The organism is Myxococcus guangdongensis, from assembly GCF_024198255.1.
GTDB classification, from domain to species: domain Bacteria; phylum Myxococcota; class Myxococcia; order Myxococcales; family Myxococcaceae; genus Myxococcus; species Myxococcus guangdongensis.
In genome coordinates this window covers 110,128-150,552 of record NZ_JAJVKW010000023.1, presented here as the reverse complement: position 1 = coordinate 150,552, position 40,425 = coordinate 110,128, and the positions used below count along the sequence as shown (strand labels likewise).

Here is a 40,425-nt window from a genome sequence, read left to right as displayed (position 1 = left end):
TTCATGGAGGAGGTTCTCTCGGAAGTGCGAACGCTCGACATCCACCGAGAGGACTCCTTCCGTAGATTGGTCCCGCTACTCCCATCGGGTCCGTAAAGGGATCGCCGATGACGATCGTTGGTTTAGGGCTCCTCCCTCGTCACGCCCACCATCGAGTCAGTCGGCGTCGACTCTTTTGACGAAATCGAGGACTGCGACGGCGAGTCGGTCGGGGGCTTCGAGGGCGGCGTAGTGGCCGACTCCCTCGAGGATGACGGATTCGACGGCGCTGGCAGCTGCCTGCGACATGGTGTTGTACGTGAACTGGCCGCCCCCCGCACCGACGGCGAGAACTGGGACAGTCAGGCGTGCGGTGTTCGCGAGGGCTTTGATTTCCGCGCCTTCGGCGAGGATGGACTGATAGAGGCCGATAGCGCCGCGGAAGCCATTGGGGCGCGAGTACGTGCGCACGAATTCATCGATGTCTGTGTCGGTAATGGAGCCCGGTACTACAGTCATGGATGGGAAGGCGAACTGGCTGATGAATGCGCGCTCCCGACCCGTCAGAAGCATCTCGGTGATGCCAGGAGAGGCGAGAACACCGATGTGCCAACTGCCTCCGTGGGTGATGTCTGCCAGCATCTCGAGGCCGAAGCCGGGGAGCCCCATCTCGATGGCAGTGAAACTGAGAACGTCTTTGGGGTGGGTGGTCGCCAGGCGGAAGACCGTTGCGCCGGCGAAGTCCTGCCCGGTGAGGTGCACGGGCCCTACGGCCAGATGGTTGATGAGGGCGTGGAGGTCCTCGGCCGAGGTCTTGCTGTCGTAGTCGCCCTCCGCGTTGCTGGAGTCGCCCATTCCGCGGAGGTCAACGGCGAACACCCGATGTGTCGTGGCGAGCAGCGGAATCAGCTTGTGGAACGCCCACCAGGACTCGGGAAAGCCATGGACGAGGAGGATAGGGGAGCCGGTGGCGCCGGCCGACACGTAGTGCAACTGGGTTCCATTGACGTCGACCTGGTGGTGGGTGATGCCGGGCAGGGTGGCGCCGGCGGGTTTCGTGGTAGCCATGGGAGCTCCCGGATTGCGAGAAGGGTGTTGTCCATCAGCATGGGCAGCCTGGGTGTTCTTACAGGCTGCGGTGCGATGGGGAGTACCTACCCTCCAGGCGTGACAAGGGAGTGTCAGGAATCATCCGGTCCGCGCTGTTTCAGACGCCGAGTCGCGCGCGAGTCGCGGCCAGCGCCTGGATGAGCGCTTCGCGCAGGATGCTGGCCAGTTGGGCCACGGTCTCGCTCGGCTCCCGCTCGGCTCTGAGCAGGAAGACCGGAGTGCTTCCGCGCGCCGGCAGGCCTGACGCGCCGGGCTCCAGCACTGTCAGCGTCCTGGGCAGGCCGAAGGCTGTTCGTAGCGTCACCCCAGCCCCGCCTCGGCCGCCGCCCACAGGCCCGCGAGGCTCGCGCTCGCGAAGGCGATTCGCCAGGCGATGCCCTTCCGGTCGAGCGCGGCGGTGCAGGCCTCGCGGAACACGCACGGCGCCTCGAAGGCGATGAGCGGCAGCGGCTGGCCGCCGAGGCTGCCCTGGCGTTCCCAGCCCGGCTGACCAATTCAGACGAGCGGCAGCTCCGCGATGCGTTCACTGCATCCCCGCGAGCCAGCGCTCCAGGCGAGCGCGAGGTCGAGCTTGCCGGGTTGGACGTCCTGGCCGGGCTGAGGTTCCAGGCCGGGAAGAGGGGCCTCGCGTGGACTCGTGATGCCGTTCAGGTCGCGGCATTCCACGTCGCCATCCCGGCGGGTGGAGGGAACACCGGCGCTCCTGGATGACATCCTGAAGCCGCGCGACTGAAGGGGCCACCGGATGCGGCGGTCTCCGGCCTCCCTCGGGCTGCTTTTCAGGGGACCTGCATCGGCCGGTTTTGGGTCACCACTGAGGCGAGGCGTTAGTCATCCCCCTGATTGGCGCAACCACACTCCTCTCGCACGTTTTTGAATGCGCCCTTGACGGCGTCTTCAACTTCTTGTTCGTCGCGGAAGTCGTCCATTCTGGGATTCTTGGCGCGGAAACGCTTGAGTGCCTCGTCGCGCACCATGTCCTTCATTCCTGAGTGATTGTCTCTCACTTCGTCGCAGTTCTCACATCGCTCCAGTGCCTCCAGCTCAATGGCAATCGTCGTCGCGGTGTTGCGCAGTCCTTCCTGTCGATACATCTCTTGGCTGGTGGAACTCATTGGGCTCTCAGTGTTGGTGGGTTGCCAGGCGCGATTCTGGCACTTGTTCGGGAAGTCGTGCCAGTCGTGAGACTGGCGTCACGATTTTTCATGCGGCGAGCCTCATTTGCGAGCTGCCGCGACTTCGCGGGCCAGTGCGACGAACGCCGTGTGCGCGGCCGAGGAGTTGCGCCGGCCAGGGTAGTAGAGGCAGAGCCGAGCGAGCTCCGGCGTCCAGTCCTCGAGCACGCGAACGAGGCGTCCCGCTTCGATGTCGCCTCGCACGTCCGGCTCCATGAAGAAGCCGAGTCCGATGCCCTCCAGGACGGCGGTCCGCGAGAGGCTGGCCTCGTCCAGCGTGATGGGCCCCGTCACGTCGATCAGGGCCGTCTGCCCCCGCTTGCGGAGCTCCCACCGGAAGAGGCTGCCGTTCGGCAAGCGCACCCGGATACACCGATGACGGAAGAGGTCCGACGGGACGCGTGGCCGACCGTGCTTCTTCAGGTACGCCGGCGAAGCGACGATGGCGTGGCGTTGGGGCTCCCCCAGCGGAATGGCAATCATGTCGGTGGGCACGAGGTTCGCCATCCGCACGCCGAAGTCGAACCCCTCGGCGACGACGTCGACCAGCCGGCCTTCGGTCACGACGTCGACATGCACGTCCGGATGGCGGCGGAGGTACTCCAGCACCAAGGGCGCGAGGATCTCGCGCGCCGCAGTCGCGAATGTGTTGATGCGCAGCATGCCGGACGGCTTTGCCTGCTGGGAGCGAGCCGCGTCCATGGCGCCGCGGATGTCCGCGAGTCCCGGAGCCACCTGCTCGACGAACGCTCTGCCGGCGTCGGTCAGCGAGACGCTGCGCGTCGTGCGGTTGAAGAGGCGGACTCCAAGATGTGCTTCGAGCTTCGCGATCGCGCTGCTCATCGCCGTCGTCGACATCTCGAGATCGAGGGCCGCGCCGCGAAACGAGCTCCTGCGAGCGACGGCGAGGACGGCATCGAGATCATTCAGTCCGGGTTGATACATCGATAGTCCTGTAGTTCGGGATGGCGCATCCTGCTTTGTCCCTATTGAGCGGTCAATCACGCGGGCTTACTTCTTGGGTCATGACAATGCACCCATGCATTCGAGCCTATTTCGACGCGGGCAGTGCCACGCCGCTCCACGCCTTCGAGCCCGATGCCGTTGTCGAGGATGAGGGACATCGGCATGTCGGGCATGCGGCCATCGATGAATGGTGGCGTGAATCTCAGGTGAAGTACCAGGCCGTCGCGCTGCCGCTCGAGGTGAACGCGAAGGGCGATGCCTGCGCGGTTCGCGCGAGAGTGACGGGCCAGTTTCCCGGCAGTCCCATCACGCTCACCTTCGAGTTCCGGATGAAGGGCGAGCGGATCTCGGCTTTGAGCATCGGCGCGTGAGCCGTGATGCCCATTTCAACCCTGTGGAAGGAGATGACGTGATGAGAGAGCTAGAGGGGAAGCGCGCGCTCGTGACGGGCGGAACGAAGGGCATCGGCAAGGCGGTGGTCGCATGGCTGCGCGAGGCCGGCGCGACGGTGCTGACGACCGCGCGGGAGGGGACGGGCGAGGGCTTCATCGCCGCCGATGTCGCCACGGCCGAGGGCTGCGAGCGCGTCGTGAAGGCCGCCGGAGCAGTGGACATCCTGGTCCACGTCGTGGGTGGAACGTCGGCCCCGGCGGGCGGCTTCTCCGTCCTCGACGACGACGCGTGGCAGAAGACGATCGACCTGAACCTGATGGCGGCGGTGCGTCTGGACCGGGCACTGGTCCCCGGAATGCGCGAGCGCCGGACCGGCGCGGTCGTGCACGTGACGTCGATCCAGCGGCAGATGCCGCTTCATGAAGCGACGACCGCGTATGCCTCGGCCAAGGCCGCGCTCTCGAACTACAGCAAGGCGCTCTCGAAGGAGGTCGCGCCGCAGGGCGTGCGCGTGAATCGCGTGTCACCGGGCTGGGTCGAGACCGAGGCCTCCGTCGGATTCATGAGCGAGATCGCGGCGAAGAACGGCACCGACGAGGCGGGCGCGAAGGAGCTCGTGATGCGCTCGCTCGGCGGAATCCCTCTCGGGCGCCCCGCGCGTCCGGCCGAGGTCGCCGAGCTGATCGGGTTTCTCGTCTCGGACCGGGCGAGCGCGATCACCGGGGCGGAGTACGTCATCGACGGCGGGACGGTGCCCGTGAGCTAGCACGCTGCTGGAAGACTCCGGTGCGGGGACGACCTCCCGCACCGGAGCAGGGGCTCCTGACCTGGTGAATCAGGAGCCTCCAGACGACAAGGGCAACCCCACCGTCGGTTTCCACGGCGAGAAGAGAAGCAACGCCGCGCATGTGTCCACGCCTGACTCGGAGTCGAGGCTGGCGCGCAGAGGATGCCGGGTATGACGTGCAGTGCTTCGTGGACGGGTACAACACCGAGCACCGACACTCCGCCATCCGCTTCGTCACGCCCGACGACAGGCACTTCGGTCGCGAAGCTGCGCTCCTTGCTCGACGCCGAGCCCGTCACCCCGAGCGATGGAGCCGCGTCACGCGCAACTGGACGCCAGCAGGCCCGGTCCGTCTCGGCCCCGCTACCTTGACGCTCACCGCTCACCGCTCATGCTCCGGTCCGCGAGTGTGCCTGGGCTTCAGGTGAGACGCCGTGTGAACGGCGGCACCGAGCGCGAACTCCCAGCTCGGAACAGCGAGGCCGGCCATGGGGGCGTGCCCCACGACCGGCCTTGCTCCTCGGCGTGTCGACGCGGCCCTACCGCAGGGGCACGCGCTTGAGCCTGAAGGGCGAGGGGCTCTCGCTCATCGTGAAGTAGCTCGCGCCGTTGGCCTCGTACTCGAGCGCCTCACCCTGGCCCTCGGCGGTGTCGGTCAGCGCGACGGGCGTCGCGAAGACGGCGGACTCGAAGCCAAGTCCCGGTGTCGCACGGAACTCGTAGACAGTGCGGTAGGTGCGAAGGAGGAAGCGATCCGCGCAGGGGTGGATCGCCGCCGCGGTCGCGGCCGAGAAGTTGGCGTCTCCGTTCAGCGGCAGCTGGATGGTGTGGACGTGGATCAGCGTGGCCTGCACACCCGGCGTCAGCGGCCGGGGGAACTTGTACACGCCGCTCTTCCCCGAGGCCCCGTCCTTGGTGACGACGTAGATGTCCCCGGTGGTGGGGTGCACCATCAGCGACTCCGCGTCCTTCGAGCCGTCCGGATAGACGAATGGGAAGGCCTCGGCGACGAGCCCCCCCGAGGTCTGGCCGTTGGCGAGATCCGGCTCGGGCACGCGGTAGATGGTGAACGACGTGGGGCTGCCACCCGGAGGGAAGTTGGCGCTCCACTTCCCGATGTCACCGATGAAGATGCACGAGCCGCTCGGGCAGGGCCCGGTCGCGAGGTCCTCCCAGTCGGCCGGCGTCACGTTGGTCACGTTGAACGTTCCGAGGGTGCTCGCGTTGAGGGTGTTGATCGCGACGATGGCGGTGGTGTCCTCGTTGTGCACGTAGAGCGCGTTGCCGACCACGCGGCTCGCGGCCAGGCCCGAGGGCTCCACGATTTGCGGCGCGGTCACGGTGCCCTGGAGCGTGAAGGTGGTCGCGTACGTGTCGCCGACCACGCAGGAGGGGGCGTTGGCGGCGCGCAGGACGACGACGTGCGCGGTGTTGGTCTGCACGAACGCGGAGCTGCCGGAGAGGCCCGTCTGGAGACCCGGCGCGGTGAGCGACCGGTAGGCCGCATTGAAGAGCAGTCCGTTGGCGTGACCCAGGCACGCGTCGAAGGCCTCGGTGAAGCCGAGCGGCGGCTCGATGCCGGTGGCAGGGCAGGTGGCGTCCGGCCAGACCTGTGAGCCGTACCAGACGGCGAGCCCACCCGCGCTGCCGGTCACCACGTCGGGCACGGTGAACGACGCGGAGTCGCCGTTCTTCTGGCCCGCGTGCACGTCGATGGGCTGGACCGGATCGACGCCGCTGAAGGCCTCCACGCTCCCCGCCATGTGGGTGGTCGCGTCCAGTCCGAACGTGTAGCTCGCGGGCTCGGAGGCGCCCGCGACGCGGTAGAAGATCCAGGTGCGGATGGCAAAGGCGCTCTGCTCCGAGCGCAGGAACGTCCAGCCGGCGGGCGGCGTGACGGTCGCGGAGATGTTGTTGCGCACACTCACCCGCGCGATGAGCGCGTCGTTGGCCGCGGTCCCCGTCGGCTTGGGGATCGACAGCGAAGCGAGCGACAGGCCGCTGTGGCGCGAGCTCCCACGCAACGCGACCCCCGAGGGCGGTGCGACCTCGGCGCGGCGAAGGGCGACGACCTGCGCGACGTTGGTCTCGGCGAACGTCGAGCTCCCGTTGAACGGTCTCTGGAGGCCGGCACCGGCGAGGGGCATGAAGGCGGCGTTGAAGACGAGGCCCTGGGACGAGGACACCAGGCAGGTGTCGTAGGTCTCGGCGAAGCCCACGGGGGGCTCGATCGCCGAGGTCGGACACGCGGCGCCGGTCCACGCCTGCGCGCCGAACCAGACGGCGGCCCCGCCCGCGCTCGAGGTGCTCAGCTGCGGCGTCGTGAAGGCCGTCGAGCCGCTGTTGCTCTTGCCGGCGTGCGTGTCGATGGGGTTGGTCGGGTTGACGCCGGCATACGCCACGAGGTTGCCGACGAGGTAGCTCGCGAGGGAGCTCTGGAACGTGTGGCTGGCGGGCTCGCTGGCGGTGGCGACGCGGACGAAGACCCAGCCGCGGATGCTCCAGCTACTCATGTCGGTGCGCACCAGCGTCCAACCCGCGGGCGGGGTCAGCTCGGCGCCGATCTGGTTCCGGTTCGCGAGGTGCGCCAGGAGCACGTGACCGGCGGCGACGCCCGTGGGGGTCGAGAGGGTCAGGCTGGTGACCGTCTTGCCGCTCGCGTGCGTGGTGCCGACGAGGGTGATCTCCTGGGTGGCCGGCGGCTGGAGGGGACGCAGCACCACCGCGTGCGTGATGTTGGTGTTGGGGAGCGTGGAGCTGCCGGTGAAGGCGGGCTGGGCACCCGCGGCCCCGAGCTGCGAGGTGGCGGCGCTGTGCAGCATGCCGCGCGACGACGAGACGAGGCAGGTGTCGAGCTGTTCGGTGAAGCCCGCCGGAGGGGTGTGGACCGCGGGGCACGCGGTGCCTCCCCAGACCTGGGCCGAGAACCACACTGCGAGGCCGTTCGCGGACGACGTGGTGGCGGCGGGCAGCGCGAGGCTCGCGCTGTTGCCATTCTTCTGGCCCACGTGCACGTCGATCGGCTGGAGCGGATCCGCGCCCGACACCGCGACCAGGGTGGCCGCCATGGAGCTGGCGAGGTCGAGGGTGAAGGTGTGACTGCTCGGCTCGGCCGCGCTGGCCACGCGGAGGAAGAGCCAGGACCGAATGGCCGAGGCGCTCTGCTCGGAGCGCAGCAGCGTCCAGCCAGCGGGTGGGGTGGCGAGGGCGGTGACGGCCTCGCGATTGCTCAGCTGCACCACCAGCACATCTCCGGCGGCCGTACCGACGGGGGTGGGGATGGAGAGGGTGGTGGCGGCCAGGGCGCTCGCGCTGGTGGTTCCTCGCACGGAGAGCGTGGAGAGGCCCTGGGCCGTCGTCACATCCTGTACGTCGTCGGGCTGCGCGAGCTCAGTCGTTTCGCAGGCGGCCATCAGCAGGGCGGCCGCGAGCCACAGACTTCGGAATGGAGTCATGGTGTTTCAGTCGGGGTGTCGACGCACCGGACTGGAGGTCCGGGAATCGGCCATGTGAAGGACCCTGATGTGCGAAGCGCAATCGACTGTCATGGCACGGGAAATTTGCCGTGAAATGGTTGGGATCGTCGGGTGTCATCGAAAGAAGGTGGCAGTCCTGTCCATGCGGTCACGCGGAGTTCTTGGAGAACGAGAAGCCCAAGGATTTCTGCGCGCGATACAAGGGCCGGAGGTCGGTCTGCACCCCGAGGGGTGGGCCTCCAGGCAAGCCTCGTGAGCGTGGCTGTGACAGGCTCGTGACGTACGCCTGTGTCAGGGAAGTTGTTTGATGCCTGGGCTGGAGGAACTCATGGACCCATAGGGTGAGGGTCCCGGAGCGGCAACAGGTCGAAGCCGCATAGCTGGGGTGGCGCCGACAGGGTCCACCGGGTGTTGTGATGGGCGCCAGAGCCTTGCGCATGCCCGCCCCTGAGGAGTCGGCGAAGACGCCCAGCGGGATGGTGCGCCGTAGTAGCACCGTTCACCCCTGTGAGCTCTTCAATGCCGCGACAGCCTCGTCGAGGGCTTCCACCTGCCTCGTGAAGTCGGTCCGCATCTTCTCGACGCGGTCGATGATCTTCTCGGCGCTCGAGCGCGAGGTTTCGGCCCACGTCTTGAGTTGTTCCAAGTTCTCGGCCTGCTTTTCGACCGCGCGCGTGGCTTTCTGAATGACGTCGACTGCGTCCGACAGCTCCGCCTTCTCCTTTGTCTCGGCCACCGCGAGCGCGCGGCAAGTGGAGATGGCCGCCTTCAAGAAGACATCGGTGGAGGTGTCCTCTGCGTCCCACACCACCAGGATGCGGCTGCCGTAGCGGCTGAATGTGGGCACACCGTCGGGGGCAACGGCCTTGCCGTAGACGAAGACTCCGATCTGCGCCTCTCGATTCGTCAGTGCCTCTTCGAGCTCTTGTAGGGCCGCTTTCATCGTCACACCTGCCTTGTCCTTCGCCTCGAACACGATACGAGCGCCGGGTGCCTGCGACTCCTCGCTCAGTGTAAGGACAAAGTCGCCCGCCTTCTTGTGCTTGATCGTCCCAGGGGTGGCTCCGGTTGCTTCCAGCACATCTCCGGCACTTCCGGCCTCTTTGGCGAGGTACTCGCCAAGCGCGGCCTCGAACGTCTTCCCGTGCTCAGGCGTCTTCGCATCGTGCTGCCTCTTCTTCTGGAGGCTCTCCACCGCGAGCAGCACCGCTTGCTGGAAGTCGGTGTTGCGCTTTTGCATCTCCGAGAGGGAGCCCATGAGCTCGCGCTTCATTCGGAAGAGGGCGCTTTCTTCATCGTCCAGGGTCAGGTTCTTCTCGATGTGGTCATTTGCCTGCGCGAGCAGCTTCGACATCTTCGAGAGCGCCGACTGTTCATTCTCGGTGGTAAATTCGTCCGCGATGCGCTTCTGCGCCCGGTCTACCTGGGCCACGAGCCGGGTGAGCGCACCGTCCTCGTTGTCGAGGCTGAACTCCCTCACGACTTCGCCCACCTGGCCTTTAAGTTCGCTCGTGAGTTCCGCCTGACGCGCTTTCAGCTCATTTACGAGCCGCGAGAGCGCAGAGTCCTTCGCATCGAGGGAGAACTGCTTCAAGATTTCGGTCCGCTGCGCCGCGAGCGCACCTTCCAGCGTCCTCTCCACCTGCGCCTTCAGCCCAGTAGCATCTGTCGGTGAGAGTAGCTTGAAGATGGGGCTCCCTTCCCCAAGGTGACGCGCCAGACTCTTTGCCAGCACCGAGTCTTCGCCACCCACGTGCGCTTGGAGGAGGCGGTCCAACTCGCCATCCTTGCGCAGAATGCCCTGGAACCGCTCCTGCAACGCGCCTGTCTTCGGGTCCAGATAGCTTGAGAGTGACTGTGCCAGCGCGCCGGTGAGCTCCTGCCCGCGCGCGGTGAGGAGCTCCTTCACGTCCGAGAGCAGCTTCGCTCCCGCCTCCTTCATCGCCGCGGCATCCAGCTGACCCGCGGCGCTCCGCAGGGCCAGCACTCCGATGCGGATCGCATTCAGCGCGTACGCGGTCCGATCCTCTGGTGCCTTGAGCCTGTACAGCTCGGCGAGGACATCGACATCGACCACATTCAGCCGCAGCTCGATGGCTGCCGGACGGTGCTCGTTCTTCGCGCGTCGGCTAGCCGGTGACGGCGCGTCGGCAGGTGGATGAGCGAAAGTGGCGGGACCGAAGTCAGTGGAGGTGTCGTCTGAAGAAGTAACGGCAGAGGTGGCGAGGTCCATGGAGGTTCCTATTAGCGTGAGGGGCTTCGAACTTCGGAGGGCTACAGCGCTGCGGGTCTGTGCAGCGGGGCTTCTGAGAGGGGGGCGTCCGCTCCTTGATGGCGTCGTCAGTTGAGGACGGTGCCGATAGGAAATGGGGCGCCGAGTCGATCGGCAGTGCGGGGGCGGTCTACGCAGCCCTTTCGTCGAGCTTCTTTGTCACCTGTGCACTGAGCACGAGTGCGGGCTTGCGGAGGCGAGACTCGGTTGCGGAGTCCTCGGCAGGGCCGGTGGCGAAGACACCCGAGCCCAGGCGCAGGGCATTCATGAGCTAGGGCTCCTCCACACGCTCCTGCTCAATCAGGGCGAGGTTGGCAGCTGTCTTCGGGCGGTCGTTCATGGCGAAAGGCCGCCAAAGCAGCCGGCGTGCCAACGCCCGCGACGCCACGCAACGGGTTGGGACGGGAGGGAAGGTGCGGAAGCCTGAGGGCAGGGCACAGGCCATCGCGTATGCGCAGTTACCGCGAGGTAACATTATCTACGGAGCCGTCGACGCCCATTGGGGCGCGAGAGGCTGCGTTACGGGGTTACGCGAGCGTGGTGCTTCAGCAGCCGCTCTGCGGCCTCGAGGCGGTTGTCCATCGTCTGGCGGCTGTTCAGGCCCAGGAGTGCGGCGGCGCGGGACTTGTTCTTGCCGCACTGCTCAAGCGCCTTCTGGATATAGGCCGCCTCTACTGAGGCGAGCAGCATGGGGAGCTCAAAGCCCTCGGGGAGGGGACCGTCGGGGTCGAGGGCGAGACGGTTCTTCTTTGCGCCGGGGCGGATGGCGGCGCCGGCCACTACCTCATCGATGAGCGGGCCGGGCGTTAGCATCGCGCAGCGCTTCAACGTGTTGAGCAGTTCGCGGACGTTGCCCGGCCAGGAGTGTCCGAGGAGGAGGGGTCTTGCGCCGGTGGAGAGTTCCTTCGAGGGAAGCCCCACTTTCTGGAGGTCCTCGTTTGTTCTGCGCATGAGGACGTCGATGAGTTCGCCTATGTCCCCTGTGCGCTCGCGGAGCGGCGGAAGGAAAAGCGTCCCGACGGCAAGCCGGTAGTAGAGATCCTCCCGGAACTGACCGCAGGCGACCTGGTCGAGCAGATTCCTATGGGTCGCCGCGATGATGCGCACGTCGATGGTCTCCTCTTTGGTACCGCCAACCGAGCGGACCTTTCCGACCTCGAGCACGCGGAGGAGCTTCACCTGGGCTTCGAGGGGCAGCTCTCCCACTTCGTCCAAGAAGAGGGTGCCGCCGTTCGCGGTGCGAAAGGCGCCGGGCTTCTTCTCCTGGGCGCCGGTGAAGGCGCCCTTTTCGTGGCCGAAAAGCTCGGACTCGATGAGCTCTTTCGCCAGCGCGCCGCAGTTGAGAGGGAGGTACGGGCCAGTCCGCCTCGGGCTTCCGGCGTGGATGGCGGAGGCGAACATCTCCTTGCCCGTTCCAGTTTCACCCTCAATTAGCACGGGGTATGGGGGCCCTGCGGCGTACAGCCGCGCTTGATCGAGCGCGGCGCGAATTGCTGCCGACGTGCCGCGGATATCCTTGAACGCGGAGGAGGGAGGCGCCCTGTCCCCGAGTACTTGCTCAAGAGAGGGGGCGTCGGCGCGTAGCACCTCGGGGAGGAACTCGGCGGCCAGATTGAAGGGCACCGGCACTTCGACGAGCTGCTGCGACTCCTTTGCGACAGCGACGAGCGTCGCCGGGTAGCGGCTCTTTCCGACGAGGAGCCACACCGCGCCCATAGCTTCTGTGCCACTGTTCAGGAGGAAGTGTAGGCGGGTGTGCGGGCCATGGCGCTCCAGCGTCTCGCGGATGGCGGCGAGGGCGCCCCGGTAGATGCTCTCGTAGTCGACCGGGGATTTGAGCTGATGGTGGCAGAGGCGCAGCTCGGCGCGGGCCCTCGGCTTCAGCGTGGTCGCGAGCCATTCCTCGGCGTCCTTCTTCTTCAGGTCGTTCACGATGACGACCTCGTCAAAGGTGATGGACCTTGAGCTCACTGCGGCGGCGAGCCGGCTCACCTTGCCGGGAGCGTCGCGAGCTGCTTCATGGTCGTCCTTCCCAATCCACGCTAGGAGGATGTTCCGCATCCACCGGAGCGTAACATGGGTCACGCTCTGGTAAGAGCGATTACTCTCGGGCTAGAGCGCGGGCTACGACGCTCCGCTGCGCGCCATGGGGCCGTTCATGGTCGGCACGGGAGCTGCTATCGAGCGGGAGGACGGATGCGGGCTCCCGGAGACTCGGGCGAAGGCCGCCATTTCGCACTGGAACGCATCGCGTATGCTACGCCCGGCTTTTTAGGGGCCTCAGTGCCTCTACAGGAATCGCAAGCTCATGCTGACCGGAGAACTTCGTAACCGCATCAATGCCATCTGGGACGTCATCTACGCGGGAGGCATCTCCAATCCGATGACGGTGGTGGAGCAGCTCACCTACCTCTTCTTCATGAAGCGGCTCGACACCGAGCACACGCGCGAGGAGGCGAAGGCAGCGACGCTCAAGAAGGAGATGGAGCGTCGCATCTTCCCGAAGGGGAAAGACAAGAGCGGCACGCCGTACGAGCAGTACCGCTGGTCGAAGTTCAAGAACCTCGACCCCTCGTCAATGTTCAAGCTCGTCTCTACGCAGGTGTTCCCGTGGCTCCAGACGCTAGGGGGCGAGGCGTCCACGTACGCGGAGTACATGAAGGACGCGCGGTTTCAATTCCCCACTCCCGCGCTCTTTGCCAAGGTGGTGGACATGGTCAGCGAGCTGCCGCTCGATGACAAAGACACTAAGGGGGACCTCTATGAGTACATGCTCGGGAAGCTCGCCGCGGCAGGGCAGAACGGGCAGTTCCGGACGCCCAGGCACATCATCCGGCTGATGGTGGACCTCGTCGCTCCCACGCCGAAGGACATAATCGTTGACCCTGCGTGCGGCACCTGCGGCTTTCTCGTGGGCGCGGCGGAGTACCTCAAGAAGACGCACCCCGCGCTCTTCAAGGACTCGTCGCTCAAGAAGCACTTCCACGAGAACATGTTCCATGGGTTCGACTTTGACCCAACCATGCTGCGCATCGGCAGCATGAACATGATGCTTCACGGTATCGAGAACCCGGACGTCCACTACCGAGACTCCTTGTCGCAGGACCACGCGGACGCGGTGGAGCGCTACACTCTGGTGCTGGCGAATCCACCGTTCGCGGGAAGCCTAGACGCTGAAGGAGTGGCTAAGGACCTCCAGCAGGTGGTGAAGACCCGGAAGACGGAGCTCCTCTTTCTTGCGCTCGTCCTCAAGATGCTGAAGTCCGGTGGACGCGCGGCGGTCATTGTGCCAGAGGGAGTGCTGTTCGGGTCGTCAAAGGCTCACCAGCAGATCCGAAAGATGCTCGTCGAGGAGCAAAAGCTGGATGCAGTCATCTCGCTGCCCTCGGGCGTGTTCAAGCCGTATGCGGGCGTTTCGACGGCGATCATCATTTTCACGAAGACGAACTCGGGCGGAACCGACCACGTCTGGTTCTACGACCTAGAGGCGGACGGCTGGAGCCTCGATGACAAACGGCAGCCGCTGCTCCCCGATGAGAAACTGGGACAGAAGCCGAAGGCGAAGCTCTCGGAGGAGGAGCACGCGAAGAACAACCTGCCGGATGTGCTTCAGCGTTGGGCACAGCGGACGAAGGCCGAGCGGAAGAATCCGCACTCTGCGCAGAGCTTCACGGTCGCGATGGCGGACATTGTCGCGAAAGACTACGCGCTCAACCTAAACGCGTACCGAGAAACCGTCGCGCAAGAGAAGTGTCTCCGTCCTCCGAGGGAGATTCTGAAAGAACTCGTTGCCGACGAGGAATCCATCCAGAACGATCTCGCGTCTCTTCTGACGGAGGTCAAATGAACGTCCCAGTCGTTCCTTTGCGAGACGTATTGGTTCCGGCACCTGTTGTGCGCGCAGGTGAGCGTCAGCTTCCCATTTTGTCGATGACCATGCACCACGGGTTGGTCAATCAAGATCTGAAGTTCAAGAAACGTGTCGCGAGTGCGAACACAGCGCAGTACAAAGTGGTGCGCGGGGATCAACTTGTCGTCGGCTTTCCGATCGACGAAGGGGTGCTTGCGTTTCAGAAGTTGCACGCTGAAGCAATCGTCAGTCCTGCATACGACGTGTGGGATGTATGCCGTCGTGAGACGGTCGACGAGCGTTATCTTGAGCGCTTCCTGCGCTCACCAGTGGCGCTCGCCTATTACAAGGCGAAGTTGCAGGGCACGACTGCTCGTCGCCGCACCTTGCCAGATCAAGTATTCCTTTCATTGGGCGTAAGGTTGCCACTGATTGGTGAGCAGCGCCGCATCGCCGACATCCTCGACCGCGCCGATGCGTTACGTAGTAAGCGCCGAGATACACTCACGGGGCTTGGTGAGCTGAGCCATTCGATATTTCACCACATGTTCGGTCAGTACCTCCAGCGTCCGGCTGTGACCACGGACTCTGCGCAAGAACCGCTTCCGCAAGGATGGCGAAGGGCCAAGTTGAGTGCTGTTGCTCGGCTAGCTACAGGGCACACACCGAGCCGGCGCAAGCCCGAGTACTGGGGCGGAGGTATTCCTTGGCTCAGCCTCACAGACATCCGGCGCGCAGACGGTACGGTGATCAAGGCGACAGGTGAGAGTGTCACCCAAGATGGAATCGACAATTCCTCGTCGGTGGTCTTGCCAGAAGGAACCGTCTGTTTCTCGCGTACCGCTTCGGTGGGATTCGTGACGGTGATGGGGATGTCGATGGCGACGTCGCAAGACTTCGTGAACTGGGTGTGCGGGCCTGAGTTGACTCCGCGATACCTGATGGCGTGCTTCATCGCCTCCAGGGAGCCTCTCCGTGCGATAAGTGCGGGGTCAACGCACCGGACAATCTACTTTCCTACTGTTGAGCGCTTTCATGTAGTCGTTCCCCCGTTGGAACTCCAGCGCGAGTTCGCCGCCTGCATGGAAGTTATTGACAAGATGAAGGCCCAATATCAGTCACACCTCAAGAAACTCGACGAACTCTTTGCGTCGCTACAGCACCGCGCCTTCCACTGCGGGCTTTGAGTACCATTTTCCTCTTCTATCCGAGGACACACCGCACATGAGCCAGTTCCAATTCCTGAAAGCGGAGTGGCCGCTGCCGTTCGAAGCGGCTAGAAAGGCAGAGGAGTTTGCGCATCCGGACCCGCGAACGGCCTGCTTTTACGCACGGCGTTCCCTGGAACTCCTCGTCCAGTGGCTCTATAAGCACGACTCTAGCTTCGGGATGCCGTACAGCAATCAGCTCTCATCGCTGCTTCACACGCCCAAGTTCCGCAGTACGCTGGGAGATACGCTCTTCGCCAAGGCGAAACTCGTTGTCTCATTAGGCAACAACGCCGTGCATAGCACGCGGCCGGTGTCGCTATACGACAGCATCCGCGCGGTCCGTGAGCTCTTTCACCTCGCCTACTGGGTGGTGCGCACATACGCGCAAGGCGACCGGCCGCACCCGAGCCTCGTCCTCGACGAGTCGAAGCTGCCGAAGGAGAACGAGGCGCACCGGCAGACCGCCGCGGAGCTTCTGGCGTTCGAGGCGAAGCTCCGGGAGAAGGATGAGAAGCTGACGGAGCTCCTTCTCAGCAAATCCGAGCTTGATGCGGAGTTGGTCCAACTGCGCGAGGAAGTTGCGTGGGCGAAGGCGGTTAATCAGAAGAAGCCGGACACGCATGACTATGGCGAGGCGGAGACACGCTCGGCCCTCATCGACTTTCTTCTCTCTGAGGCGGGGTGGACGGCCCGCGTGACGGGCAAGGACATCGAGTTCCCGGTGAATGGAATGCCGAACGCCTCGGGCGAGGGGCTCGTCGACTATGTGCTGTGGGGCGATGACGGAAAGCCGCTCGCGCTGGTGGAAGCAAAGCGAACCACGAAAGATGCCCTCGCGGGTCAGCAGCAGGCGACGCTTTACGCGGACTGCCTCGAGAAGCAGTTCAGCCAGCGTCCGGTCATCTTCTGCTCGAACGGCTACGAGCACTTCCTTTGGAATGACACCTACGACCCCCAACGGTCGGTACAGGGCTTCTACAGGAAGGATGAGTTGGAGCTCCTCATCCAGCGCCGAACCGTGCGGAAGGAACTCCGCCACGCGCCGGTGAAGACAGCCATCGTTGAGCGCTACTACCAGGACCGCGCCATCCGCAAAGTCGCGGAGGACTTCGAGGCGAAGTCGCGAAAGGCGCTACTCGTCATGGCCACCGGCTCGGGGAAGACGCGCACCGTTATCGCGCTCACCGAGCTCCTCATGCGCTGCAACTGGGCCAAGCGCGTGCTGTTCCTCGCGGACAGAAAAGCCCTGGTGAAGCAGGCGGCGAGGGAGTTTACGAAGCACCTGCCCGACTCACCTCCGGTGAATCTGCTCACCAACCCCGAGGGGAGCGGCCGCGTCTATGTCTCCACATACCCTACAATGATGGGGCTCATCGAAGAGCGGGCGGGCGGAACGCGTCGTTTCGGTGTCGGGTACTTCGACCTCGTCGTCATCGACGAGGCGCACCGGTCAGTGTTCCAGAAGTACCGAGCCATCTTTGAGTACTTCGATGCGCTGCTCATCGGACTCACCGCCACGCCGAAGGCGGAAATCGACCGGAATACCTACGACCTTTTCGACCTTGAGAAGGGTGTCCCCACAGACGCGTATGACCTCGACCAGGCAGTGAAGGACGGCTACCTCGTCCCCATGAGGGGCATCGCCATTCGGGAGAAGTTCCTCCAGCACGGCATCACCTACGATGAGCTTTCGGAGGAGGAGCAGGAGAAATGGGATGCGCTTGAGTGGGATGAGGGCGGGCCGCCCGCCTTCGTCGACAAGGAAGCGCTTAACAGCTGGCTCTTCAACATCGACACCGTGGACAAGGTGCTTGAGCACCTCATGTCGAAGGGCTTGAAGGTGTCGGGCGGGGATGTGCTCGGGAAGACCATCATTTTTGCGAAGAATCGGCAGCACGCCCGCTTCATCGAGGAGCGCTTCAACGCGAACTACCCCGAGCTGAAAGGGAAGTGCGCGCGCGTCATCACCCACGGCGTGGACTACGTGGACACCCTCATCGACGAATTCAGCAAGCAGGACTCAGAGCTTCGCATCGCTATCTCGGTGGACATGCTGGACACCGGCATCGACGTGCCGGAAGTCGTGAATCTTGTCTTCTTCAAGATGGTGCGCTCGAAGACGAAGTTCTGGCAGATGCTCGGGCGGGGCACGCGGCTTTGCAAGGACCTCTTCGGCCCCGGCCAGGACAAGGCGTTCTTCTACCTGTTCGACTGGTGCGGAAACCTCGAGTTCTTCCGCGAGAATCCGCCGACTGACGAGGGCTCGCTCGGCGACAGCGTAAAGAGGCGCGTTTTCGTCACCCGCGCGCGGCTGGTACGCGCGCTGGACGACGTCCCGAGCTCGCTCAAGCCTGAGCAGCGCGAGGCGCTTCGTGCCATTCGTGACGAGGCGGCGGAGCTGCTTCGGCGGGAGGTGGAAGCGATGAACGTGGAGAACTTTATCGTCCGCCCTAAACGAAAGCTCGTGGAGCAGTACAAGGACAGCAATGCATGGGCGGCCCTGCCGGATGAAAAGCTCTCGGAAGTGTGCAAGGAGGTGGCGGGCTTGCCATCCGCCACTGAGTCTGAACCCGAGGAGACGCGGCGCTTCGATGTGCTGCTCCTCAACCTCCAGCTCTCGGTTCTCCGGGCCGAGCCGCGGTTCAAGTCGCTGAAGCTCAAAGTGCAAGAGGTGGCGCAGGCGCTGACGGAACTCTCCGCCATCCCGATGGTGGCGTCTGAGATGTCGCTTATTCAGGATGTGGCTGGAGACGAGTGGTGGCGGGATGTGACAGTGCCGATGCTGGAGCAGGTGCGACAGAAGATCCGGCTTCTGGTTCGCTTCATCGAGAAGAGTAAGCGCACCATTCTCATTACTAACTTCGAGACGGAGGTTGGAGGCGAGGAGGAGATGCAGGTCGGCGGGAGCCTTCCTTCGACGGACCTGGAGCAGGTACGGCGCAAGGCGCGCGCCTTTCTCACTGTACGGCAGGACCATGTCTCGGTGCAGAAGCTCAAGCGTGCGGTGCCGCTGTCGCCGACGGACCTACAGGAACTCGAGAAGATGCTGGTCGAGAACGGTGTCGCGCGGGCGGAAGATTTGCAGCGCGCGGCTGGCAAGGGCTTAGGACTTTTCATCCGTTCCCTGGTGGGCCTTGATTCCGTGGCCGTCCGCGAGGCGTTCAGCAAGTTCATCTCGGGCAGCGCCTTCACGGCGCGCCAGCATGAATTCATTGAACTCGTCATTGAACACCTGACGTACTCCGGCTCGGTTAATCCATCGCTCCTCTATGAGTCGCCGTTCAGCGAGCTTGCGCCAGAGGGGCCGCAGACGCTGTTTAGTGAGGCGCAAGTCTCGGAACTCATCTCTGTCATTGAACGGGTGAATTCAACGGCGGTGGCTGCATGACGAAGAAGGCGAAGCGGAAGCAAGCCGCATTCCAAGTGAACCTCGTCCGCGGCCTCATGAATGAATTCCTCACTTCAGGAGAGAGCCACGCCGTTGCGCAGATGCATGTGGGCGCGCTCCTGTTCTTCAAGTGGCTTAGCGACGACAACGATTCGTCAGATGCAGAACGCGTGACTCCAGCGGCAGCCCTCCCTCCAAGGTATCGGTGGGACGCCTTGCGCGCGATGTCGGATGACCAGTTCGGTTCGACGTTCCTTGAACGCATCGTCCCTTACCTCGCGAGCTATGCCGAAGGGCGGACCGTCCGCGCATTCTTCGCTCAGAGGTTTGCGACGCCTCGTGACGTCGCGGCCATCGGCCGCGCGCGGGGGCGGCTCGCCCATGTGCTGCTCACCAAGTTGTCGCTCGCGGAGCGCCAGTCGGTGATGGAGGGACTGGTCTCGTCTGAGTACGTGGGTTGGTCGCCCATCGTTGAGACCTCCGCACCATTGAGACAAATCATCTCAGCATTTGTAAAGCCCACATCAGGGAATCGCGTTCTGGACCTCGGCTGTGGCACTGGTGCACTGCTTGGCGACGCGCTTGTGGCCGCTTCTGCGGACGGGTTCGCTCCGGGCTCACTAGAGGTCCACGGCATCGATGTGTCCGAATCCGCAGTGACGTTCGCCCGACTCAGGCTCGCGCTGCTCGGCGCGCCAAATGCGGAGTTGCGAGTGGGGGATGTCGGCGACATTAGTTTTCAGGACTGGATCGCCGATCAGAAATTTGACGTCGTTTTGGCCGATGTGCCGTTCAGCAGCACGGTCAACGGTCTCGCGTTCGGCGCGCCAGATGAGACGGTCCGCTTCCCATCGAATAGCGCAGAAGTCGTGTTTTCAATCCTCGCGGCTGAAGCCCTTTCTAACAATGGCGTCGCTGCTGTCGTGGTTCCGTACGGCTTCCTGTTTTCGCTCAACATGGGGATGAGAATCGTTCGGGAACGCCTCGTCCGCGAATATGGGCTTCGGCGAGTCATTGGTCTCTCGCCCGGATTTCTTGGCGGACCAGCGGTGAAGCCGGCGGTTCTTATTTTCCACGGCCGAGCAGCCCCTCCATTTGGAAACATCTGGTTCCACCAATGGAGAACCTCGAGTCGCAGTTCTCCGGGTTCTACTGAGATTGACGCGGCGATTTCGCGCTGGAAGGAAGCAGAAGGCGAAGGATACATTTCGGACGAGAGTTTCACAGTTGAGTTGGAACTTCTTGGCCGCGATGCGTACGTCCTTGAGCCTGAGCATTATGCACCGAAGCGAGAGGTGCAGCTCCGTCCCTGGCCCCAGATGCAGACTGACGCTGCGGCTGCGCTCGAATGCACAGACAAGTTGATGATGGAACTCGGACCACCGGTGTACAAGGAAGTCCGACTAACGCCGCTCCACACGTTGTTAAAACGGTCGCGTGGCGCTGCGGCCAGGGAAGACGACCCCGCCGGTCTGTTCGTTACGCCAGCGGACATTGAGCCCTTCACGGGCAGCCTTCGACGCCGCCGCAGCGCCGCAGAGGCCGCAGACCGCTCCAGCACCATCCCGTTCGCTGCTGGCGATATTCTGTTTCTCCGGCTGAATCCCGGACTCGGCAAGGTGCTCGTCGCGGACTCGCACGGAGTTGCGTCGTCCGATTTCATCGTCTTTCAGTTGCTTCCTGGCGTGAGTGTTTCAGCTCGATACATTGCAGCAGTGTTGCGGTCTGAGCCATTTCGTCGTGAAATGGAACGCGCCGCGCATGGACTGACATTGAAGCGTGTCACTAGTGATGAGGTGCTGTTCTCCGTGGTGCCCATTCCCGCAGATCATCATCAGGTGATTGAAAAGATATCGAGGCTAAGCGAGCTGCAAGCGAGTGTCGCGAGGCTCTCGACGCTTGTGAGCGAGATGTCCACCGCAGAGTGGGAAGTGCTGTTTAAGGCGGGAGGCTTTTCGTCCGATGCTTAGAGGGATTTCTGTTGGTGGGTTCAAAGCCTTTCGTGACGCGCAGAGCGTACCATTTCGGCCGCTTACGTTGGTGTTTGGCCCAAATAGCGCCGGGAAGTCGAGCATCATCCACGCACTGGCGTACCTGCATGAGGCAGCTGCCACTGGGCGGTACGACGTAAATCACACAAAGCTCGGAGGGCAAGTGATTGACCTCGGAGGCTACCCTCAGTTTGTTTATCGCCGGGAGGCGATGGGAAGGGTTCAGATTGAAATCACGTTCGACGCAAGCCCGCCCCTCGCTGCGCATCTGGGAGTGAATGTCCGGACGCCAATTGCTGTGGAGTTTGTGGTTGGTGCCATGTTTGCTAACCAACGGGAGTTGCCGTCGGATTCGGCCCGAATGGATACGCCTTATTGTGGCGTTGCCGGAATCCGCGTTTCGGTGGATGGGAAGGTGGCGCTTCGCATCGCTCGACGGGAACGCGGCGATTTCCGTCTCTTCGACCTGTCGGGTGATGATGTATGGCCAAGTCTTGCGGCTCACCTTGAGTCCAGAGTCAAGCGGATTTCTGATGTCTTGGAGTACTTGGAACCGCTTATCCGGATTCACGGTGACGAGCTTGTGCCGACGTCGGTCAGCATCGGGCTGCCCGTCCGTGGGAAGAGAAGCACCAGCGAAAAGGGTTCAGTGAAGCTCATCCCAGCGAAGTTCACTGATGAGTCGAAATTGCTTTGCCAAGCGCTCGGAACGTTTTTCTCGCTGCTGGGCGAGAGTGTCCGTGATGCGTTGTCCCAAACGCAGTATCTTGGACCACTTCGAACCTATCCGCCTCGTCTACTCGGAAATGTCATCGAGGAGACGGACGTGGCCGGAGGGGCCTATGCTTGGCGCGTTCTGGCCACAGATGAAGGCGTGCGCACGCGTGTCAACCGCTGGCTCCGCGAGGATGGGGCACTGCGCACGCACTACGAACTCGTCGTGCAACATCTTGTACCCGCAGAACGCATAAATCTTCCCCTTAAACACCTGCTGACGAACTGGAATGTCGAGGATTCAAATCCGACTGAGGAGGAGCTGAACGCATTCGCGACGAAGGCTCAGGACCCGGACTACACCGAGCAGGAACTGACGAAGCTGGTGAACACTTTCGTTGAAGGATTAAGGTCGAATGCAGGTGGCGGGTTGCCGTCGCTGGGCCTCTTCGATCGCAACTCGCAGACGCTGGTCGGCCATCGCGATGTCGGCATTGGCATTAGTCAAGTCTTGCCAGTCCTGGTTTCTGCATTCGGATCTCGTGACGCACTGGTCGCTATAGAGCAGCCGGAATTGCACGTGCACCCAGCCCTCCAATCGGAGCTTGCCGATGCTTTCATCGAGGGAGCTCTGGAACGTGGCAATACGTTCGTGCTTGAAACGCACAGCGAGCACTTGGTGCTTCGCGTGTTGCGGCGTATCCGAGAGGGGAAACATGTCACCTCGGGCAGAGCACTTCGGCCAAGTGATGTTGCGATATTGTACGTAGAGCCCGGAGAACGGGGTTCGCGAGTGATTGAAATACCCATTCGCGAAGACGGTGAGTTTGGTGGTCCGTGGCCGCGCGGCTTCTTCGCCGAGCGTGTCCGGGAGTTGCTGTGATCCACGAGTTCGCGGTTGAGCCGGAGCTTCTGAGGCGGTGGACTAGTCGCCAGGCGCTCGCGTTTTTTGTACAGACCGTGGGTTTGGGGACGCCGCGAGTGCTTGCGGCATTACCCTCTGCTGTGGAATGGCGTCGGGCTGCGCTAAAGGACCTTGATAGCCTTTCTCAAAACGATCAGCTGCGACTCACGACTCTTGTTGAACATCTATCTCGGTTGACCAGCCTTCGCACCCCCATAAACGTTGATCCGTTGAAATGGCCCTCCAGTGCGCTCGCCGAGCATGCCCGCCGATCACTTCAGCCGATTATTTGTGTCGAGGCGGGTGGCGCTGCATGCACGGAGGACGTAATCTGGGACGATCTTCCGCCGTGGAAGGCGAGCATGTCGCGGGTTGTTTCGCGAGATCCGGACGCACTCGTGAATATGCTTGGTCCGCTGCTTCGCGCGGCGAAGGAGTTCGTCCTGGTGGACCCACATTTCGAGCCTCGGCGCAGCGGCGCGGGCGACTGGTTCACCGCCACACTAGAGCGCATCGTCTCCGCTGTGGTGGCCCAGCGCGCTGATGCCGAGAAGCCGGGGCGCATCGAAGTCCTAACGGGTAGAGAAGTTGATGGCCAAGCGTTGCACCAGTCGTTGGATTCGGTTCTTCCGTCTGGAACCAGGGTCAAAGTTGTTCGCTACTGGTCGGCTGCTGGAGGTGACAAGGATCACAATCGCTACATTCTCACCGAACTGGGAGGGGTGGGCGTCATCACAGGACTGGACGTTGGCGGGGCTTCCGAGAAGTTGAAACACACCGATGATCTTCATGTGCTTTCGCGTGAGATGTATGAGAAGCGTTATGCACAGTATGTCTGGCGAAATACAAATGATTTCGAATTCAAAGACGTCACGACCCTTGTCGGTGTGCGAGGGTTGGCGAGTACTGTAAGCGAGGGCGACGACCAGCGCCGGCGAGGTGCTGGAGTCAAAAACGCTGCTATCCGACGACGTGGGCCAAGATGAGGTTGTGTGGCAGCTAGAGGGCAGGGAGCGGTGGCGAGTTGCGCAGCTTCTTCACCTTCAAACTCTGGGACACCGGGGAGGGTTGCCATCATGCTCGGCAACGTAATGTTTCTGTTGGCGAGTAGCCCTGGATTGAGAGTGCTCGGTAGCCGCGCATGCCCTTGAGATTGGTCGAGTGTGCGTGCGCCCCAGTCAAACTATGGACGAGGGCAGAAATCCAGAGTGTGGATGTGTGTTTTGATTCGGCTGAGCCCGGGAGATTCGTGGATCCGCATCATCTCGACGGATGCACACCATGGGCATCCAGCTCATGCCGTGTGACTCCGTTTTTGGACTTTCTGGTGACCGTGGATAGGGAGTGTTCGCCACAAGTCAAATGGGGCCTGTCTGTCTTTCCTTTGGCTTGCGCATGCGGTTGCAGTGTGGGTTGCGCCTTTGGGGGCTTGGTCGTGGCACTGCATCGCCACGTGGAGCGGTGCCTGTTGCTTTGAGTTTGCTCAGCCGGGGCTGTCTCCATGCGTGTGTCGTCGATAGGTTGTGTCTACTTCCCAGTCGAGCGCTGCAAGACCGCCGCGAAGAATGCGTCAGTGCCGTGCAGGTGGGGCGTGACGATGAGGAAGTCCTCCCGAATGCACTCGTCGGGAAGCCAGTCCGCGCCAGGGCGCAGGAGGCGGAAATCAGGGCGCGAGGTCAGGAAGGCAGTAACGACATCCTGGTTCTCGGCACGATTGACGGTGCAGGTGGCATAGACCAGCTGGCCTCCCGGGCGGAGCAGCGCCGCCGCTTGGTGGAGCAACTCGAGCTGGAGCTGTGGGAATCGAGTGAGAACTCCGCGGGCGGCGCGGAAGCGTTGATCTGGCCCGCGGCGAAGAGGTCCGAGCTCGGAGCAAGGGGCGTCCACCAGGACGCGGTCGGCGTCGAGGCCCGGGGAGGGGGGCGCTCTGAGGACCTGGACGCGCGTCAGCCCCGCGCGGGAGACACGCTGGAGGAGCCGGTCCAGCCGCTCGGGGTCCCGGTCATGGGCGAGGAGCCGACCGGAGTCGCGCATCTGTGCACCGAGCAGGAGCGTCTTGCCTCCAGCCCCCGCGCATAGGTCGAGGACCGTCTCTCCGGGGCGGGCACCCAGGAGGAGCCCCAGGAGCTGGCTGCCCTCGTCCTGGACCTCGAATCGGCCCTCTCGGAGGGAAGGCAGCGCATAGAGGTTGGGACGGGGCCCGTCGACATGGAGGGCAAGCGGGCTCCAGGCACCAGGCCGGGTGAGAAGGCCCTCGGCGCGCAAGCGGATGGCCAGCTCTTCCCGGGAGTCGCGGAGCGGATTCACACGCAGGGTGATGGGGCCTGGGACGTTGAGGTGGGCGCAGAAGTCCTCGGCCTCCGGGCCCAGTTCCCGCTCGAAGTGGTCAGCGAGCCAATCCGGAAGGGAGTGACGGAGGGCGAGCGAAGGGGGCTGGGCCGGGTTCAGCGACGGAACCGGGTCGGGCTCGATTCCAGCAAGGGCGGCTGCCTCGGACGCTGGGAGCCGGGCGAGGCCCTGGAGGAACGCGAAGAGCAGGTGCGACGGGGTCGCGTCGGGGTGGCCCAGGAGGAAGTCGAGGCGGCGGCGCCAGAGGGCGACGTTGTAGATGACCTCCTTGAGCGCCTGGCGCTGGGGGCTGGAGAGGGTGCGGTGGGCACGGAGTGTGCGGTCCACGACGCGCTCGGCTGGGGAGCCAGCGAGCACGAGGGAGAGGGCCTCCGTGGAAATCGGGGCAAGCCCCGCCAGCGCGGACCAGGGTTGGGCCTGGAGCCGGGAGAGCGGATCAAACGGGACTGTTGACAGGGGCGGCTCCGTTCTCTAGAAAGCGCGTCATCGCTGCGGCGCGGTTACCACGGCGAGGACATATTCCCTGATAGCTCAGCCGGTAGAGCGGGTGACTGTTAATCACTAGGTCCGTGGTTCGAGTCCACGTCAGGGAGCTGAACGAAGGGTCCTATCGATTTCGATAGGGCCCTTTTTTCTTTCCCGCGTCGAGCCAGGGGCTTGGGTCCTGGCGCCGGGCGGTTGCCGTGTCGGAGGAGGGGACCTCGAGCGACCGGGGAGCCGTGCTCCGACGGACACCCCGACTCGAATCCAGAGGCCCCCCACGTCCCGGGTGGTATGAAGCGCCCGTGCGTTGGCTCAAGCCCCTCCCGCTCCGCCCCCGCGACACCGTCCACGTCGTCGCCCCCGCAGGCCCCTTCGACCGCCCACTGTTCGAGGCCGGCCTCGCCCTCATCGCCGAGCGCTACACCCCCTCGCTCCGCCCCGACATCTCCTCCGTCCACCGCTACCTCGCCGGTGACGACGCCCGCCGCGCCCAGGAGCTCGGCCACGCCCTGACGGACCCCTCCGCCCGCGCCACCTTCTGCGCCCGCGGCGGTTACGGCAGCGCCCGCCTCCTGCCGCACCTGCCCCTCGCCGACGCCGCCCCCAGCCTCTTCACCGGCTTCTCGGACATGACGTCCGTCCACGGCGCCCTCCAGGCCCTCGGCCGCGTCTCCATCCACGGGCCCGTCCTCACCCAGCTCGGCAAGCAGCCCCCCGAGGTCCGCGAGTACTTCTTCCGCCTCCTCGAATCCCCCGAGCCCCCGCCACCTCTCTCGGGCTCGGCCACCTACGTCCCCGGCACCGCCGAGGGGCACCTCGTCGGCGGCAACCTCTCCGTCCTCGCCTGTCTCCTGGGCACCCCGTACCTGCCGCCCCTCGATGGCGCCGTGCTCCTCCTCGAGGACGTCACTGAGCGCCCCTACCGCCTCGACCGCATGTGGACCCAGCTCCGTCTCGCCGGCGTCTTCTCCCGCGTGCGCGGCATCGTCCTCGGGGACTTCACCTCCTGCGAGGAGCGCAACGCGGAGTACTCCAGCGCCGACGTCCTCCGGGGACTCGCCCAGGAATCGGGCCTGCCCTGCGCCGCGGGCTTCCCCATCGGCCACGGCACCCTCAACTACCCCGTGGCCCTCGGCACCCAGGTCCGCCTGGACGCGGACTCCGCGCGCCTCACCTTCCTCGAAGGAGCCGTGCGCCCATGAGCGCCCCTCCCGAACAACACCCCGTCGCCGTCCTCCAGACCCTGCTCGACGAGGCCGTGGGCATCGGCGTCTTCCCCGCCGCCCAGGCCGTCGTCCTCCACCGCGGCGTCCAGGTCTTCGGCGGCGTCGCCGGCAAGGCCTCGGGCGACACCCGCTTCGACCTCGCCTCGCTCACCAAGGTCGTCAGCACCACCGCCCTGTTCCTGCGCCTGTGGACCGAAGGCAAGGTGGGCCCCGACACCCTCGTGTCCCGCTTCTTCCCCGGCTCCCCCGTGGGCGACGCGGGCGCCACCGTCGCGGACCTGCTCTACCACCGCTCCGGTCTGCCCCCCTTCGTCCCGTTCTTCGCCCAGGCCCTCACCCAGCACCCCGAGCTGCTCGACGCCGCCTGCCCCTCGGCCACGCGCGCCCAGGTCCGTGACGAGGTCCTCCAGGCCGCCGCCGCCACGCCGCTCGCCGCGCCGCCTCGCACGCGCACGGCCTACAGCGACGTGGGCTTCATCCTCCTCGGCGAAATCCTCGCGCGCGCGGCCAACGCCCCGCTCGACACGCTCTTCTCCCGCCACGTCGCCGAGCCCCTCGGCCTCTCCGCCCGCTTCCACCGCCTCACCGACTTCCCCGCGGACTCCACCCCAGCCCCCACGGGTGCCACGCGTCCCCGCGAGCCCGCGCCCGGACAGGAGACGCTGTGGAAGGACGTGCCCTCCGCGCCCACGCGCCTGGGGGAAGTGGACGATGACAACGCCTGGGTGATGGACGGCGTCGCCGGACACGCGGGCCTGTTCGGCACCGCGGTGGACGTGGCGCGCTTCGGCCAGGCGGTGCTCGAGGGCTGCGCGGGGACGAGCCCCGTGATTGCTCCCGGGCCCCTGTGGCACCGCGTGCTCGCCACGGACCCGCTGGTGGCGGGCAGCACGCGCTCGATGGGCTTCGACTCGCCGTCACAAGTGGGCTCCAGCGCGGGCCGCTTCGTGGGCGACTCACCTCCGGGGGCCATCGGCCACCTGGGCTTCACTGGAACGAGCCTCTGGGTGGACCTGCGCCGCTCGCTGGTGGTGGCGCTGGTCACCAACCGCGTGGCGAATGGCCGCCAGGAGCTGCGCATCCGCGACTTCCGACCCGTCTTCCATGACTTCGTCGTGGAGGCGCTCGGCCTCACCGCCATCTCGCAGGGAACGCATGGCTGACGACAACGGTAACGTCCTCGACACCCTCGAACCCGGCAGTGTGCGCCGCGTCCACCTGGTGGGCGTGGCGGGCACCGGCATGGGCTCCTTCGCCGGCATGCTCAAGGCCGCCGGCTACGAAGTCACCGGCAGCGACGAGAATGTCTACCCACCCATGAGCGACATGCTCAAGGCGTGGGGCATCCCCGCCGCTTCGCCCTACCGTCCCGAGAACCTGGACACGGCGAACCCCGACCTCGTCATCATCGGCAACGTCATCCGCCGCGTGAATCCCGAGGCCACCGCCGTGCGCGAGCGCGGCCTCAAGCAGATGAGCTTCCCCGCCGCCCTGGGCTCGCTCTTCCTCGAGCGCTCGCACTCCATCGTCGTCGCCGGCACCCACGGCAAGACCACGACGTCGTCCCTCATGGCCCACGTGCTCGTCGAGGCGGGGAAGGATCCGTCCTTCCTCGTCGGCGGCGTCACCCAGAACTACGCGGGCAACTACCGGGTGGGCAAGGGCGCGCACTTCGTCGTCGAGGGCGACGAGTACGACACCGCCTACTGGGACAAGGGCTCCAAGTTCCTCCACTACCGCCCACGCACCGCCATCCTCACCAGCGTGGAGTTCGACCACGCGGACATCTTCAGGGACTTGCCCCACTACGAGGCCACGTTCGAGAAGTTCGTGCGCCTCATCCCCGAGGACGGACAGCTCGTCGTCTGTGCCGCGTACCCCAACGCCGTGAAGCTCTCGCGCGAGGGCTGCAAGGGCCGCGTCGTCACGTACATCGCCAAGGAGGGCGCGGACGCGGACTACGTCCCCAAGGGCGTCACCTTCGGCCCCGAAGGTGCGCGCTTCGACGTCGTCGAGCGCGGCACCGTGCTCGGCACCGTGACGCTGCCCATGGGCGGACTGCACAACGTGGAGAACGCGCTCAGCGTCATCGCCGCCGCGCGCGGGCTGGGGCTGTCCTTCGACGAAATCGCCAGCGGCCTGGCCACGTTCCGCGGCGTGAAGCGTCGACAGGAGCCTCGCGGCGAGCCCGGTGGAGTCCTGGTGGTGGACGACTTCGCGCACCACCCGACGGCCGTGCGAGAGACCATCGCCGCCATCCACCACCGCTACCCCACGCGCCGGCTGTGGGCCATCTTCGAGCCCCGCTCCAACACCAGCCGCCGCAACATCCACCAGGAGGACTACGCCCACGCCTTCACCGGCGCGGCCCGCGCCAGCCTCAAGGTGCCCGAGCGCCACGACAAGGTGCCCGTGGGCGAGGAACTCGACGTGCGCAAGCTCGTCGCCGACCTCCAGGCGCAGGGACTCGCCGCCGAGGGCTCCACCGATGTGCAGGCCATGGTCGACCTGGTCGCCCGCGAGTCACAGCCCGGGGACATCCTCCTGGTCATGAGCAACGGCGCCTTCGGCGGCTTCATCGAGAAGCTGCTCGCGACGTTGAAGGTCCGCTTCGGGGAGGGGACCTGACATGCGCCTGTGCCTGCCCATGGTCCTCGGTGCCCTGTCGCTCGCCGGCTGTGCCCGTGCTCCGTCGATGCCGCCCCTCACGCAGCCGGCGCCCTCGGGCGTCGACGCGAAGGGCGCGGAGGACGGCGACGCGCCGCTCGTCTTCAAGGTGAAGCGCTACCCGGGCGGCGAGCCGTATGACCTGGCCAGCGACAAGGGCAGCGTGGTGCTGCTCGACGTGTGGGCCACGTGGTGCGAGCCCTGCAAGGACGCGCTGCCCTTCTACGAGAACCTCCAGCGCGAGTACGCGAGCAAGGGCCTCAAGGTCTACGCGCTCAACATCGACGAGGACTCGCGCGCCATCCCCGCGTTCCTGAAGGAAGTGAAGGTGGGTCTGCCCATCCTCCTCGACGAGAACGCCCAGGTGGCCGAGCGCACCCTCAAGGTTCGCGGCATGCCCACGACGTACTTCATCGACCGGCGCGGCGTCGTCCGTCACGTCCACGAGGGCTTCAACGAGGAGTTCCTCACCAAGTACCAGTCGGAGCTCGAGGCGCTGCTCGCAGAGCCCGCGCCGTGAGCCTCAGGAATCCCCATGTCTGACGAGAGCCCCGCCGAGCTGCGCCGCATCGCGGAGATCGCAGCGCGCATGGCCGGCCGAATCCTCGCCGACCGCTTCTCCCGCGAGCGCGTCATCGAGTTCAAGGGCGGCATCGACCTGGTGACGGACGCGGACCGCGCTTCCGAGGAAGCGCTGCTTGCGTTCATCCGCCTGCGCTACCCCACGCACGCCATCCTCGCGGAGGAGAGCGGCGCCACGGCGGGCTCGGACGGCCTGCGGTGGCTCGTGGACCCGCTCGACGGCACCACCAATTACGCCCACGGCGTACCGCACTTCTGCGCCAGCGTCGCGGTGGAGTCGAAGGACGGCGTCGTGGCCGGCGCCGTGTACGCCCCGATGCTTGACGAGCTCTTCTCCGCCGCGAGAGGGCAGGGCGCCACGCTCAACGGACGTCCCCTGCGCGCCAGCTCCGTGGACCGGTTGGACCGGGCGCTGTTGTGCACGGGCTTCCCCTACGACGTGCGCGAGAACCCCGAGGGCCCCGTGGGCCTCTTCACCCGCTTCGTGCTGCGCGCCCAGGGCATGCGCCGCACGGGCAGCGCCGCGATGGACCTGGCGTACGTGGCCGCGGGCCGCTTCGACGGATTCTTCGAGTTCGGGCTCAAGCCCTGGGACATCGCCGCGGGCTCTCTGCTGGTGGAGGAGGCCGGAGGCGTCATCCGCCACGTCACGGGCGCTCCCTTCAGCGTGATGCGCGGAGACGTCATCGCCTCCGCGCCCGCCCTGGCCCCGGAGCTGCTGTCCGAGGCCAGGCACTTCATCGACGAGCTGGGCTGGACGCCCCGCCCCTGAGGCTCAGCCGCGCAGCTCGGACAGCGCCCGCGCGAAGGCGTTCGTGGTGGCCCCCTGCGCCCCCACTTCCTTGCCGTGCTTCTTCGACTTGTCGTTGTTCATCTTGCGGTGGGCCTCATCGCGGGCGGCCTTCTCCGCCTGCGTGGCCTTGTCCTCGATGTCCTTGCCCTTGTCGGTGAGCGCGTCCGCCGCCTTCTTGCCCAAATCCGACGCCTTCTTCGCCGAATCCACCACGCCCATCAGCGACCACTGCTCCGCGAGCGATGCCTGCACCGCCTGGCGCAGCTCCTCCGCGCTGTGGCCCACCGTGGGCGCCGCGACATGGCCCGCGTCGGCCAGCTTCGGTAGATCGCTCGACGAAATCAGCCCCGCCTCGGTCGACTGCTTCGACATGTGATGCCCCCTCGTTGCTTCCTGGGTTTCCCATGACCCAGGAAAATTACAGCGTCATAAGTTTAACGGGGCGTAGAGGAAATCCGCAAGTTGCCGGGAGATGGGCAGGCCGGTGTTCTGCTCGAACCACATGAAGCCCGGGCAGGTATTCACCTCCAGGCAGACCCAGTCCTCGGGCCGCGAGGAGCCACCCGGAGGCTCGATGAGGTCGATGCCGGCCAGGTCCAGGCCGAGCGCGCGGGAGAGGTTGCGGCAGGCCTGGGTGACGGGCTCGGGCAGCTCCACCGCGTCCAGGCTCACCGCGTGGCCCGTCATGTCGGGGTGGCGGTAGTCCAGGGCCTGCGTCACCGCGCGGCAGGCCAGCACGTGGCGCGCGCCGATGACGTGGGCGCGGACGTTGTTGCCGGGGATGCGCTGCTGAAACTGGTGCGGCGCCAGCGGCTTTCCGGGCCGGGCCGAGGCGCGCGTGGCCTCCCAGGACACCTGCTTCACCAGGGAGCGCTCATCGCTGACGGACTTGATGACGGGGTCTCCGTCCAGTCCTCGCGCGAAGTGCTCCCAGCGCTCCCAGGTGCCTCCGGCGAGGGTGTCCGGGACGCGCAGACCCGAGGCGAGGATGGCGGCGTACTGACACGGCTTGCTGCCATTGGAGAGCATCGCGGTGGCGCGGTTGGCCACGGGCCCGGGGAACAGGTCCAGGAGCGCCGCGGCGTGGGCCTGCTCGGCGCGGACCTGCGGCGTGGGGGCCTGCTCGAGGTTGCCCGTCCCCAGCCGCGAGTAGATGCCGGAGATGCGCTCCAGCCCGACACGCCACGTGGGGAAGCACACCGCGCCGCGCAGCCGGCCCAGGCCCGGAGGTCCTTGCGGCAGCTCCAACTCGATGCGCACGTCGACGCCCAGGTGGCGCTCGTCCACGAAGAGGTACTCGCGGCCGGTGTCGGTGAGGTGCTTCAAGAAGAACGCCGTGAGCAGCTCATCCACGGGCCCCATGACGAGAATCATCGCGCGACCTCCGTGCTCGTGAGTCGCTCGGTGAGGAAGCGCTCCACCTGCGCCAGGGCCACCGCGTCCTCCTGCGCCAGCAGTCGCTCCAGGCTCTCGGGCGACGTGCCCAGTTGGAGGGCTGTCCAACGTGGAGCATCCTGCGTGCCCGACGTCACCAGGAGGACCTCGAGCACCTCGGCGCCGCAGTCCGTCGCCAGACGTGTGAGGTCCGCTTCGAGCGCGGGAGGGAGCGTGGGCGGTGACTCCTCGAACTCCAGTGGCCAGAGCGTGACGTGCGAGCCCATCACCAGGGCCTGTCTCAGCGGACCGGGCTCGGGCACCGTCCACCACACTTCTCCCTGCCGCGTCCCCACTTCCTCGGGCCAGCGCGTCCACCGCTGTCCATCCTCGGGCGGTGTGCCCAGGTGGAAGTGGGGTGGAGAGAGGACACTCGTGGCCTCGGGCATCGGCAGCTTCTGCGCGAGCACCCGCCACATCGCCGTCGTCCACAGCGGCGAGAGCAGGCCGCGTCGGTTGATGACGCGCGCGGGACAGCACGTGTGAAAGCCTTCGCGCAGGGCCTCGTGCTCGGAGCGCAGATAGTCGCTCTCCGCTGGAGGAAGCGCGCCCTCCGACAGACACCAGAGGACATCCTCGGGCCCCAACTCCAGCTCACCCCACGGCCCGACGAGCCCCGCTCGGAAGCGCCCGCCCACCACCTCCAGCCACGGAGTGACGGCTCCGCCCCATTCCTCGAGAGCGACTTCGACGACGCGCACGTCCGCGCGTGAGGCCTGTGCGCGCAGCACGTCGCGCACGAAGGGAAACGACTCGGAGCCGATGAGCACCAGGTGGCGCATGCACCCGCAGTCTGCACCGTGCGAGCACACCGCGACGAGACGGGTGCGAAGCGACCTGCGCAGGTCCGTGGGAACGCCGAGGCGAGTCCGCACAGGCCCGCGATGGGGGGCCGCCTAGAAGAAGCTCTCCGGAACGAAGACGATGTCGCCGGGCTGGAGCATGAAGTTCTTCTCCCGCCCCACGCCGATGTCCTCGACGGGCACGCGAATCTTGCGCTCCTGTCCGTCCACCACGCGCGTCACCAGCGTGTTGTTCTTCGCCGCCAGCTTGGTGAAGCCGCCCGCGAGCGTGATTGCCTGGACGATGGACATCTCACCATCCACCGTGAAGGTGCCGGGCTTCTGCACCTCGCCGAAGACGAACACCTTCTGCGAGTTGTACTCGCGAATCAGCACCGACACCTGCGGCCTGCGCACGTAGCGCGCCAGGCACTCACGCAGCGCGTCCGCCGCGGTGCTGGGCGTCTTCCCTCGCAGCGGCACCTTGCCGCACAGCGGATAGTCGATGGTGCCCTCGGGGGACAGGCGCCAGGTGCCCGAGTGCTCAGGCTCCTGGAACACGCGCACCTCCACCACATCGCCGGGCCCCAGCGTGCCGCCTCCAGCGCGGGCCTCACCTGCTTCCGCGGCGGGCGTGGGCATGGGCGGAGGAGGGCGCTGCGCGGAGCCGAAGCACGCGGACAGCACGCCCGACAGGAGCACGACGAAGGACAGGCGGAGCGTTCTCATCCGGGAAGGAAGCCAGGTAGGGGAGCGGCCCCGATACCTCGGGCCCTCAGTACGTCACGGCGAGGCGAGCATACCCCTCGTGCCGCGTGTAGTTCAGACCGCCGCCATCCACGTTGGATGAGCGCTTGCTCAGCGTGTATCCGAAGGCGCCCGTGAGCCACGGACGGAACTGGTACTCGGGCCCCGCGTCCACCGTCACCACCGTGTCGCCACGGCTGCCGGCGAAGCTCAGGAAGTCCACCATGCCCGCCACGCGCACCGTGAGCTTGCCGCCCCACAGCGCCCGCGCCTCGGCGTAGCCCCGGTCATCCCGGAACGTGCCGTACGCCGCCACGGGCTCCAGGAGGCGCAGGTAGCCCCCCTTGAAGGTCAGCGTCTGGCTGTACAGGTACGTGCCCTCGAGCTGGGCAATCACCGTCCCGCCGCTCACGTCACCGAAGGTCTGCCCCCAGCCCGCCTTCGCCGTCACCGCGACCTTGGGGGACACCAGGCCCGCCACGCCCACCATCGCGCGCAGCACCTGGGCGTCCGGTCCGCCGTCGTTGAAGTAGCGGCGCACGTCCACGCCCGTGTCGAGCACGAAGGCCGTCTTCGGCAGGAAGCGCCAGCGGCTCTCCAGCCCCAGGTGCAGGTTGCCGTAGTCGAAGCGGTCCGCGCGCACCGGGTCGCAGACGCCGTCGCCGCAGTCCACCGGGGCCTGCGCGGCCAAAGGCTCGAAGAACTCCACCGCGTAGGCGACGTTGGGCGTCACCTCCACCGCGCCGCCGCCCGGCTTCCACGGCATCTTCACGCGGGCCTCGTTGTAGAGGCTCAGGATGCCCGCCGCGATGGCCGCCGTGCGCGTGCGGTCCGAGCGCACGAACTGGTCCGACAGCTCCAACGACAGCGGAGCCTCCGGGTTGAGCCGCGCGGACAGGTCCGCCGCGCCCTCCATGTGCGAGGCCGCCTTCGAGCCCGGCGTCATCAGGCCGGTGAAGAGCACGTAGTCCAGGTTGGCGTTCAGGTTGAACGCGAGCTTCTGCGACGGGATGTCCAGCTTGAAGCCCGGCCGGAAGCGCAGGGCGACCTCACCGGACAAATCGGGCGACACGCCGCCGGGATAGTTCTCTCCCTCGGTGCGGCCGAAGTAGCCCACGCCGCTGTCCACCCGCGTCTCCAGCTCGAAGTACGGGTGCAGCCGGCCGTTGCCCACCTTGATGCCATTGCCGCCCGTGGCGGGCGCGGAGATCGCTTCCTGGGCGGAGGCCGCGCCGGCGTGCGCTGTCAGCGCCAGCCCGCAGACCGTGCCCCAGAATGTCCCTCGCAGCGTCATGACTTGGATTGGCTTCCCGCGACTCGGGGCGTCATAGCACGCGCGTTTTCAGGGGCCGAAGATTTGTTCGACAAAGGACTGGGACTCGTCCGATGAGCCAGAAGGCACACGGGGGCTAATTGATGGGGCTGGCTGGTGGCGGACGGACGAGCACGACGTCCGGAGGCGGCGGGCGGGTGGGATCACCGCCTGGCAGGTTCTCCGGCTCTTCGACTTCGATGAAGAGGTTCTCGTCGGTGCGGAAGGCGAGCTGGCCGATGCACTCCTCGGCCTCCGAGCGCAGCTGGCCGACCTTCTGCCGGGCGATCATCACCTTGGTGAACTCATGCTCGCTGGTGGAGACCTCGCGCCGGGTGAGCGACTCCTGGAGCGACACGTCGGCCTGCTCGGAGATGCGCAGCAGTCCCTTGATTTGCGTCAGCTTCTCGTTGGCGCAGTTGAGCTTCACCACGTCCTTGGTGCGACGCGCTTCCTCCACCTTGCCGATGACCTGGCGGAGCACGTCTCGCATCACGCCGAGCGCCTGGGAGCTGCGCTCCAGCTTCTGCGTGTCGGGCACCTCGCTGGCCTTCTCGAGCGCGGGGGGAGCGCTGGGGGCTCGGGGAGACGGCACCGGCCCCTGCGCGGCGGCCACTCCTGTGGCGACGACGACGGCGACCCATCCGACAGTGCGCATAAGCCTCACGGCTCTCCCGGCCCTTGCCATTGGATCAAAGCGTAGAAGGCGGGGAGGGGGGTGTCAAACCAACAACCCCCCAGTTATTCAGTGGTTACCGGAGAGCCGGGCATTGGCATCCCGCAATCGGGCAGCCAGGCTTCGCGCGATGTTGACGACGACGAAGGTGAACCCGTCGGGGTGGGTCTGTCGGAAGACGCGCAAATCCTGGGCGGTGAGCTGGAGCAGGAGGGCGTCCGTGTGCGCGCGCACGGTGGCGGAGCGGTGGTCCTTGTCGATGAGGCCCATCTCCCCGAAGAACTCGGGGGGAGACAGCCGCGCGAGCGGATGCAGCGACCCGTCCTGGCCCCTGCGGGCGACCTCCACCTGGCCCCGGATGAGGAGGAAGAGGCTGTCGCCCAAATCTCCCTCCTCGAAGATGACCTCGCCGGCCGTGTAGTGGAACGTCCGCGCCAGCTCGGCGAGGCGGGACAGCTCCTCGGGGGCGAGCATCTCGAACAGCGGTGAGGCGGCGATGACGGCCAGCTTCTCCATGGTCCCCTCGGAGCCCGGGCTCGGACGTGGAGCCTACCCCGTCGGCGAGAAGACGAAGGGGTAGGAAACGGTGGCGTCCGAGTCGGGCTTGAAGGGGAACACCCAGGCGCGGATGGCGGCGCGGATGCAACTGGCCACGGCCTCGTTGCCGAGCGTGTTCTCGTCGATGTCGAAGTCGCCCACGCGCCCCGAGGGGGTGATGGAGAAGCGCACCACCACCTTGCCCTTGAGGTTGGGGTTTCGCTTGAGCTCCTTCTCGTAGCAGCTCTGGATGGCGCCCTTGCGCGCGCGCACGTAGCGGGCGAGCGCGTCGCGGTCCACGTCGGAGCTGTCGACCTCCGGGGCGGCGTCCTGCACGCGGCCCTTCACGTCGACTTCCTTCTTGGTGCCCAGGTCGACCTTGCCGCCGCCCTGGGTGCCCAGCTCGCCGATGCCCGTCACGGTGCCGGTGCCGCCGCCGCGGGGGCCGTTGCCCTTGCCCACGGAGGCCTCGTTGGCCACGCCCACGCCGCCGGCGCCCTGGAGGGCCGCGACGATGTCGTTGCCGCCGTTGGCGCCGCCCAGCACGTCCTGGAAGGCGCCGGTGCCCGAGCCCTTCGAGCCGAGCATCTTCAAGAGGCCCTTGTCGGAGACCTTCTTCACCATCTCCGCGTGGTGCTCGGCGGCGGCCCGGGTGGCGGGCTTCGCTTCGGCGGGCTTGTCTCCGGCGGCCTCGGCCGTCTTGGGCTCTTCCTTGGGGGCCTCGGCGGGGCCGGGCGCGGTGGGCTTGGGCGTCTCGATGGGGCGCTGGGGGATGATGGCGCGCACGAAGCGGTCATCGAGCTGATCCAACGCGAGCTCCTGCTCCTTGGGCGCCTCGGCGGAGAGGATGATGGCGGCGCCGGAGAAGTGGACCAGGAGCGAGATGGCGAGGATGCCGAAGAAGACGCGGTCCATCGTCTTCCAGCGGCTGACGCGCACGTCCGAGGGGAGGAGCGGACGGTCCTCCTCGGCGGGGGGCGTGACGAACTGGAAGAAGAGGGTGGCGTCGCCCAGCTCCACCTTGCCGCGGGCGGTCTCCTGCAGCGGCAGGACGTAGAGGTCGCCGCGGCGCGAGGCGAGTCCCTGGGAGCGCAGCGCATCGAAGTCCACGTCGGAGGAGCCGAGGTTGACGCGGCCCTTCATGGACTCGTTGATGACGAGCTGGAACTGCTGGCCCTGGTTCTCGAAGACGCTGAAGCGCGCGGGCCTGTCGTCCGAGGCGGGCAGGACGATGGTGTTGCGCGCGTCGTGGCCGATGGTGACGGTCTCACGTCGGACGTGGTGCTCCTCGACGATCTGGCCGTTCTGGATGAGGCCGACGCGGAGCAGCTTGGCTGGCGAAGGGGCTGCCATGGACTAGAAGGGCTCCTGCTCGACGCTCTTCTCGACCTTGGGCACGAAGCTCTCCGTGCGGTTGAGTTCGTCGAAGCTCAGGTTGGAGCGGGGGAGGATGTAGAAGGCCTGGGGCTTCTGGATGCGTCCCTCGACGGTGAGCGCGTCCAGGCGGATGACCTTGCGAGGGGCCTTCTTCGCGGCGGCGGCCTCGGTGGTGGCCGAGGTCTGCTGCGCGGTGCTCGTGGCGGAGGACTTGTCCTGTGCGAGCACGGGCCCGGCGGCGAGCAGCACGAAGAGGGTGAGAAGGGCACGCATGGAGGTCTCAGTTCCTGTCGTCGGCCAGCTTACCCGAGCCGGCCTTCGCGGGCGTGGGGGCAGGGGGGCTCTCGGCCGGAGGAGGAGTGGCCTGGGTTCCAGGCTGGGACACCGCGCTGGGGGCGGTGGTTCCGGGTGTCATGGGTGACCGGGCCGAGTCCGTGGGGGCGTGTGTGTCGGACTGGGCGGGAGGGGGCGTGGGGCTCGCGGGGGAGGTCGTCGATGCGTTCGCGGCCGGCGCGGTCACCGTGGCATCTGGGGCCTGCTTCGCGGCCTCTTTCTGCGCCTTCTCCAACTCGGCGGCCTTGCGGAGCTGATCCTTGCGCTCGCGTTCGAGGCGCCGCTCCTCACGCTCGATGCTCTTGCGCGCATCCTTGGTGTACTGGGGGATGCGGTCGTCCTTGCCGCCCTGGGCCTCGTAGCGCTCGAAGTAGGTGAGCGCCGTCTTGTATCGCCCGACGGGGTCCCCGCCCGGGGGCTCCACATCGAGGTACAGGATGGCGAGGTTGAACAGCGGGTCGGGCTGCTGCGGGCGCAGCTCGAGTACATGCTCGTAGGCGGCCTTGGCGCGCTCGAAGTCGCCAGTGCCTCGGTAGGCATTGCCCAGGTTGAGGCGCGCGGCGGCGAAGTCTGGAGCGGACCGCACGGCGGCCTCCAGCTCCGTCACCGCGGCGGCGTAGTCCTGTGCCTCGTTGAGCATCGCGCCGAAGTTGTTGCGAGCCTCGGCGAAGTCGGGCCGCAGCCTGGCGGATTCCTTGAACTCCTCCAGTGCCTGCGGCCTGACGTTCAGCGCCAGGTACACCAGCCCGAGCGCGTTGCGGGTGGCGGCGTCCGCGGGCGCGATGTCGCGTGCGTTCTCGAGCACCATGCGCGCCAGCTCGTGCTTGCCCTCGCGGTAGTACACCTGCGCGAGGACCTGCATGGCGTGAGTGTGTCGCTCATCGCCCTTGAGCGCGCGCTTCGCCTCGGTGGCCGCGGGCTCCAGCTTCTTCTGCTGGAGCAGCGTGACGGCCAGCGCCGTGCGCAGCGTCACCGAGTCCTGCTTCGTCTCCAGGAGCCCGCGCAGCTCCGTCTCCAGCGCGGCGGAGCGGCCCGTGCGGCCGTACAGGCGCGTCAGGCAGTCCCACGCGGACTGTTGCTCGGGTGCGAGCGCGAGCGCCTGGCGATACGAGCGCTCCGCGTCATCGTGCTTGCCCAGTCGCTCCTGGACGATGCCCAGGTTGGTCCACGCGTAGTCGAGCTTCGGCTCCTGCGTCACCAGGGCACGCAGCGCTGTTTCGGCCGCCGTCAGCTCGCCCGTCCGGGCGATGGCCACTGCCTGGTCGAAGTCCTCGGCGGCGCTCCGACGAGGCGGCTCGACGACGGGAGGTGCCTTCGCCACCGTGTCCTGGGCGATGGGCGCGGACGCATCCTGCGTGGGACGTGTCTCCGGCGCGGAGGTGCACGCGGACAACCACAGCCCCGATGAGAGGAACAGCGCGGTGAGGGCCGAGGCCCCGGGCGTGCGTGGCACGAAGCTCACGGCGGAGCCCCTCCAGTGATGAGGGCAGCGGATCTGGGCGCGCGTGGCAAGAAGCTCGCGGTCTGGCCACCTACGGCGGTGAGGACCGAGTCCCCAATCGTGGGAGCGATGACGCTCATTGCCCGGGACCCTCGGTGGTGAGGGTGGCGGACCCCTGTGCACGTGGCATGCGGCTCACGGCCTGGGGCCTTCTGGCGGAGAGGGCAGCGAACGTGGGCGTGCGCGGCATGACGCCCCTGGTTTGGCCACCTCCGGCGATGAGGGCCGAATCCTCCGGCAGGTGCCGCGTGACGCTCACTGCCTGGGGCCATTCTCTGGCGGAGAGGGCAGCGAACGTGGGCGTGCGCGGCATGACGCCCCTGGTTTGACCACCTCCGGCGATGAGGGCCGAATCCTCCGGCAGGTGCCGCGTGACGCTCACTGCCTGGGGCCATTCTCTGGCGGAGAGGGCAGCGAACGTGGGCGTGCGCGGCATGACGCCCCTGGTTTGGCCACCTCCGGCGATGAGGGCCGAATCCTCCGGCAGGTGCCCCGTGACGCTCACTGCCTGGGGCCGTTCAACAGTGAGGGCCGAGACACCGGCGAGGGGGCCCGGGAGGCGCACGGTCTGGCCACCTCCGGCGGTGAGGACCGCACGTCCTGGCGTGAGAGGCATGCCGCTCACGGCTTGGCTCCCCCGGTGATGCGGCGCTCGTCTTCGGGAGAGGGTCGGGGCGGGCCGCTCACGTGGCCGATGAGTCCTTCCGGATAGGCGGCCTCGGACGCGAGGGCCTGCTTGGGCTCCTTGAGCACCGGGTACTCCTTCGGACGGAAGCGGTTGAGGGCCTCCAGCGTGCGCCGGGTCCACTCGTTGGACACGCGATTCTTCCGGGCCTCCGCGAGCGCCACCGCGTAGCTCTCCACCGCGGCGTCCTCCAGCTCCGCCGTGTTCTGTGCGAGCAGGTCCTGGTACGTCACCACCGCCTCTTCACCCAGCCGCTTCACGTCCGGCGGCACGGGCGTCTCGATGATGGTGTTCGCGAAGCGCTCCAGCGCATAGCCGGACCGATAGGCCGCCGCGAGAGACCACTCGAGCTGCTTGTACGGATACACGCGCGCGTACGCGTCCTTCACCGTCTTCACGCCCGCGCGCTTCACCGCGAAGCTGCGCACCAGCGTCTTGCCCCAGCCGCCAATCTTCAGCTTGTCGAACTGGCGAAGCTGCGCCTCCGCCAACTGGAAGCGTCCATATGCCGCCGCGTTCGCCGCGAGCGGATGCGTGTCCGGCTTGAGCTTGCGTCGGTCGAACTCGTTCGCCGCCTGGGTGTAGTCCTTCTGCGCCTGCTTCTCGTTGCCGAGCTTCTGGTTCGCGTCACCCATGCGCCGGTGGGCGTCCACGACCAGCTCCACCTGCGCGGACTTGTTCGCGTACTTGCGCACGAACTCCTGGAGCGCGCGCACCTCGCCGCG

32 protein-coding genes, 1 tRNA gene and 2 pseudogenes (1 of these 35 only partly in view) are annotated in these 40,425 nt (G+C 66.1%); 16 read left to right on the top strand and 19 right to left on the bottom strand.

Going from position 1 to position 40,425, the window contains the following annotated elements; all coding sequences use genetic code 11:
- Positions 1 to 156: 156 nt before the first annotated feature.
- The 4 genes from LXT21_RS42345 to LXT21_RS42330 all read right to left on the bottom strand — a co-directional run bounded on the left by LXT21_RS42345 (position 157) and on the right by LXT21_RS42330 (position 3,209).
- Entirely contained in the window at positions 157 to 1,047 is an 891-nt protein-coding gene (locus tag LXT21_RS42345) for an alpha/beta fold hydrolase (protein WP_254043930.1), read from the bottom strand.
- Between the two features lie 139 nt (positions 1,048 to 1,186).
- Positions 1,187 to 1,393, bottom strand: a complete 207-nt coding sequence (locus tag LXT21_RS42340) for a hypothetical protein (protein ID WP_254043929.1) — start codon at positions 1,391 to 1,393, stop codon at positions 1,187 to 1,189.
- A gap of 523 nt (positions 1,394 to 1,916) precedes the next feature.
- Positions 1,917 to 2,204 carry a hypothetical protein gene (locus LXT21_RS42335; RefSeq protein ID WP_254043928.1) on the bottom strand — a complete coding sequence of 96 codons (288 nt, stop codon included), beginning with the start codon at positions 2,202 to 2,204 and terminating at the stop codon, positions 1,917 to 1,919.
- Positions 2,205 to 2,306: 102 nt separating this feature from the next.
- Positions 2,307 to 3,209, bottom strand: a complete 903-nt coding sequence (locus LXT21_RS42330) for a LysR family transcriptional regulator (protein WP_254043927.1) — start codon at positions 3,207 to 3,209, stop codon at positions 2,307 to 2,309.
- A 20-nt stretch (positions 3,210 to 3,229) separates the two neighbouring features.
- Here LXT21_RS42330 and LXT21_RS42325 point away from each other — a divergent pair, with 20 nt between their 5' ends.
- From LXT21_RS42325 to LXT21_RS42310, 3 genes and pseudogenes are all read left to right on the top strand, one after another.
- Complete coding sequence (locus tag LXT21_RS42325) at positions 3,230 to 3,601, top strand: nuclear transport factor 2 family protein (RefSeq protein ID WP_254043926.1); 372 nt, start codon at positions 3,230 to 3,232, stop codon at positions 3,599 to 3,601.
- A complete protein-coding gene (locus LXT21_RS42320; protein ID WP_254043925.1) occupies positions 3,598 to 4,389 on the top strand; it encodes an SDR family oxidoreductase in 792 nt (263 codons plus the stop codon). Before LXT21_RS42325 ends, LXT21_RS42320 begins: the two co-directional genes overlap by 4 nt.
- Positions 4,390 to 4,586: 197 nt before the next feature.
- Positions 4,587 to 4,838 (top strand): annotated as a pseudogene (locus tag LXT21_RS42310) (hypothetical protein); the annotation flags it as partial.
- Between the two features lie 111 nt (positions 4,839 to 4,949).
- On the opposite strand, the gene LXT21_RS42305 reads toward LXT21_RS42310, so the two are convergent.
- From LXT21_RS42305 to LXT21_RS42295, 3 genes are all read right to left on the bottom strand, one after another.
- Complete coding sequence (locus LXT21_RS42305) at positions 4,950 to 7,865, bottom strand: cell wall anchor protein (RefSeq protein WP_254043924.1); 2,916 nt, start codon at positions 7,863 to 7,865, stop codon at positions 4,950 to 4,952.
- 520 nt (positions 7,866 to 8,385) lie between these two features.
- Entirely contained in the window at positions 8,386 to 10,119 is a 1,734-nt protein-coding gene (locus LXT21_RS42300; protein WP_254043923.1) for a hypothetical protein, read from the bottom strand.
- A 558-nt stretch (positions 10,120 to 10,677) separates the two neighbouring features.
- Complete coding sequence (locus tag LXT21_RS42295) at positions 10,678 to 12,219, bottom strand: sigma-54 interaction domain-containing protein (RefSeq protein ID WP_254043922.1); 1,542 nt, start codon at positions 12,217 to 12,219, stop codon at positions 10,678 to 10,680.
- Between the two features lie 247 nt (positions 12,220 to 12,466).
- Between LXT21_RS42295 and LXT21_RS42290 the strand changes: the two genes are divergently transcribed.
- The 7 genes and pseudogenes from LXT21_RS42290 (at position 12,467) to LXT21_RS42265 (ending at position 23,202) form a co-directional block, all read left to right on the top strand.
- Positions 12,467 to 14,005, top strand: coding sequence for a type I restriction-modification system subunit M (locus LXT21_RS42290; protein WP_254043921.1), 1,539 nt, complete (start codon positions 12,467 to 12,469; stop codon positions 14,003 to 14,005).
- Positions 14,002 to 15,195: a restriction endonuclease subunit S gene (locus LXT21_RS42285; RefSeq protein WP_254043920.1), complete on the top strand. Its 1,194-nt coding sequence runs from the start codon at positions 14,002 to 14,004 to the stop codon at positions 15,193 to 15,195. The genes LXT21_RS42290 and LXT21_RS42285 overlap by 4 nt, the downstream gene beginning before the upstream one ends.
- Before the next feature lie 37 nt (positions 15,196 to 15,232).
- Complete coding sequence (locus LXT21_RS42280) at positions 15,233 to 18,607, top strand: DEAD/DEAH box helicase family protein (protein ID WP_254043919.1); 3,375 nt, start codon at positions 15,233 to 15,235, stop codon at positions 18,605 to 18,607.
- A complete protein-coding gene (locus LXT21_RS42275) occupies positions 18,604 to 20,577 on the top strand; it encodes an N-6 DNA methylase (protein ID WP_254043918.1) in 1,974 nt (657 codons plus the stop codon). Before LXT21_RS42280 ends, LXT21_RS42275 begins: the two co-directional genes overlap by 4 nt.
- Positions 20,570 to 20,689, top strand: a pseudogene (locus LXT21_RS45730) (AAA family ATPase); the annotation flags it as partial. The gene LXT21_RS42275 and the pseudogene LXT21_RS45730, both read left to right, overlap by 8 nt.
- A gap of 72 nt (positions 20,690 to 20,761) precedes the next feature.
- Complete coding sequence (locus tag LXT21_RS42270; RefSeq protein WP_254043917.1) at positions 20,762 to 22,195, top strand: AAA family ATPase; 1,434 nt, start codon at positions 20,762 to 20,764, stop codon at positions 22,193 to 22,195.
- Positions 22,192 to 23,202: a hypothetical protein gene (locus LXT21_RS42265; RefSeq protein WP_254043916.1), complete on the top strand. Its 1,011-nt coding sequence runs from the start codon at positions 22,192 to 22,194 to the stop codon at positions 23,200 to 23,202. Before LXT21_RS42270 ends, LXT21_RS42265 begins: the two co-directional genes overlap by 4 nt.
- Positions 23,203 to 23,743: 541 nt before the next feature.
- Here LXT21_RS42265 and LXT21_RS42260 read toward each other — a convergent pair.
- The gene (locus LXT21_RS42260; protein WP_407667103.1) at positions 23,744 to 24,892 is read right to left on the bottom strand and encodes an RsmB/NOP family class I SAM-dependent RNA methyltransferase; all 1,149 of its coding nucleotides are present in this window, start codon (positions 24,890 to 24,892) and stop codon (positions 23,744 to 23,746) included.
- Positions 24,893 to 25,085: 193 nt separating this feature from the next.
- Here LXT21_RS42260 and LXT21_RS42255 point away from each other — a divergent pair.
- From LXT21_RS42255 to LXT21_RS42230, 6 genes are all read left to right on the top strand, one after another.
- Positions 25,086 to 25,158, top strand: a tRNA-Asn gene (locus LXT21_RS42255).
- Between the two features lie 192 nt (positions 25,159 to 25,350).
- The gene (locus LXT21_RS42250; RefSeq protein ID WP_254043915.1) at positions 25,351 to 26,250 is read left to right on the top strand and encodes a S66 peptidase family protein; all 900 of its coding nucleotides are present in this window, start codon (positions 25,351 to 25,353) and stop codon (positions 26,248 to 26,250) included.
- Positions 26,247 to 27,437: a serine hydrolase domain-containing protein gene (locus LXT21_RS42245; protein ID WP_254043914.1), complete on the top strand. Its 1,191-nt coding sequence runs from the start codon at positions 26,247 to 26,249 to the stop codon at positions 27,435 to 27,437. Before LXT21_RS42250 ends, LXT21_RS42245 begins: the two co-directional genes overlap by 4 nt.
- Positions 27,430 to 28,902, top strand: a complete 1,473-nt coding sequence (mpl, locus tag LXT21_RS42240; protein ID WP_254043913.1) for a UDP-N-acetylmuramate:L-alanyl-gamma-D-glutamyl-meso-diaminopimelate ligase — start codon at positions 27,430 to 27,432, stop codon at positions 28,900 to 28,902. The genes LXT21_RS42245 and mpl overlap by 8 nt, the downstream gene beginning before the upstream one ends.
- Position 28,903: 1 nt before the next feature.
- The gene (locus LXT21_RS42235; RefSeq protein ID WP_254043912.1) at positions 28,904 to 29,461 is read left to right on the top strand and encodes a TlpA disulfide reductase family protein; all 558 of its coding nucleotides are present in this window, start codon (positions 28,904 to 28,906) and stop codon (positions 29,459 to 29,461) included.
- 15 nt (positions 29,462 to 29,476) lie between these two features.
- Entirely contained in the window at positions 29,477 to 30,295 is an 819-nt protein-coding gene (locus tag LXT21_RS42230) for an inositol monophosphatase family protein (protein WP_254043911.1), read from the top strand.
- 3 nt (positions 30,296 to 30,298) lie between these two features.
- On the opposite strand, the gene LXT21_RS42225 is transcribed toward LXT21_RS42230, so the two are convergent.
- The 11 genes from LXT21_RS42225 to LXT21_RS42175 all read right to left on the bottom strand — a co-directional run.
- A complete protein-coding gene (locus tag LXT21_RS42225) occupies positions 30,299 to 30,688 on the bottom strand; it encodes a hypothetical protein (protein ID WP_254043910.1) in 390 nt (129 codons plus the stop codon).
- A gap of 54 nt (positions 30,689 to 30,742) precedes the next feature.
- Positions 30,743 to 31,690, bottom strand: coding sequence for an ATP-grasp domain-containing protein (locus LXT21_RS42220; RefSeq protein WP_254043909.1), 948 nt, complete (start codon positions 31,688 to 31,690; stop codon positions 30,743 to 30,745).
- Positions 31,687 to 32,532, bottom strand: coding sequence for a hypothetical protein (locus LXT21_RS42215; protein ID WP_254043908.1), 846 nt, complete (start codon positions 32,530 to 32,532; stop codon positions 31,687 to 31,689). Before LXT21_RS42215 ends, LXT21_RS42220 begins: the two co-directional genes overlap by 4 nt.
- A gap of 114 nt (positions 32,533 to 32,646) precedes the next feature.
- Entirely contained in the window at positions 32,647 to 33,261 is a 615-nt protein-coding gene (locus LXT21_RS42210; RefSeq protein ID WP_254043907.1) for a polysaccharide biosynthesis/export family protein, read from the bottom strand.
- 46 nt (positions 33,262 to 33,307) lie between these two features.
- Complete coding sequence (locus LXT21_RS42205) at positions 33,308 to 34,573, bottom strand: hypothetical protein (protein ID WP_254043906.1); 1,266 nt, start codon at positions 34,571 to 34,573, stop codon at positions 33,308 to 33,310.
- A gap of 115 nt (positions 34,574 to 34,688) precedes the next feature.
- Entirely contained in the window at positions 34,689 to 35,249 is a 561-nt protein-coding gene (locus tag LXT21_RS42200; RefSeq protein WP_254043905.1) for a hypothetical protein, read from the bottom strand.
- Between the two features lie 87 nt (positions 35,250 to 35,336).
- Complete coding sequence (locus LXT21_RS42195; RefSeq protein ID WP_254043904.1) at positions 35,337 to 35,783, bottom strand: cyclic nucleotide-binding domain-containing protein; 447 nt, start codon at positions 35,781 to 35,783, stop codon at positions 35,337 to 35,339.
- A 33-nt stretch (positions 35,784 to 35,816) separates the two neighbouring features.
- The gene (locus tag LXT21_RS42190; RefSeq protein ID WP_254043903.1) at positions 35,817 to 37,157 is read right to left on the bottom strand and encodes an AgmX/PglI C-terminal domain-containing protein; all 1,341 of its coding nucleotides are present in this window, start codon (positions 37,155 to 37,157) and stop codon (positions 35,817 to 35,819) included.
- Positions 37,158 to 37,160: 3 nt separating this feature from the next.
- Positions 37,161 to 37,454: a hypothetical protein gene (locus tag LXT21_RS42185; protein WP_254043902.1), complete on the bottom strand. Its 294-nt coding sequence runs from the start codon at positions 37,452 to 37,454 to the stop codon at positions 37,161 to 37,163.
- Between the two features lie 7 nt (positions 37,455 to 37,461).
- Positions 37,462 to 38,976 carry a tetratricopeptide repeat protein gene (locus LXT21_RS42180; protein ID WP_254043901.1) on the bottom strand — a complete coding sequence of 505 codons (1,515 nt, stop codon included), beginning with the start codon at positions 38,974 to 38,976 and terminating at the stop codon, positions 37,462 to 37,464.
- Positions 38,977 to 39,636: 660 nt separating this feature from the next.
- Positions 39,637 to 40,425: the end of a tetratricopeptide repeat protein gene (locus LXT21_RS42175; protein ID WP_254043900.1), read on the bottom strand. 2,598 nt of this gene lie beyond the right edge of the window; the window shows 789 of its 3,387 coding nt (coding positions 2,599–3,387); its start codon lies off the right edge, out of view — the gene reads right to left on this strand; the stop codon is at positions 39,637 to 39,639.

Coding starts and splice junctions, on each gene's coding strand:
- LXT21_RS42295 (WP_254043922.1), bottom strand. CDS start 12,219: ATGCGGAACATCCTCCTAGCGTGGATTGGGAAGGACGACCATGAAGCA.
- LXT21_RS42245 (WP_254043914.1), top strand. CDS start 26,247: ATGAGCGCCCCTCCCGAACAACACCCCGTCGCCGTCCTCCAGACCCTG.
- LXT21_RS42305 (WP_254043924.1), bottom strand. CDS start 7,865: ATGACTCCATTCCGAAGTCTGTGGCTCGCGGCCGCCCTGCTGATGGCC.
- LXT21_RS42345 (WP_254043930.1), bottom strand. CDS start 1,047: ATGGCTACCACGAAACCCGCCGGCGCCACCCTGCCCGGCATCACCCAC.
- LXT21_RS42300 (WP_254043923.1), bottom strand. CDS start 10,119: ATGGACCTCGCCACCTCTGCCGTTACTTCTTCAGACGACACCTCCACT.
- LXT21_RS42215 (WP_254043908.1), bottom strand. CDS start 32,532: ATGCGCCACCTGGTGCTCATCGGCTCCGAGTCGTTTCCCTTCGTGCGC.
- LXT21_RS42235 (WP_254043912.1), top strand. CDS start 28,904: ATGCGCCTGTGCCTGCCCATGGTCCTCGGTGCCCTGTCGCTCGCCGGC.
- LXT21_RS42200 (WP_254043905.1), bottom strand. CDS start 35,249: ATGCGCACTGTCGGATGGGTCGCCGTCGTCGTCGCCACAGGAGTGGCC.
- LXT21_RS42185 (WP_254043902.1), bottom strand. CDS start 37,454: ATGCGTGCCCTTCTCACCCTCTTCGTGCTGCTCGCCGCCGGGCCCGTG.
- LXT21_RS42290 (WP_254043921.1), top strand. CDS start 12,467: ATGCTGACCGGAGAACTTCGTAACCGCATCAATGCCATCTGGGACGTC.
- LXT21_RS42230 (WP_254043911.1), top strand. CDS start 29,477: ATGTCTGACGAGAGCCCCGCCGAGCTGCGCCGCATCGCGGAGATCGCA.
- LXT21_RS42275 (WP_254043918.1), top strand. CDS start 18,604: ATGACGAAGAAGGCGAAGCGGAAGCAAGCCGCATTCCAAGTGAACCTC.
- LXT21_RS42195 (WP_254043904.1), bottom strand. CDS start 35,783: ATGGAGAAGCTGGCCGTCATCGCCGCCTCACCGCTGTTCGAGATGCTC.
- LXT21_RS42190 (WP_254043903.1), bottom strand. CDS start 37,157: ATGGCAGCCCCTTCGCCAGCCAAGCTGCTCCGCGTCGGCCTCATCCAG.
- LXT21_RS42225 (WP_254043910.1), bottom strand. CDS start 30,688: ATGTCGAAGCAGTCGACCGAGGCGGGGCTGATTTCGTCGAGCGATCTA.
- LXT21_RS42330 (WP_254043927.1), bottom strand. CDS start 3,209: ATGTATCAACCCGGACTGAATGATCTCGATGCCGTCCTCGCCGTCGCT.
- LXT21_RS42285 (WP_254043920.1), top strand. CDS start 14,002: ATGAACGTCCCAGTCGTTCCTTTGCGAGACGTATTGGTTCCGGCACCT.
- LXT21_RS42210 (WP_254043907.1), bottom strand. CDS start 33,261: ATGAGAACGCTCCGCCTGTCCTTCGTCGTGCTCCTGTCGGGCGTGCTG.
- mpl (WP_254043913.1), top strand. CDS start 27,430: ATGGCTGACGACAACGGTAACGTCCTCGACACCCTCGAACCCGGCAGT.
- LXT21_RS42220 (WP_254043909.1), bottom strand. CDS start 31,690: ATGATTCTCGTCATGGGGCCCGTGGATGAGCTGCTCACGGCGTTCTTC.
- LXT21_RS42325 (WP_254043926.1), top strand. CDS start 3,230: ATGGCGCATCCTGCTTTGTCCCTATTGAGCGGTCAATCACGCGGGCTT.
- LXT21_RS42280 (WP_254043919.1), top strand. CDS start 15,233: ATGAGCCAGTTCCAATTCCTGAAAGCGGAGTGGCCGCTGCCGTTCGAA.
- LXT21_RS42335 (WP_254043928.1), bottom strand. CDS start 2,204: ATGAGTTCCACCAGCCAAGAGATGTATCGACAGGAAGGACTGCGCAAC.
- LXT21_RS42205 (WP_254043906.1), bottom strand. CDS start 34,573: ATGACGCTGCGAGGGACATTCTGGGGCACGGTCTGCGGGCTGGCGCTG.